Source organism: Streptomyces sp. NPDC050423 (assembly GCF_040655445.1).
Lineage (GTDB): Bacteria > Actinomycetota > Actinomycetes > Streptomycetales > Streptomycetaceae > Streptomyces.
Genome location: NZ_JBFAJY010000016.1, coordinates 56,029 through 113,362, shown reverse-complemented (window position 1 = coordinate 113,362; position 57,334 = coordinate 56,029). Strand labels below are relative to the sequence as shown.

Sequence of the window (57,334 nt, the reverse complement as noted above, 5' to 3'; positions counted from 1 at the left end):
CCAGCTACATCATGGAGCTGGACACGCCCTGCACGGTCACCGATCCGCCCGCGCCCGTCTCCCAGACGATCATCGCGACGGACGGCGGCGGCCAGGTCAACGAGCGCGCCATCCAGCTCGGTACGGCCTCCGGCGCGGCCGGTGACCAGGTCACCGTGACCGGCTCGAAGTTCACCGCGGGCGCGGCCGTCACCCTCGCAGGCCGGGCCGGGGACGCCCCGACCGGTGACACGGCGACGGCCACGGCGGACGGATCGGGTGCCTTCACCGGACAGCTGACCGTCAACGACCCGGCGACCACCGCGATCGTCGCCTACGAGGGCGCCGGCTGGGACGCCGCCAAGGGCGCGGGCCCCCAGGCCTACACCGTCACCGGCGGCGGCGGGGAGACGCCGGACGGCAGCCAGAAGCTCACCTCGTCCGTCAAGGCGGGCACGCTCTCCATGTCGCAGGCCGGGGACTCCGTCGAACTGTCGGCGGTCGACTTCGGGAAGGGCGGCGCATCCACCGGCGCCCTGCGGACCGTGACGGTCAAGGACTTCCGCGGCGGCCCCGCGGGCTGGTCGCTGACCGGAAAGGTCACCGACTTCAAGGGTCCGGCCGGTGCCGTGATCGGCGCCTCCGCGCTCGGCTGGAGCCCGGCCTGTACGGCGAAGGCCGGCAGCCCGAGCACCTGCGCGGCGGGTTCCGAGGGCTCGGTCGGCAGTGCGGGAGCCACCCTGGCCTCCACGCCGAACGCCGCCTTCACCGGCGGCGAGTTCACCGTGGACGCCCAGCTGTCGCTGAACGTGCCGGCGTACTCCGCCACCGGCACCTACTCCGGAGTGCTCACGCTCACCCTGACGTGAGCCGGTACCACGGACCCACCGGTGGGCCGGGCGCGCACCCGGCCGGTCCACCACCCCGCCCATGCGTGCACCCTGGGGGCCCGCCACCGTGCGCAAGCTGTCCGTATCCCTGTCGTCCCTGCTGTCCACAGCCCTGCTCCTGCTGGGCGCCCCCGCGGCCGACGCCGCCGACAACGGCAGCTGGTCGGTCTTCCCGGCCACCGCCGCCACCGGCACCCGGCCGTACTTCTATCTCTCGGCCGACCCCGGAGCCACCCTCACCGACAAGGTGACCGTCAAGAACAAGACCGGTGACCCGCTGACCTTCCGGCTGTACACGGCCGACGCGTACAACACCGAACGCGACGGCGGATTCGCGGTCCGCGCGCAGAACGAGAAGCAGCGCTCCGTGGGCGCCTGGGCCAGGACCGACCGCGACCGGGTCACCGTGAAGCCGCACGGCTCGGTCACCGTGCCCGTCACGATCAAGGTCCCCGAGGACGCCGAACCGGGCGATCACCCCGGCGCCCTCGTCGCCCTCGACGAGCGCATCGACCCCGCCGACGCGGGCGCCGTGGCCGTCGGCATCCAGAAGGCGGTCGGCGCCCGGATCTATCTGCGCGTCAACGGCCCGACGATGCCCGCGCTCTCCGTGGACGACGTCAGGGTCGAGCACACCCAGCCGCTCGTGCCGGGCACCGGGAAGTCCCGCGCGGTCATCTCGTACACGCTCCGCAACCGCGGCAACGTCACCCTCAGTCCCAAGGTCGCGCTCAAGGCCGAGGGCCTCTTCGGCCGCACCCTGCTCGCCCGCGACCTGAAACGGATCCCGTCCGAGCTGCTGCCCCGCCAGGAGGTCCGGCTCACCGAGGAGTGGAAGGGCGCGCCGCAGCTGGAGTGGGGCGAGGTCAGGCTGACGGCCAGTGCCCGCGACACCCGCGAGTCCGCCGCCGCCTCGTACTTCGCGCTGCCCTGGCTGGTCGCCGGGGTGTTGCTGGTGATTCTTGCCGGGGGCGCGGGGCTGTGGATACGGGCACGTCGGAGCCGTCGCCGCACGGCCTGAGAGGAGGGGCCCGGCGGCCCCGCCGGACGCCTTGGTGCGGCAGTGCCGCCGGGATCGGGGACAATGGGCGCCATGAGCGCTCGACCTAACCCAGAAGCTGCTGCGCAGCAGGCTGAGAACACCGCCCCGCACCGGGCCGGCTTCGCCTGCTTCGTGGGCCGTCCCAACGCGGGCAAGTCCACCCTTACGAACGCTCTGGTCGGCCAGAAGGTGGCGATCACGTCCAACCGGCCACAGACCACCCGGCACACGGTCCGCGGCATCGTGCACCGGCCGGACGCGCAGCTGATCCTGGTCGACACCCCCGGCCTCCACAAGCCGCGCACCCTGCTGGGCGAGCGTCTGAACGACGTCGTACGCACCACCTGGGCCGAGGTCGACGTCATCGGGTTCTGCCTGCCCGCCGACCAGAAGCTCGGCCCCGGCGACAAATACATCATCAAGGAACTCGCGGGCATCAAGAAGACGCCCAAGATCGCGATCATCACCAAGTCCGACCTGGTCGAGTCCAAGCAGCTCGCCGAACAGCTGCTGGCCGTCTCCCGCGTCGGCGAGGAGCTCGGCTTCGAGTGGGCGGAGATCATCCCGGTCTCGGCCGTCAAGGACGACCAGGTGGGCCTGCTGGCCGACCTGATCGCCCCGCTGCTCCCCGAGAGCCCGCCGCTCTACCCGGAGGGCGACCTCACCGACGAGCCCGAGATGGTCATGGTCGCGGAGCTGATCCGGGAGGCCGCGCTCGAAGGCGTCCGCGACGAGCTGCCGCACTCCATCGCGGTCGTCGTCGAGGAGATGCTGCCGCGCGAGGACCGTCCGGCGGACAAGCCGCTGCTCGACATCCACGCCAACGTCTACATCGAGCGGCCCAGCCAGAAGGGCATCATCATCGGCCCGAAGGGCAAGCGGCTCAAGGACGTCGGCATCAAGTCGCGCAAGCACATCGAGGCGCTGCTCGGCACGCCGGTCTTCCTGGACCTGCACGTGAAGGTCGCCAAGGACTGGCAGCGGGATCCCAAGCAGCTGCGCAAGCTGGGGTTCTGAGCCCTGTCAGAACCCAGCTCGCGGTTCTGACGGGGCTCAGCGGTACGCCGGTCTCACGCGCCCTCCTTCAGGACGCGTGAGACCAGCGCGCGCTGGGCGTCGGTCAGCCGCGGGTCCGCGCAGTGCACGGTCCGGTCGCCGACCGTGATCCGGTAGCCGAAGCCGTCCGGAACGCCGGCCGGCGGGGCGTCCCGGCCGCCGGTGAGCGCCGATTCGGCCAGGGCCTCCCATTCGCGGGCGTCGGCCCGCCCGGAGGTGTCGATCTCGCGGTGGCGTGCGATACCGGCGAAACCACCGGTCCTGCTCACCTGGATCCGCATGCGGTGTCCTTCCTCGACGGGCGGGCCCTGCTGTCTACGCGGTCGGTACGCCCACCTCCGACCAGGCCTTGAGGACCGCCTCCGCCTCGTCCCCCTCGCCGAAGCGGCTGCGTGCCGCCGCGACGGTCAGCCGGGCGAAGGCCGCGAAGTCCGCGTCCACCGCCAGTTCACCACCGGTGAGCACATCGAACCAGAGCTGTCCGGCCTTCTCCCAGGAACTGCCGCCGAGCGCGGTCGCCAGCAGATAGAACGCGCGGTTCGGGATGCCGGAGTTGAGGTGCACTCCGCCGTTGTCGTCGCCGGTGTGGATGTAGTCGTCCATCGACGCGGGCTGCGGGTCCTTGCCGAGCACATCGTCGTCGTACGCGGTGCCGGGCGCCTTCATCGAGCGCAGCGCCACCCCCTGGACCCTGGGCGCCAGCAGGCCGGCGCCGATCAGCCAGTCGGCCTGCTCGGCGGTCTGGCCCAGCGAGTACTGCTTGACCAGGGAGCCGAACACGTCCGAGACGGACTCGTTGAGCGCGCCGGACTGGCCGTAGTAGCTCAGGTTGGCCGTGTACTGGGTGAGGCCGTGCGCCAGCTCGTGGGCGATGACGTCGATGGCGACGGTGAAGTCCAGGAAGATCTCCCCGTCCCCGTCACCGAACACCATCTGCTCGCCGTCGAAGAAGGCGTTGTTGTACTTCTCGTCGTAGTGCACGGAGCCGATCAGCGGCAGCCCGTTGCCGTCGATCGAACGCCGCCCGTATGTCTTGAGCAGCAGTTCGAAGGTGGCTCCGAGGCCCGCGTAGGCGCGGTTGACGCTGGCGTCGCCCGTGGGGTCCTCGCCCTCGGCGCGGACCTTGGTGCCGGGCAGCTCGGTGCCGTGCCGGCAGTCGTACAGGGTGCGGTCGGGTTTGCCGGAGCGGTCGCCCTCCGGTGCGGGGGCGACGCGGGGTGGGACGGGGGTCGTCACCTGGCGGCGGGTGCGCCGGGCGGCGTCGGCCTCCAGGGTGCGGCGGGCCGGGCCCGCCAGGACGGGATCGTCGGACTGCGACAGCTTGTCGAGGACGTGGGGCGGCACGATGGTGCAGAAGACGGGACGGAACCCGTGCTGAGTTCGAGGCTGCATGCAATCGACTGTGGCACTGTGTGATCGCCGTGTCACTGATTGCCGCCAGGATTGATGAAATAGAGTGATCGGTCACCGTTCACCCGTTACCGGCGCCCGGTCCCGCATACTGATACGGCACCGACCTCTCGGGCGTTGCTCGGTTACTCTCTTCGCATCATGCGTTTTGGGCTGCTTCTTCTTAGCTGCCGCGGCGAGGGTCTGTAAGTCGTAGGCCGACCTCCCTCCCCGCGGAGTCCGGTGTTGCAGCGACACGGTCGGCCTCCCCCGAGCTCTTGAGGAGCAGGGGGACCCCCTCTTTGCCGGACTCCGAGGAGCCCCACGTCATGACCGCAGTGAATCCCGCTCAGGCCCCCGTCGACGACGCCGTCGGCCGCCCCACGCCGATCACCAACGCCACGGGACTGCAGAAGCCGTCCGGGATGCCGATCGGCAAGTACGGCCGTTACGAGGCGGTCGAGATCCCCGACCGCACCTGGCCGGACCAGCGCGTCACGGTCGCACCCCGCTGGCTCTCCACGGACCTGCGCGACGGGAACCAGGCCCTGATCGACCCGATGTCACCGGCCCGCAAGCGCGAGATGTTCGACCTGCTGGTGCGCATGGGTTACAAGGAGATCGAGGTCGGCTTCCCGTCCTCCGGAGAGACCGACTTCGCGTTCGTCCGCTCCATCATCGAAGAGGGCGCGATCCCCGAGGACGTGACGATCTCCGTCCTGACGCAGGCCCGCGAGGAACTGATCGAGCGGACCGTCGAATCGCTGGTCGGGGCCCACCGCGCCACCGTCCACCTGTACAACGCGACCGCCCCCACCTTCCGCCGCGTCGTCTTCCGCGGCTCCAGGGAGCAGGTCAAGCAGATCGCCGTGGACGGCACCCGGCTGGTCATGGAGTACGCCGAGAAGATCCTGGGCGAGGAGACGATCTTCGGCTACCAGTACAGCCCCGAGATCTTCACCGACACCGAGCTGGACTTCGCCCTGGAGGTCTGCGAGGCGGTGTGCGACGTCTGGCAGCCCGAGGAGGGCCGCGAGATCATCCTCAACCTGCCCGCCACCGTGGAGCGTTCGACGCCGTCCACGCACGCCGACCGGTTCGAGTGGATGTCGCGCAACCTGTCGCGCCGCGAGTTCGTCTGTCTGTCCGTCCACCCGCACAACGACCGCGGCACCGCCGTCGCCGCCGCCGAGCTGGCCCTGATGGCCGGGGCGGACCGGATCGAGGGATGCCTGTTCGGCCAGGGTGAGCGCACCGGCAACGTCGACCTGGTGACGCTGGGCATGAACCTCTTCTCGCAGGGTGTCGACCCGCAGATCGACTTCTCGCAGATCGACGAGATCCGCCGCACCAGCGAGTACTGCAACCAGATGGAGGTCCACCCGCGCCACCCCTACGCGGGCGACCTGGTCTACACCGCCTTCTCCGGCTCCCACCAGGACGCCATCAAGAAGGGCTTCGACGCCATGGAGGCGGACGCGGCCGCCCAGGGCAAGACGGTGGACGACCTCGAGTGGGCGGTGCCGTACCTGCCGATCGACCCGAAGGACGTCGGCCGCAGTTACGAGGCGGTCATCCGGGTCAACTCGCAGTCCGGCAAGGGCGGAATCGCGTATGTCCTGAAGAACGACCACAAGCTGGACCTGCCGCGCCGGATGCAGATCGAGTACTCCCGGATCATTCAGGCCAAGACCGACGCCGAGGGCGGCGAGGTCACGCCGGCGCAGATCTGGACGACGTTCCAGGACGAGTACCTGCCCAACCCCGAGGACGCCGCGGCGCAGTGGGGGCGCGTGCAGATCCGCTCCGGCCAGACCACCACCGGGTCCGACGGCCGGGACACGATCACCGTCGAGGCGACGGTGGACGGCGCGGACACCGTGCTCACCGGCACCGGCAACGGCCCGATCTCGGCGTTCTTCGAGGCGCTGCAGGCCATCGGCATCGACGTCCGGCTGCTGGACTACACCGAGCACACGATGAGCGAGGGCGCGAGCGCGCAGGCCGCCTCGTACATCGAGTGCGCGATCGACGGAAAGGTCCTGTGGGGCATCGGCATCGACGCCAACACCACCCGGGCCTCGCTGAAGGCGGTCGTCTCGGCGGTCAACCGCGCCACCCGCTGACCCCGGTGCCCGAAAGGGCGTGAAGCAGTACGGTTCGTGACCCCGTCCACCCGCACCCGGGGGGCGGGGTTCGGCCATCTCCGGCGGTTGTGACGAGCGAGGTGCTGACGCCCTCCGGTCGATGTGGTTAACATCACGTCAACACGGCAATGTTGCCGTGCGGGTACCTCCCGTGTCCTCAGGGCTGCGGGGGAGTTACGGAGGTGTGCGACGTGCGGTCAGCCTTGGGACAACGCGCCATAAAGCTGCGTATCTGCGGCATCCGCACCATGTGGGACACCGTCGGTGACGGCGAGTTCTTCTGCACCGGCTGCGGGGGTGACCGCAACTACCGCCGCCTGACCGGACGTCGCCGGTTCGCCGTCCTGGGCGTGCCGCTGCTGCGGCGCGGCACCGTGGGCCCGGTCGTCGAATGCGCCGCGTGCCACGAGCACTTCGGCATCGACACGCTCGACCACCCCACCACCACCCGGTTCTCCGCGATGCTCAAGGACGCCGTCCACACCGTGGCGCTCGGCGTCCTGGCGGCCGGCGGCACCGCCTCCCGCACGGTCCTGGAGACCGCGGTCGCCACCGTGCGCGGCGCCGGGTTCGACGACTGCACACAGGAACAGCTCGCCACCGTCGTCGAGGTCCTCTCCGTCGACATCGGCCACGGCTCGGCGTTCGACCCGGCCGCCGAGGCCTGCGGCGCCGCCCTCGCCATCGAGCTCCACGAGGCGCTGGAGCCCCTCGCCCCGCATCTGGCCCCCGCCGGACGCGAGTCGATTCTGCTCCAGGGCGCCCGGATCGCACTCGCGGACGGCCCGTACAGCCAGGCCGAACGCGAGGTGCTGACCACGGTCGGCGGGGCGCTCCAGCTCCGCGCCGAGGACACCGCCCGGCTGCTCGCCGAGGCAGCGCGCACGCCCTCCTGAGCCACCCTGCCCCACCGGCCCTTACTCCCGCGGGAGTAGGCCGGGGCGCCGCACCCTCCCCGGCAGTAGCGGGGATGTCGGTCTCCGGCGCGAGGAATCGGCCCCGGCCCGACGGGAGTCTGGACATGAACCAGACACCCGGACGGAAGGGGGGCTCGTATGCGGGCCGCAACGAGGGACAGTGGCACGCCGCCACAGTCACAGCAGCCACAGCCACAGCAGCCGCAGTCGCGGACACGGGGCCGGTGGCGGATGCTTCCCTGGGCGATCGTCGCGCTCTGGGTCGCCGCGATCGCGATCGCCGGTCCGCTGGCCGGCAAGCTCTCGGACGTCCAGGCCAACCACGCCGTCGACTATCTGCCGGCGAGCGCCGACTCCACCCAGGTGGCGAAGATCCAGGAGGCGCTGCCCGGCGGCGAGTCCACCGACCTCGTCCTCGTCTACCACCGCGACGGCGGGCTGACCCCGGCCGACCGCACCGCAGCCGCCCGCCAGACCGCCGAGGTGGCGGCCGGCCACACCCTCACCGCACCCCCGCGCGGCGTCCCCTCCGCCGACGGCACGACCCTGATGTTCCCGGTATCCACGACCGAGCCGGGCCAGGACGACGACGCCAGGACCGCGTTCGTCGACGAGGTGCGCGAGATCGCCAGGGGCGGCGACGGACTGGGCGTCGAGGTCGGCGGACCGGGGGCGCTGAACACCGACGCGAAGAAGGTGTACGGCTCGCTCGGCGGCCCGCTGCTCTACACGACCGTCGCCGTCGTCGCGATCCTGCTGATCCTCATCTACCGCAGCCCGCTGCTCTGGCTGGTGCCGCTCGTCGTCGCGGGTGTCGCCGACGCCGCGTCGATGGCCGTCGTCTACGGACTCAACCGGGGCTTCGACGTCACCGTCACCGGCCAGAGCTCCGCGGTGATGACCATCCTCGTCTTCGGCGCGGGCACCGACTACGCGCTGCTGCTGGTCTCCCGCTACCGGGAGGAGCTCACCCGCTTCGCCCGGCCGCGCGAGGCGATGGCGGCAGCGCTGCGCGGCTGCGGACCCGCCGTCGTGGCCTCATCGGCGACCGTCGCAGCGGGCCTCCTGTGCCTTCTGGCGGCCGATCTCACCAGCAGCCGCGGAATGGGACCCATCGCCGCCGTGGGGGTGCTGTGCGCGCTCCTGGCGATGCTGACGCTGCTGCCGGCGCTGCTGGTGCTCCGCGGCCGCCGGGTGTTCTGGCCGCTCGTCCCCGCGTACGGCGCCGAGCCCCGGCGGCGGCGCTCGGTGTTCGCCGCCATGGGCGGCTCGGCCGGACGCCGGCCCGTCGCCGTGCTCGTGACCGGCGGGGTACTGCTGGGCGCGCTGGCGCTCGGGGTGTTCAACCTGCCCGGCGACCTCAAGCAGGAGGACTCCTTCACCAGCAGGCCCGACTCGGTCGCGGCCATGGAGACACTCGCCGACGCCTTCCCCGGCCGCTCCAGCCAGCCGATCACCGTGCTCGCACCCACCGGCCGGGCCGACGCCGTGCTGGCGAAGGCCCGCACCACCGACGGAGTCGCCTCCGCCGAGCGCGGCCGCAGCGGCGGCGGCTGGACCGAACTGTCCGTCGTCGCCGAGGACAAGCCCGAGTCCGCGGGGGAGCGGGACACCGTCAACGCCCTGCGCGACGGCCTGGACGGGGCCCACGTCGGCGGCCCCGGCGCCCAGCAGATGGACCTGGAGAGATCCAGCTCCCGTGACCTGAAGGTCGTCGTCCCGCTCGTCGTCCTCTCCGTCCTGCTCATCCTGATCGCGCTGCTGCGCAGCCTCGTCGCCCCGCTGCTGCTCGTCGCCGCCGTCGTCGCCGTCTGGGGCGCCGCGCTCGGCATCGGCGGACTCGTCTTCGAGCCACTCCTCGGACTCAAGGGCACCGACCCCGGACTGCCGCTGCTGTCCTTCGTCTTCCTGGTGGCGCTCGGCGTCGACTACGGCATCTTCCTGATGCACCGGGTCCGCGAGGAGTCCCGGGCCGGCGCCGGACCCACCGAGGCCGCGCTCACCGCCCTGCGCACCACCGGCGGGGTGATCGCCTCGGCGGGCCTGGTGCTCGCCGGCACCTTCGCGGTCCTGACGAACATGCCGCTGACCTCCCTGGTGGAGATGGGCTTCGTCGTCGCCGTCGGCGTCCTGCTCGACACCTTCCTCGTCCGCACCTACCTGGTCACCTCGGCGAGCGTGGCCCTGCAACGGAGGATGTGGTGGCCGGGGGCGCTCAGCCGGACGCCCGCCGTACCCGGGCCGCGGGAACCGGAACTCGTCAGGGCCCCCTGACAGTGCCCCGTCCCGTACCGGAGGATGGCGGCGTGTCCCGAACCGCGCGCCGCCGCGAGCGCATCCTGGCCGTCGTCAACCGCGACCCCATGCACGCGCCGCACCGGACGCGCACCGACGCCCTCATCGCGGTGGGCGCCGGTGCGCTCTCCGCCGCCCTCGCCCTGTCCGGCGACAGCTCCCACGCACCCGACGCGCTCGGCCGGCTCCTCCTGACGGCCGCCGCGGTGCTCCTGGTGTGGCGGCGGCGCGCACCCGTGCTCGTGCTGGCCGCCATGGTCCCGCTGCTCGCGCTCTACCACGGCCTCGACAACGTCCACACGGCTCCGATGCCGCAGACCTGGATCGCGCTGTACACCGTCGCCGTGACCGGCCGGCCGCTGCGCACCCTGCTCACCGGCATCGGTGTGATGTGCGTGATGCTGACCGTGGTGAACGGCATCAGCGAGCACGACGGGTTCGAACTGCTGCGCATCTCCGGCTGGATCGTCGCGGTGCTGTTCTGCGGGGTCGACGTGCGCATCTACCGCCAGTACGTCGCCTCGATGCTGGAGCGTGCCGAACGCGCGGAACGGACCCGCGAGGAGGAGGCCCGGCGGCGGGTCGCCGAGGAACGGCTGCGGATCGCCCGCGACCTGCACGATCTGCTGGCCCACAGCATCACGCTCATCGGCGTGCAGACCTCGGTGGCCTCGCACATCCTGACCGTCGACCCGGAACGGCTGGACCGCAAGGCGATCGCCGCCTCGCTGGACGACATCGCCGGCACCTGCCGGGAGGCCCGCGCCGAACTGCGCACGACCCTCCAGGTGCTGCGCGACACCGGGCACGACAGCCGGCACGACGCGGACGGCCCGCTGCCCGACCTCGCCGCACTGCCCGGCCTCGTACGGGCCGCGGAGGCGGCCGGGGCGCGGGTCGACCTCCGGGTCCGGGCACCGGAGGTCCGCCTGGCACCGGCGACCGGAGCGGCCGCGTACCGGATCGTGCAGGAGTCGCTGACGAACGCGGTACGGCACGCCGGCGCCGGCGTCCGCGTCAGCGTCGCCGTGGAACCGGCCGGCCCCGCCGCCCTCCGGGTCACGGTCACCGACGACGGGACCGGACCGGTGGACGACGGCTCCGCGCCCGGGTTCGGCATCGTCGGGATGCGGGAACGGGCCCGCAGCACGGGCGGCACACTGGACGCCGGCCCCCGCCCCGGCGGCGGTTTCGAGGTGTCGGCACTGCTGCCGTTCCAGGCACAGGGCCAGGCACAGGGCCAGGCACAGGGCCAGGCACAGGGCCAGGCACAGGGCCAGGCACAGGGCCAGGCACAGGGCCAGAAGCAGACACGGGCCCAGGGACAAGCACAGGCCCAGGGACAAGCACACGGCCACGGCCAGGGACTGGAATCGGAGACCGCTTCATGATCCGCGTACTGCTCGCCGACGACCAGACGCTCGTCCGGGCCGCGTTCGCGATGCTCGTCGGCTCCGACCCGGACATGGAGGTCGTCGGCCAGGCCGCCACCGGCCTCGAAGCGGTCGCGCTGGCCCGCTCCGAGCGGGCCGATCTGGTCGTCATGGACATCCGGATGCCCGAGCTCGACGGCATCGAGGCCACCCGCCGCATCGCCGCCGACGAGGACCTCGCCGGAGTGAAGGTGCTGGTCCTGACCACGTACGACACCGACGACCACGTCGTCGATGCGCTGCGCGCGGGCGCCTCCGGCTTCCTGGTCAAGGACACCCGGCCCGCCGACCTGCTCGCCGCCATCAAAACGGTGGCCGCGGGCGAGGCCCTGCTCTCACCCGGCCCGACCGCCCGGCTGATCGCCCGGGTCCTCAGCGCGCCCCGGACCCCGACCGCCCCGGGCGGCCCCGAGGCGCTCTCCGACCGCGAACGCCAGGTCCTCGGCCTCGTCGCGCGCGGCCTGAACAACACCGAGATCGCCGAGACCCTCGGCCTCAGCCCGCTCACCGCCAAGACCCATGTGAGCCGGATCATGGGCAGGCTCGGCGCCCGGGACCGTGCCCAGCTGGTGATCATCGCGTACGAATCCGGGCTGGTCGTGGCCGCCGGCGGCGGAGCGAACGGGAGCTGAGCGGCCCGGGGCACGGGGGCGGCCCCGGCGGGCCGCCCGCGTACCGGACAATGGAGCCATGAGCTTGTTCCGGGACGACGGCGTGGTGCTCCGCACGCAGAAGCTGGGCGAGGCCGACCGGATCATCACGATCCTGACCCGCGGCCACGGCCGGGTACGGGCCGTCGCACGCGGCGTGCGGCGCACGAAGTCGAAGTTCGGGGCCCGGCTGGAGCCGTTCTCCCATGTGGACGTGCAGTTCTTCGCACGCGGCAGCGAGCTGATCGGACGCGGCCTGCCGCTCTGCACCCAGAGCGAGACGATCGCCCCCTACGGCGGCGGCATCGTCACCGACTACGGGCGCTACACCGCGGGCACCGCGATGCTGGAGACCGCCGAGCGCTTCACCGACCACGAGGGCGAGCCCGCGGTCCAGCAGTACCTGCTGCTGGTGGGCGGACTGCGCACGCTGTCCCGCGGGGAGCACGATCCGCATCTCATTCTCGACGCCTTCCTGCTGCGTTCCCTCGCCGTCAACGGCTACGCACCCAGCTTCGACGACTGCGCCCGGTGCGGAATGTCCGGACCGAACCGGTTCTTCTCCGTCGCGGCGGGCGGCGTCATATGCGGCGACTGCCGGGTACCCGGCAGCGTCGTACCCTCGGCGGAGGCCGTCACCCTGCTGAGCGCCCTGCTCACCGGTGACTGGGAGACGGCGGACGCGTGCGAGGCGCGGCATGCCAGGGAGGGCAGCGGGCTGGTGTCCGCCTATCTGCACTGGCATCTGGAGCGCGGACTGCGCTCACTGCGGTACGTAGAGAAGTGACACAGGCAGTCAGACAGAGGGAGCGAGACAGTTCATGGCAGTACGCGGGATTCTCGGCGGCCGTAACCGGCGCGACTACAAGACCCCGGAGCCGCACCCGTCCGGTGCCGTGCCTCCGAAGATCCCCGGTGAGCTGGTGCCCAAGCACGTCGCCGTGGTGATGGACGGCAACGGCCGCTGGGCCAAGGAGCGCGGTCTGCCGCGCACCGAGGGCCACAAGGTCGGCGAGGGCGTCGTCATGGACGTGCTCAAGGGCTGTATCGAGATGGGCGTCAAGAACCTCTCGCTGTACGCCTTCTCCACCGAGAACTGGAAGCGGTCCCCGGACGAGGTGAAGTTCCTGATGAACTTCAACCGGGACGTCATCCGCCGCCGCCGCGACGAGATGGACGAGCTCGGCATCCGGATCCGCTGGGTCGGCCGCATGCCGAAGCTGTGGAAGTCCGTCGTTCAGGAGCTCCAGGTCGCCCAGGAGCAGACCAAGGACAACGACAAGATGACGCTGTACTTCTGCGTCAACTACGGCGGCCGGGCCGAGATCGCCGACGCCGCGCAGCGGATCGCGCAGGACGTCGCGGACGGGAAGCTCGACCCGTCGAAGGTCAACGAGAAGACCTTCGCGAAGTACACCTACTACCCGGACATGCCGGACGTCGACCTCTTCGTCCGTCCGAGCGGCGAGCAGCGCACGTCCAACTACCTGATCTGGCAGAGCGCGTACGCCGAGATGGTCTTCCAGGACGTGCTGTGGCCGGACTTCGACCGCCGTGACCTGTGGCGGGCCTGTCTGGAATTCGCCCAGCGCGACCGGCGTTTCGGCGGTGCGGTGGAGGCGGCGCAGAAGGCGGCGCAGAAGGTGGAACCGAACGCCTGAGCCCGATCCTTCGCCAGCCGGTACGATCACGGCTCTTCGGACTTCGGGAGGGGCCATGAGCGAGCAACAGGGGACCGTGCACGGCGGGGTCGAGCTGAGATACCGACCGGAGCTGCGGGACTATTCGGTGGCGCTCCGCGCCCGCAACCGGGTCGGCGTGGCGAGCCGGCGGCAGCGGATTCTGATGGTGGCCGCGACGGCTTGTCTCGTCGCGGCCACCTTGCTGTCCCTCGCGAGAGGCACCGACGTGCCGGTGGCGCTGCCGGTGGCGTTGCTGATCTGCTTCGTTCTTCTGGTCCTGAGTCCGTGGCTGATGGCGCGCCAGTTGTTCCGGTTCGTGCGGCGGCAGGGCGAGTTCCGGGTGCGGGTCGACGAGTCCGGCGTCAGCGTCGACACGGACAACTCCAGCGTGGTCGTCCGGTGGCAGGCGCAGCCGCGGTACGTGGAGACAACGGATCTCTTCGTGATGCTCAGCGACGACAAGAACGCCACCGCTCTGACCGTGATAGCCAAGCGCGGCGCCCAGGACCGGTCCGACGTGGACCGCCTGCGCGAAATCTTCGACCGGCACCTGGCGAAGGCCTGACAGCCGAAGCCCGGCACCTCCCAGCCTCTCCGGTGAGGCTGGGGGCCGGGGTGTCACTTCCCCGCGCTCGCGCACTCCGCGCAGGTACCGAAGACCTCCACCGTGTGCGCCACGTTCACGTAGCCGTGCTGCGCCGCGATCGTCTCCGCCCACTGCTCCACCGCGGGGCCCTCGACCTCGACCGCCTTGCCGCACATCCGGCACACCAGATGGTGGTGGTGGTCGCCGGTCGAGCACCGCCGGTAGACGGACTCGCCCTCGGTGGTGCGCAGCACATCGACCTCGCCCGCGTCCGCGAGGGACTGCAGGGTGCGGTAGACCGTGGTCAGCCCGACCGAGTCGCCGCGGTGCTTGAGCACATCGTGCAGCTCCTGCGCGCTGCGGAACTCGTCCACCTCGTCGAGCGCAGCCGCCACAGCCGTCCGCTGCCGGGTCGAGCGGCCTCGTACCGGTGCCGCGTTGGTTCCGCTGATCGGCGCCGTCGCCACTGGAGCCTCCTCGTGTCGCCCGTACGTTTGTCGGGCCATTGTGCCAGCCCGGCCCGGCCCCGGGGTCAGACGTGGACGTCGTCCGCGGCCCGGCGGGTGGCCGGTACTTCCAGAGTGCACCGTTCCGAGGCCGATTCGCTCCTGCGCGCGCGGCTTCTGGCCAGGGGGGCGGCGAGCAGTGTCAGCGCGACGAAGACGCCGATGGCCAGCAGCACGATCGTCGCGCCGGGCGGTACGTCCTGGTAGTACGAGGTCACGGTGCCGGCCAGCGTCACCGCCACCCCGATGACGACCGAGAGCACGAACGTCACCTTGAAGGACCGGGTGATCTGCTGCGCGGCGGCGACCGGGACCACCATCAGGGCACTGACCAGCAGCAGCCCGACGACCCGCATCGCCACGGTGACGGTGACCGCCGCGGTGACCGCGACCAGCAGGTTCAGCACCCGCACCGGCAGCCCGGTCACCCGGGCGAACTCCTCGTCCTGGCTGACCGCGAACAGCTGCCTGCGCAGCCCCACCGTCACCAGCAGCACGAAGGCAGCCAGCAGGCCGATCGCGGTGATGTCCTCGGAGGAGACCGTGGCGAGCGAGCCGAAGAGGTACGAGGTGAGGTTGGCGTTGGAGCCGGTGTCGGAGAGGTTGATCAGCAGGACACCGCCCGCCATGCCGCCGTAGAAGAGCATCGCCAGCGCGATGTCGCCGCGGGTGCGTCCGTACCAGCGGATCAGCTCCATGGCGACCGCGCCCACGACGGCGACGGCGGTGGCCATCCAGACCGGGCTGGTGGAGAGCAGGAAGCCGAGGCCGACACCGGTCATCGCGATGTGGCCGATGCCGTCGCCCATCAGGGCCTGCCGGCGCTGCACCAGGTAGATGCCGACGGCGGGGGCGATGACGCCGACCAGCACGGCGGCGATCAGCGCCCGCTGCATGAAGGGAGGGGTGAGGAATTCCATGATCAGCTCAGCAGTCCCGTCCGGACGGGCTCGGAAGCCGCGTGGGGGTGTACGTGGTCGTGGCCGGGCAGGGCGTGCTGCCCCAGCGCCTTCGGGGGCGGTCCGTCGTGCATCACGCAGCCGTCGCGCAGGACGACCGCGCGGTCGATCAGCGGCTCCAGCGGGCCCAGCTCGTGCAGGACGAGCAGCACGGTGGTACCGGCCGCGACCTGCTCGCGCAGGGTCGCGGCGAGGATCTCCTGGCTGGCCAGGTCGACGCCGGCCATCGGCTCGTCCATGATCAGCAGCTCCGGCTCGGCGGCGAGCGCGCGGGCGATCAGGACGCGCTGGTGCTGGCCGCCGGAGAGGGCGTCCACCGAGTCCTTGGCGCGGTCGGCGAGACCGACGAGTTCGATGGCCCGGTCGACGGCGGCGCGGTCGGCCTTGCGGGGCAGGCCCAGCCCGGTCCGGGAGAGCCGCCCGGAGGAGACGACCTCGCGGATGGTGGCCGGGACGCCGCCGGCCGCCGTGGTGCGCTGCGGTACGTAGCCCACCCGCGCCCAGTCGCGGAACCGGCGCAGCGGGGTGCCGAAGAGCTCGACGGTGCCGCCGGTGAGCGGGACCTGGCCGATGGCGGAGCGTACGGCGGTCGACTTGCCGGAGCCGTTGGCGCCGAGCAGGGCGACGACCTCTCCCCGGTGCACGGTCAGGTCGACGCCGCGCAGCACGGGGCGTGCTCCGAGGGTGGCCGTGGCGTCGCGCAGGACGATCACGGGTTCGGGCGTGGAGCTCGCGGGCTCGGGCATGAGCGCCTCCGGTGCTGCTGCGGGGTTCGGGGTGGTCCGCCTGGTCTCGTCGCTCACTTCGCGCCGAGTGCCTTCTGGAGCGCGGCGAGGTTGGACTTCATGACCGCGATGTAGTCATCGCCCTTGGACTTGTCCGTGATTCCCTCCAGCGGGTCCAGGACGTCGGTCCGCAGGCCGGTGTCCCGGGCGACGGTCTTCGCCGTCTTGTCGCTGGCGAGCGTCTCGAAGAAGACGGTGGTGACCTTCTTCTTCTCCGCGATGGAGTGCAGGGCGCTGATCCGGGCGGGGCTGGGCTCGGCCTCGGGGTCGATGCCCGCGATGCCCTCCTGGGTGAGGCCGTAGCGCTCGGCCAGGTATCCGAAGGCGGAGTGGGTGGTGATGAAAGTCTTGGTGGCGGTGTTCCGCAGCCCCGTCCTGTACGCGGTGTCGAGCGCGCCGAGCTCCTTGACCAGGGCGTCGGTGTTCTTGCGGTAGTCCGCGGCGTGGTCCGGGTCGGTCTTCTCCAGGGACTTCCCGACCCCCTTGGCGACCTCGGCGTACTTCACCGGGTCGAGCCAGATGTGCGGGTCGGCGCCGGGCGCCTCGCCCTCGTGCTCGTGGCCGTGCTCCTCGCCGCCGGCCTCGGTGCCGTGGTCCTCCAGCGTGGTCAGCTTCGTGGCGTCGACGGTGTGCTCCGACTCGGAGAGCTTGATCGCGTCGTCCACGGCGGGCTGGATGCCCTTGAGGTAAAGGATGTAGTCGGCGTCGCTGAGTCCGCCGATCTGCCGGGGGCTGAGCTCCAGGTCGTGCGGCTCCACCCCGGGCTTGGTGAGGGTGGAGACGGAGACGTGGCCGCCGCCTATTCGCTCGGCGAGGAACTGCATCGGGTAGAACGACGCCACCACGTTCAGCTTGTCACCGCTCTTCTGGTCGGCGGCGTCGGATGTCGAGCAGGCGGAGAGCACGGTGAGGCCGAGGACGACTGCTCCGGCGACGGCTGCGGTGGGTATGAGGCGGCGTTCGTTCATGACAGTCATTTTCAACAAAAATGGAAACGATTGTCAACAAGGCTGATGAGATGCCTCCGGAAGTGACTGACCCGATACCGATTTGATCGAAGGGGCGTGCCCGCCGGTAATCTGAGGGATCCGCGCACGCGTCTCCTGACCGCCACCCCCCACTGAGGCGCTTCGCGCAGGCCCTGTCCAATTTCGTCGTCGTAATGAAGAGAGCACCGTGGCCGCCGACAAGATCGACTCCATCGTCAGCCTGAGCAAGCGCCGTGGCTTCGTTTTCCCCTCCAGTGAGATCTACGGTGGTCAGCGTGCCGCCTGGGACTACGGGCCGCTGGGCGTTGAGCTCAAGGAGAACCTCAAGCGCCAGTGGTGGCGCTACATGGTCACTTCGCGCGAGGACGTGGTCGGACTCGACTCGTCGGTCATCCTGGCCCCCGAGGTGTGGGTGGCCTCGGGTCACGTCGCCACGTTCTCCGACCCGCTGACCGAGTGCACCTCCTGCCACAAGCGCTACCGCGCGGACCACCTGGAGGAGGCGTACGAGGAGAAGCACGGCAAGCCGCCGGTCAACGGCCTCGCCGACCTCAACTGCCCCAACTGCGGCAACAAGGGCACCTTCACCGAGCCCAAGGAGTTCTCCGGCCTGCTCTCCACGCACCTCGGCCCGACCCAGGACTCCGGCTCGGTCGCCTACCTGCGGCCCGAGACCGCCCAGGGCATCTTCACCAACTTCGGCCAGGTGCAGCAGACCTCGCGCAAGAAGCCGCCGTTCGGCATCGCGCAGATGGGCAAGTCCTTCCGGAACGAGATCACTCCGGGCAACTTCATCTTCCGCACCCGCGAGTTCGAGCAGATGGAGATGGAGTTCTTCGTCAAGCCGGGCGAGGACGAGCAGTGGCAGGAGTACTGGATGGAGCAGCGCTGGAACTGGTACACCGGCCTCGGCATGCGCGAGGAGAACATGCGGTGGTTCGAGCACCCGGCGGAGAAGCTCTCCCACTACTCCAAGCGCACCGCTGACATCGAGTACCGCTTCCGCTTCGGCGGCAGCGAGTGGGGCGAGCTGGAGGGCGTCGCCAACCGCACGGACTACGACCTGAAGGCGCACTCCAAGGCCTCGGGCACGGACCTGTCCTTCTTCGACCAGGAGGCCGGCGAGCGCTGGACCCCCTACGTCATCGAGCCCGCGGCCGGTGTCGGCCGCTCGGTCCTGGCCTTCCTGCTGGACGCCTACATCGAGGACGAGGCGCCCAACGCCAAGGGCGTCATGGAGAAGCGCACCGTGATGCGCCTCGACCCGCGCCTGGCGCCGGTCAAGGTCGCGGTCCTGCCGCTGTCCCGCAACCCGCAGCTCTCGCCGAAGGCCAAGGGCCTCGCGGCCGACCTGCGGCAGAACTGGAACATCGAGTTCGACGACGCGGGCGCCATCGGCCGCCGTTACCGTCGCCAGGACGAGATCGGTACGCCGTTCTGCGTCACCGTCGACTTCGACACCCTCGACGACAACGCGGTGACGGTGCGCGAGCGCGACACCATGAAGCAGGAGCGCGTCTCGCTGGACCAGATCCAGGCGTACCTCGGCGCCCGGCTGCTCGGCTGCTGATCCGCCGCATCCACTGGACGAGGCCCCCGGTTCCCCGAACGGAACCGGGGGCTTCGTGCACACTGGGCACAATCGTCCACAGGAGGCTCGGATGCCGTCCATGACCACGAGCAAGGTCAGCAGATGGGACCAGCACGGTCGTGAACACATAGTCCACGTAAGGAAGTCGGGGATGCAGCGGCAGTTGAGCTGCGACACCTGCGACTGGCGCAAGGCTGCGCAGTTCCTGCCCTGGCTGAAGGCCGAGGAACACCTCGCCGAGGCGCACCAGGCGACGGTCGACCCGACGGCGACATAGCCGACGTCACAGCCGACGTCACAGCCGACGTCACCGTCGGCGTCACGGCCGGAGCCGCTGTCGCCGGCGCCCGGCGCACGGCGCACGGCGCCCGCCGTCAGGCGCGCAGGCCGCGCAGCAGCAGGTCAGAGACGGCGGTGAACTCGGCGACGATGGCGGGTTTCCGCCACTCGGCGGCATATGCCGGGTCGTGGAACCGCGCCGTCGCGTCGAAGACCGCCTGTGCTGCCGCCGCGGGGTCGTCCACGGCGAACTGCCCGTCTGCCACCCCTTCCTCGATCATCTCCCGTAGCTGGCCCACCAGTTCGCGGATGTGCTCCTCGACCACGGTGCTCTCGCCCGTCAGCACCTCATAGGTGGCGAAGAGCTCCGGATCGTCACCCGCCTTGTGCCGCTTGGCCTCGAACAGTGTCTCCAGCCACTGCCGCAGCTTCGCCGGGGCCGGCCGGCCCGAGGCGTGCAGGATCTCGGTGAGCGCGAGCTCCGTGCGCGTCAGCCAGCGACCGGTCACGGCCTCGCGGAGGGCGGTCTTCGTGCGGAAGTGGCGGTACACGCTGCCGTGGCTGACGCCGAGTACCCGGGCTACGTCGACCACGGTCGCCTTGGCGGGGCCGTAGCGGCGCAGCACGTCCTCGGTGGCTTCGAGGATGCGCTCGGGAGTCAGCGGGTCGGGCGGCGGCGTCATGGGCGGGTGTGCTGCCTTTCGGGGGCGTCGAGCGGCTGCGGGCGGCTGCGGGTGGCTCGGGGCCGGGCGGCCGGACGAGGGCTCACGTGCGGCTTGCCGGCGGTGTCGCCGAACCCTGCTGACCGTACCCGGAGGTCAGCGCTCGCTGTCCAGGTGGGCCATCTGGCTGTCGGGGTAGCGGGCGCCCGCCGCCGCGCCGGCCGGGACCGCCTCCTCGATCGCGGAGAGGTCGGCCGCGGTCAGCTCCACGTCCAGGGAGCCGAGGGCCTCGGTCAGCCGGTCGCGCCTGCGGGCGCCGACCAGCGGCACGATGTCCGCACCCTGGGCGAGGACCCAGGCGATGGCGATCTGGGCGACTGTGACGCCCTTCTGCTCGGCGATCTCGCGGAGCGCGTCGACCAGGTCGAGGTTGTGCTGGAGGTTCTCGTCCTGGAAGCGGGGGCTCATGGTCCGGAAGTCACCGGCGGCCAGCTCGCGGTCGCGGGCGAAGTGGCCGCTGATCAGCCCGCGGGAGAGCACCCCGTACGCGGTGACGCCGATGCCCAGCTCCCGGCAGACGGGCAGGATCTCCGCCTCGATGGACCGGGAGATCAGTGAGTACTCGATCTGCAGATCGGAGATCGGGGCGACGGCCGCTGCCCGCCGGATCTTCTCCGCGCCGACCTCGGAGAGGCCGATGTGGCGGACGTGTCCGGCCTCGACCAGCTCGGCGATGGCGCCGACGGTCTCCTCGACCGGGACGTCGGGGTCGAGCCGGGCGATCCGGTAGACGTCGATGTGGTCGAGGCCCAGCCGCTGGAGTGAGTAGGCCGCGAAGTTCTTGACCGCTGCCGGGCGGCCGTCATAGCCGCTGAAGCCGCCCTCGACGGTCCGCAGCGCGCCGAACTTCACGCTGATCAGGGCCTGTTCCCGGGCGGCGGCGGGGGCGGTGCGCAGGGCCTCGTTGATCAGTAGTTCGTTGTGTCCCATGCCGTAGAAGTCGCCGGTGTCCAGCAGGTTGATACCGGTGTCGAGCGCGGCATGAATGGTGGCGACCGACTCGGCGCGGTCCGTCTCGCCGTACAGCGCGGACATCCCCATGCAGCCGAGGCCGAGCGTGGAGACCTGCGGGCCGGTGGAGCCGAGGGTGTGGGTGCGGAGGGCGGTCATGAGGAACTCCCGGGTGGTGGAGGAGGGCAGAAGAGGAGAGACGGGGAGCGGAGAGGGCAGGACGTGACGGACAGAGCAGGCAGAGCGGGCAGGGCAGGGCAGGGCAGGGCAGGAAGGAAGGAAAGGTGAGGTGTTGTGCGTGCATATCGACCATGGCACACGCGATGACAGTTTTCAATATCTGTCAGTCCATGTTCCCTCTTCGGGGTGAACCCGGCCGGGCGAAAATCCGGTGCTGGAGCCGCTTCGGGCGCGGTACCGTTTCGGCATGTCTTCGTTCTTCCAGATCTACGAGTGAGCGCGCGGCGGGCCCGACCACCCGCCGCCCACCGGATCGATCCAGGGTCGTTTCAGACCTCACTTTCACCACGAATGGGAGAACCCCGTGGCCAAGAGCCGTAACAACCTTCTCGGCGTCGGCGGACAGCGGAAGAAGCTGTCCCGCGCCGAGCAGCAGGGCGCAGGTCCCGAGCGCAACGCCGACCGGAAGACGGCGGCCGAGGAGAAGCAGGAGCTGCTGCGCAAGATGCGGGAGCGCGCCGGTCACCCCGCGCCCGCCGACGACGCCGCCGAGCAGGACGCCCCGGAGCAGGACACCGCCGATCAGGACGCCCCGGCGCAGAGCTGACGCCCGTTCACAGGGAGCGGGTCGCACCACCACACGTATGACCGGTGGCCCGGAACACCCCAGGTGTTCCGGGCCACCGCCGTTCCCGCACAGAGATCGACCCGGACGACGGAAGCACCTCGGCCTGCGAGGGCGGCGACTTCCCTGACGGCGGCTTTCCCTGCAGAGTGAAGCCGTCGAGGTCGACCCAGTACTCGTCGTCCTGCATCATGCGCTGCTGCTTGATGAAGTCACCGAACGGGCGCATGGACTGGGTGTTTCGCCGTTGGAGAGATCCAGTTGTACGAGTCGGACGGAGCGGCTCCAGCGGGTTCAGGCCCTGGTGCTCGCCGCCGAGGACTGACCACCGGGCTTGTCACCCGGCCGGCCATCCGGCTGGCCACCGGCCGGACCGTGCTTCGCGCCCGCTCCCGACGCCACGGCCGAAGAGCCTCCCGCCGATGAACCACCGCCCGGCGAAGGGCCCTTCGCCGTCGCGGCCCCCTCCAGGCGTTCAGCGGTCCGGCGCGCGGTGCCCCGTGCCCAGCGCCCGCTGCTCAGCGCCCCGACCACCAGGACGCACCCCCCGCAGCCGGTGATGATCCACCAGGCGGGTCTGCTCGCCGCCACGAAGTCGCCGGCCGGCCCGATGCCGCCCGAGGAGCCCGCGCCGGCCACCCCCGCCGCCAGCACCGCACCGATCACGGCGACGCCCAGCGTCTGCCCGATCTGGCGGCTGGTCGAGGCGACCGCGGCGGCGACGCCCGCCTGGGACCGCGGCATTCCGGAGACGGCGGTGTTGGTGATGGGCGCGTTCACCGAGCCGAAGCCCAGCCCGAACAGCACATAGCCGGTGAACATCAGCATGTTGTCGGTCTCCGCGTCGAACAGCGCGAACATGAGCCCGCTCGCCGCCATCGCGACCCCCGCGACCAGGAGCGGGATACGTGGCCCCCGGCTGGCGACGATGCGCCCCGAGATCGGTGGCAGGACACAGACCACCGCCGCCATCGGGAGCATGTACAGGCCGGCGCCGAATGCGCTCAGCCCCCGTACGTCCTGCAGATAGAGCGTGTTGACGAAGAGGAAGCCGCCGAGTGCGGCGAAGGCGCTGACCGCGATGACGGTGGCCCCGCTGAACGGGGCGCTGTGGAAGAACCGCAGGTCGATCAGCGGATCGGCGCGCCGGGGCTCGTACACCAGCAGGCCGATCAGGGACGCCGCCGCGACCGTGGCGAACAGCAGGATCTCCGCGGAGGCCCACCCCTTCTGCGGCGCCTCGATGATCGCGTACGTCAGCGAGCCCAGCAGCGCGATCACCAGCAGCTGGCCCACCGGATCGGGGCGGCGGGGCTTCGCGGCGCGCGACTCGGGGACGTACTTCCAGGTCAGCAGCAGTGCGGCGATGCCGACCGGCAGATTGATCCAGAAGATCGACCGCCAGCCGACCGAATCGACCAGACTGCCGCCGATCACCGGTCCCGCGGCCATCGAGATGCCGACGACACCGCCCCAGGCGCCGATCGCCCGCGCGCGTTCGCGCGGTTCGGTGAACGTGTTGGTGATGATCGACATCGCGACCGGGTTGAGCATGGAGCCGCCGACGGCCTGCACCATCCGGAACACGACCAGTGTCTCCAGGCTGGGCGCGATCGAGCAGAGCGCCGAGCCCAGGGTGAAGAGGACGAGCCCGGCCTTGAAGACCTTGCGCCGCCCGATCCGGTCGGCGGTCGAACCCGCGAGCATGAGCAGGGCGGCGAGGACGAGCGTGTACGCGTCGATCGTCCACTGCATCCCCGCGACGCTCGCGTGCAGTTCCTGGCGCATGGAGGGGAGAGCGACGTTCAGGACGGTGCTGTCCAGGCTGACGATCAGCAGGCTCATGCAGCAGATCGCCAGCACCAGCATCCGTCGCCGGTGGCTGAGCTCGGGCATACACGGATGGTACGGCTGACTAACGATCGTCGCCGCTGCTTACGGCTGCCGCTGCGGCTGCTCGCCGGGAGCAGTTCTCCGCGTACGCGACAATGGGGGAATGACCACGCTCGCCCCCTCGCCCCAGCTGCTCCGCATCGGCCCGCACACCGTGCAGCCGCCGGTGGTCCTCGCCCCCATGGCCGGCATCACCAACGCGCCCTTCCGCACGCTGTGCCGGGAGTTCTCGGGCGGCAAGGGGCTGTTCGTCAGCGAGATGATCACGACGCGGGCGCTGGTCGAGCGCAACGAGAAGACCATGCAGCTGATCCGCTTCGACGCGAGTGAGACCCCGCGTTCCATCCAGCTGTACGGAGTGGACCCGGTCACGGTCGGCAAGGCCGTCCGCATGATCGTCGACGAGGACCTCGCCGACCACATCGATCTGAACTTCGGCTGCCCGGTCCCCAAGGTCACCCGCAAGGGCGGCGGCTCGGCGCTCCCGTACAAGCGGCCGCTGCTGCGCGCGATCCTCCACCAGGCCGTCTCCAACGCGGGCGTTCTGCCGGTCACCATCAAGATGCGCAAGGGCATCGACGACGACCACCTCACCTACCTCGACGCCGGCCGGATCGCGGTGGAGGAGGGCGTCACGGCGATGGCCCTGCACGGCAGGACCGCTGCCCAGCACTACGGCGGCACCGCCGACTGGGACGCCATCGCCCGCCTCAAGGAGCACGTCCCGGAGATCCCCGTCCTCGGTAACGGCGACATCTGGTGCGCGGACGACGCCCTGCGGATGATGCGCGAGACCGGCTGTGACGGCGTGGTCGTGGGCCGCGGCTGCCTGGGCCGCCCCTGGCTCTTCGGTGACCTGGTGAGCGCCTTCGAGGGTACGGGGACGAGGCAGACGCCCTCCCTGCGCACCGTCGCGGACGTGATGCTGCGGCACGCGACGCTGCTCGGGGAGTGGATCGGCGACGAGACCCGGGGCGTGATCGACTTCCGTAAGCACGTGGCCTGGTACCTCAAGGGCTTCGCGGTCGGCTCCGAGATGCGCAGGAACCTGGCGGTCACCTCCTCGCTGGAGGAGCTGGGCTCGCAGCTCAACGAACTGCGGCTGGACCAGCCGTGGCCGGACGGCGCCGACGGCCCGCGCGGACGCACCTCGGGCAACAACCGGGTGGTTCTTCCGGACGGCTGGCTGAAGGACCCCTACGACTGCGCCGGCGTCAGCGCGGACGCGGAACTGGACACCTCCGGCGGCTGAGCCGGTACGAAACCGCATCGGCCCCCGGCGTCAGCCTCCGACGTCCGGGCCCGCCCGCCGCTCCAGCGGGGCCGCCGCCGCGGAGTTCATCACGTTGAAGACCATGCTCCCCGCCCGGTAGCGGTCGTCCGTCCACTCGATGGCCCGGCCCGCCGCCGTGTACGTCAGGTGCCGCTGCCGCAGCAGCGGGCTGGCCCGGCGCACCCGCAGCAACCGGGCGTCCTCGCTGCCCGCCGCGACCGCGTCGATCAGGTGCTCGCCGTAGTGCGCGACGATGTCGGCACGCTCCGCGATGCTGTTCATGATCGAGACGCAGTCCTCCGGCAGCGCCAGGACGGCCGGGGCCACCCAGTCCGCGTACACGGTCCGCTCGACCATCACCGGCTCCCCGTCGAGCCGCCGCAGCCGCAGTACGTACAGCACGTCGCTGCCCGGTTCCGCGTCCAGGCGTTCGGCCTCCTCGGCGGTCGCGGTCCGCGTGGTGCGGGTCAGGATGCGGCTGGAGACCTCGCACCCCATCGCCTGGGCCCACTGCGCGAAGCTGTTGAGCTGCGCGAAGCTCTGGCGGCGCTCCCGGCGCAGGACGACCCGCCGCGCCCCCTGCCGGGATCCGATCAGTCCCTCGGAGGCGAGGAGCGCCACCGCCTGGCGGACCGTGCCGCGCGAGACGGACCAGCGGGCGGCGAGATCGCCACCGGCTGACCGACGCCGACGCGCCGGAAGTCGTCGGCCGGGCCGTCGCGGACACCGCCGCCCATCTGATCGCGGTGACCGGCGGGGCCGCGGCCGCACTGGACCGGACCGCCGAGCCGGACCGCGGCGCCGAGCCGGATCGCAGCGCCGCACTCGACCGCAGCGCCGCACTCGACCGGGCCGCCGCACTCGACCGCAGCGCCGCACTCGACCGGACCGCCGCCGAGCTGACCGACTCCTTCTTCCGGAAGGTCGACGCGGGCGTGCCGCTGCGTCCCGGCGCCGCCGCGCTGCTGGCCTCGGTGGAAGCCGCCGGAGTGCCGTTCGCCCTGGTCAGCGCCTCACCGAGGAGCGTGGTGGACGCGGTGGCGGCAGGGTCGCCGGCCGGGGTGGGCTTCGCCTTCACGCTCTCGGCCGACGACACCGTACGGACCAAGCCGCATCCCGACCCGTACCGGGCGGCGGCCGAGCGGTTCGCGGCCGCGACCTCGGCCTGCGTCGCGGTGGAGGACTCCCCGGACGGCGCCGCGTCGGCCGACGCGGCGGGGTGCGCGGTGCTGGTGGTCCCGTCGCTGCTGCCCGTGGCCCCCGGGCAGGGGCGGACGTTCGCCCGTAGCTTGGAAGAGGTGGACCTCGGGGTACTGAGTGACTGCCTGAGGCGTCCGGATCCTGGAATGCGGGTCCGAAATCAGCGTGATTCGCGCCACGTTTGATCGAGGATGCGCTCAGGTGAGCGTAAGGGTGATTGCTGCACTTCTGGAAGATCTGGCACTCGGTGCCACGTTGCAGCCTTCGAGAAGTGCACTCAGATGCGAAGAGGTTCGCTCATATGAGTGTCGAGGCTCAAGAACTGGCCATGCCGCCTTCACAGTCTGAAGGAGGAGCCTCGGCTTGATCGCCGGAGAGATTCATTGGATCTGCTGGCGGACAGGTGGTTGCGGCCGCACGACGGCCAGGTGGACGTACCCAGACACCTTTGATCTGGGTATGTTCCTCGCCGTCAGGGCAGCCACCGCGTCCTCGAGGAGTCGAGACCCGTGTCGGAAAACAAAGATCCCCACGTATCCACCCCGGAGTCCCGGGAGCCTGCGGGGCAGAAGTTCGTCTATGACTTCACCGAGGGCAACAAGGATCTGAAGGACCTGCTGGGCGGGAAGGGTGCCAACCTCGCCGAGATGACCAATCTCGGGCTCCCGGTCCCTCCCGGCTTCACCATCACCACCGAGGCATGCAAGGTCTACCTCGGCAGCGGTGAGGAGCCGGCCGCGCTGCGCGACGAGGTGAGTGCGCACCTCGACGCCCTTGAGGCGCGGATGACCAAGAAGCTCGGCCAGGCCGACGATCCGCTGCTGGTCTCCGTCCGCTCCGGCGCCAAGTTCTCGATGCCCGGCATGATGGACACGGTCCTCAATATCGGGCTGTCCGACGCGTCCGTCGTCGGTCTCGCCACCCAGAGCGGCGACGAGCGGTTCGCGTGGGACTCCTACCGCCGGCTCATCCAGATGTTCGGCAAGACCGTCCTCGGTGTCGACGGCGACCTCTTCGAGGAGGCGTTGGAGGCCGCGAAGGAGGCCAAGGGCGTCAGCGTCGACGTGGATCTCGACGCGGCCGACCTGAAGAAGCTGGTCAGGCAGTTCAAGAAGATCGTCACGCGGGACGCCGGACGTGACTTCCCGCAGGACCCGCGCGAGCAGATGGATCTGGCCATAAAGGCCGTCTTCGACTCGTGGAACACCGACCGGGCCAAGCTCTACCGCCGCCAGGAGCGGATCCCCGGCGACCTCGGCACCGCGGTCAACGTCTGCTCCATGGTCTTCGGCAACCTCGGCCCCGACTCCGGTACGGGCGTCGCCTTCACCCGTGACCCGGCCAGCGGCCACCAGGGCGTCTACGGCGACTACCTGCAGAACGCGCAGGGCGAGGACGTCGTCGCCGGAATCCGCAACACCGTGGCGCTCGCCGATCTGGAGTCCATCGACAAGAAGTCGTACGACCAGCTGATCACGATCATGGAGACGCTGGAGACCCACTACCGGGACCTCTGCGACATCGAGTTCACCATCGAGCGCGGCCGGCTGTGGATGCTCCAGACCCGGGTCGGCAAGCGCACCGCCGGTGCCGCCTTCCGGATCGCCACCCAGCTCGTCGACCAGGGCCTCATCGACGAGGCCGAGGCCCTCCAGCGGGTCAACGGCGCGCAGCTGGCGCAGCTGATGTTCCCGCGCTTCGAGGACACCGGAGCGCGCGGCGGGGAGGGGCCGCAGCGGCTCGGCCGCGGCATCGCCGCCTCGCCGGGAGCGGCGGTCGGCAAGGCCGTCTTCGACTCGTACACCGCGATCAAGTGGTCCCGTTCCGGCGAGAAGGTCATCCTGATCCGCCGCGAGACCAATCCGGACGACCTCGACGGCATGATCGCCGCCGAGGGCATCCTGACCTCGCGCGGCGGCAAGACCTCGCACGCCGCCGTCGTCGCCCGGGGCATGGGCAAGACCTGTGTCTGCGGCGCGGAGGAGATCGAGGTCGACACCAAGCGGCGCCGGCTGACGGCCGGGACCACGGTCGTGGAGGAGGGGGACATCGTCTCCGTCGACGGGTCGACCGGCAAGGTGTACCTCGGTGAGGTGCCCGTCGTGCCGTCTCCGGTCGTCGAGTACTTCGAGGGCCGGATGCACGCGGGCGCCGACGACGCCGACGAACTGGTCGCCGCCGTGCACCGGATCATGGCGTACGCGGACCGGGTGCGCCGGCTGCGGGTGCGGGCCAACGCGGACAACGCCGAGGACGCCCTGCGGGCCCGTCGCTTCGGCGCCCAGGGCATCGGGCTGTGCCGCACCGAGCACATGTTCCTCGGTGAGCGCCGCGAGATGGTCGAGAAGCTGATCCTGGCCGACACCGACCAGGAGCGCGAGACGGCGCTGGACGCGCTGCTGCCGCTCCAGAAGGCCGACTTCATCGAGCTGTTCGAGGCGATGGACGGACTGCCCGTCACCGTGCGGCTGCTCGACCCGCCGCTGCACGAGTTCCTGCCCGACATCACCGAGCTGTCGGTCCGGGTGGCGCTCGCCGAGTCCCGCAAGGACGCCAACGAGAACGACCTCCGCCTGCTCCAGGCCGTGCACAAGCTGCACGAGCAGAACCCGATGCTCGGTCTGCGCGGGGTCCGGCTCGGTCTCGTGATCCCCGGTCTGTTCGCCATGCAGGTACGGGCGATCGCCGAGGCGGCCGCCGAGCGCAAGAACGCCAAGGGCGACCCGCGCGCCGAGATCATGATCCCGCTCGTCGGCACGGTCCAGGAGCTGGAGATCGTCCGCGAGGAGGCGGACCGGGTCATCGCTGAGGTCCAGGCGGCCACCGGCACGAACCTCAAGCTGAAGATCGGCACGATGATCGAGCTGCCGCGCGCCGCGCTGACCGCCGGTCAGATCGCCGAGGCGGCGGAGTTCTTCTCCTTCGGCACCAACGACCTGACCCAGACGGTGTGGGGCTTCTCCCGTGACGACGTGGAGGCCTCGTTCTTCACCGCGTACCTGGAGAAGGGCATCTTCGGGGTGTCGCCGTTCGAGACGATCGACAGGGACGGCGTCGGTTCGCTGGTACGCAGTGCCGTCGAGGCCGGCCGGGCCACCCGTCCCGACCTGAAGCTCGGCATCTGCGGCGAGCACGGCGGCGACCCGGAGTCGGTGCACTTCTTCCACGAGGTGGGCCTGGACTACGTCTCCTGTTCACCGTTCCGCATTCCGGTGGCCCGTCTGGAGGCGGGCCGGGCGGCGGCCGAGTCGCGCGGCAGCGACAGCCGCTGACGCGGCGGTACCCACTGATTCCGGAGCTGTCGCCGGCTCAGCGGACCCTCACCGGTCCGGCGGCGGCCACGGAATTCCCGGCGGCGGCACCCTGTGCGGGGGTGCCGCCGCCTCGCCATGTCGGCCGGACCCGTGGATCCGGCGGTGCGGCGGGGGCCCGGGGCCGTGGGCGGGACTGAGCGGGGGCCGTATGCGTCGGCCGTGAGTGAGCGCTTTCCGTGATTCCGGGCGCTCCATTGCTTCGTTTAATGCGCAAAGAGATGGGCCGGAGCGGACCTGCGCGGGCCGGAGCGGAACCAGGGTGCGGCCCATGGATCCCCATCCATGGGCCGCACCCGGCTTACCCCCGTCGGGTGCGGAGCCGCACCATTGCCAACGGCCGCCGAGCGAGCAAAACCCCCCACGGCCTTCACTCGCTCTTCCGGTGGCTCTGGAATCGCAACCCGACGTCGTACAGCCTTTCGGGTGACACCAGGTCGACGCGAGACGTTTCACCTCTGGCCGAAACCCCGTGGTGACGTGGTGTGACGGCTCGCATACTCTTACGTGGGGGTAATTGCAGGTGCAAGCGGGTGGGGGATCGGTGCTGCGTATCCATATATCCGGATGGGACCTTTCCAGAGTGCGGATGGCCACCGGGCCGGACGCATTGTGGGAGACCATTCTCAGTCTTCACCGGCTGAGGGACCGGCGTGCTTCCACGGTGTTCGGGAAATGGCGCACGGAAACCCGTCCGCGGTTGAATGGTGAAGCACATCTGCTGTCCGCGGTGGTTCCACCGCGCGGCTATTTCCCGGACTTCCTGACGCCTTCTCAGGAAGGTTCGGAACCGCTGGATTTCAGCACCGGAATCGAGGCCCTGCGCGACACCCCGCCCGAGCGGCTGCGGGCCGAACTGGCGATGCTGGGCACCGGGGGAGCGACCGGCGGCCGTACCGCCACGGCCCGGCGGGCGGTACGGCCGGTGCGGCTGGACGCGCTGCGGGAAGGGCGCTCCGAGCCCCTGGGCCGGCTCATCGGGGCGCTGCGCGGCTACCACCGCGCCGCGGTCGAACCGTACTGGCCGCATATCCAGGCCGGCATCGAGGCCGACCGTGCCGTCCGGGGACGCGCTCTCCTGGACGGCGGCGCGGACGAGCTGCTCGCCTCGCTCCCGCCGGTGATCCGCTGGCGGGCGCCGGTGCTGGAGGCGGACTACCCGGTCGACCGCGAACTGCGTCTGGACGGCCGGGGACTGCTCCTCCAGCCGTCCTTCTTCTGCCGCGGCGCCCCGGTCGTCCTCCGTGACCCGCTGCTGCCGCCGGTGCTCGTCTATCCGGTCGGCCACACCAGCGCCCCGGTCTTCGCCGAACCGGGCCCCTGGCTCGGCCGGCTCCTCGGCAACACCCGGTCGACGGTGCTGCGGACCATCGGCGACGGCTGCACGACCAGCGAGCTCGCCCGCCGGGCCGGGGTCTCCCTCGCGTCGGCGAGCCAGCACGCCAGTGTGCTGCGGGAAGCGGGGCTGGTGCACACCCTGCGCCACGGCAGCTCGGTCCTGCACACACTGACCCCGCTGGGCGGCTCGCTGCTGCGGGGCGGTGCGCCGCTCGCGGTGTCGTGATCGGTACGGGGCCCGCCGGACGGGAGAACGGCCGGCGGGGCTTCCCGCGCGGCACCGATGAGTTTCCGGCGGCCCCGGCGTCTACCTCTCGTGACCCGTTCGCAGGGAACGCACGGGATTCGCCCACCGAATCCACTCACCGTATTCACCCACCGAGAGAGCGAGACGGCCATGCCTCAGATGATCTTCGTTAACCTGCCGGTCAAGGACCTGGAGACGACCAAGGGCTTCTTCGGGAAGCTGGGATTCTCCTTCAACCCGCAGTTCAGCGACGAGAACACCGCCTGTCTCGTCATCAGCGACACGATCTTCGCCATGCTGATCACCGAGCCGCGCTTCAAGGACTTCACCAAGAAGGAGATCGCCGACGCCTCGAAGACCACCGAGATGCTCCTGGCGCTGAGCGCCGACAGCCGCGAGAAGGTGGACGAGCTGGCCGACGCGGCGCTCGCCGCAGGCGGCTCGCCCGCCAACGAGCCCCAGGACCTCGGCTTCATGTACGGCCGGTCCTTCCAGGACCCGGACCACCACATCTGGGAGGTCGTGTGGATGGACCCGGCCGCCGTCGAGGGCCAGGGCTGAGCCCACCACGGGGGCGAGGGGGCCGCGGGGCAATCAGACCCCGAGGCCGGCGAAGGTGACCCCGGTCAGCTGCTCCGACGCCACCCACAGCCGCTCGCTCGCCACATCGTTGAGCGTCCAGCCCGCCCGCCAGGACGGAGCCGGCGCACCGCGCCAGCCCAGCAGCCGCGGACCGGTGAACGAGTCGGGCCGCACGCCGGGCGCGGTGGCCGCGTACAGGCTGGGCAGGGCGCCCGCGGACGCGGGCTGGGCGACGATCCGGTTGCCGAACTCGATGACCCGCTCCGCCGCCCTGCGGTTCTCCATCCGGACGCCCGCCGTCTGCAGATTGGTCGACGCGTAGCCCGGGTGCGCGGCGGCGGCGACCAGCCCGCTGCCGATGGCGGCGGTCCGCCGGGCCAGCTCGTGGACGAAGAGCAGGTTGGCCGTCTTCGAGCGGCCGTAGGCGATCCAGCGGCGGTAGTCGCGCTCACTGTTGAGATCGCCCATGTCGATGTTGGACAGGACGTGCAGACCGCTGGACACGCTCACCACCCGCGCGCCCGGGGTGTCGAGCAGCTTCGGCAGCAGCAGCCCGGTGAGGGCGAAGTGCCCGAGGTGGTTGACGCCGAACTGGGTCTCGAAACCGTCTGCCGTCCTCCCGTACGGGAGGGCCATCACACCGGCGTTGTTGATCAGCAGATCGAGCCGGTCAGGGGTGTACGACGCGGCGAACTCCCGTACCGACGACAGATCGGCCAGATCCAGCGCGGCGAACTCCACGTCCGCGTCCGGCACCGCGCCGCGGATGCGGGCCGCCGCCTCCTTGCCGCGCCCCTCGTCACGGCAGGCGAGCAGCACCCGGGCACCGCGTCGTGCCAGCTCCCGTGCGGTGATCAGCCCGATACCGCTGTTGGCTCCCGTCACCACGGCCGTACGGCCGCTCTGGTCGGGCAGGTCACTCGCGTACCGGCGCTGGCTCATGGATCAAGCGTACGACCGGACGGCGCAATGGCCGGAAGCGTGCCGTTCGGCCCGCTCAGTCCGCGCGGACCTCGAAGACCGGAACGGTGACCTCGTCGTCGTCCAGGCAGGCACCCGTCGCCAGGTCGAAGCGCTGCTTCAGCAGCGGGGAGGCGACGAACGGCCGGCCGCCCTCCGATCCGACCAGGCCGCGCGAGAGGACACAGGCCCCGGTGAACGGATCGCGGTTGCCGATCGCGTACGTACGTCCCGCACGGTCCAGGAACAGCGCGACCTGCCTGCCGTCCGGGAGCAGCGCCGCGACCCCGCGGCCCGGTGTGAGCAGCGAACGGTCGCAGACCGCGAGCCAGCCGCCACCGTCGGCGAGCCGGATGACGCGGGTGTCCCGCGCGGTCTCCGTCGTCTCGGGCATCGTCGTCGTCTCGGTCGTCGTCCGGTTCGTCATCAGGAGGCGGTCCCTTCGAGGGTGCGGACGGCGAGGACCGGGCCGGCGAGGATGTCCAGGTCGGGCTTGATCTGGTCGCGTTCCGGGACGAACCTCACCGAGGGGTCGGGTGCGTCGGGTGCGTTGACGAAGGTGACGAAGCGGCGCAGCCGCTCGGGGTCGTTGATGGTCTCGGCCCACTCGTCGCGGTAGCCGCGGACGTGGTCGGCCATCAGCCGCTCCAGCTCGTCGCAGAGCCCGAGCGAGTCGTGCACGACGACGTCCCGCACGTGGTCCAGGCCGCCCTCGACGCGGTCCAGCCAGGTGGAGGTGCGCTCCAGCCGGTCCGCGGTGCGGATGTAGAACATCAGGAACCGGTCGATCAGCCGCACCAGTGCGGCGTCGGACAGATCCTGGGCGAGCAGGTCCGCGTGGCGCGGGGTGGCTCCGCCGTTGCCGCCCACGTACAGGTTCCAGCCGCCGGCGGTGGCGATGATCCCGAAGTCCTTGCCGCGGGCCTCCGCGCACTCCCGGGCGCAGCCCGAGACCGCCGACTTGAGCTTGTGCGGGGAGCGCAGGCCCCGGTAGCGCAGCTCCAGGTCGATCGCCATCTTCACCGAGTCCTGGACGCCGTAGCGGCACCAGGTCCGCCCCACACAGGACTTGACCGTCCGCAGCGACTTCCCGTACGCGTGCCCCGACTCGAAGCCCGCGTCGACCAGCCGGGTCCAGATCAGCGGCAACTGCTCGACGCGGGCGCCGAACAGGTCGATGCGCTGCCCGCCGGTGATCTTGGTGTAGAGGCCGAAGTCCCGGGCCACCTCGCCGATCACGATCAGCTTCTCCGGGGTGATCTCACCGCCGGGGACGCGCGGCACGACCGAGTACGAGCCGTTGCGCTGGAGGTTGGCCAGGAAGTGGTCGTTGGTGTCCTGGAGCGCGGCCTGCTCGCCGTCCAGGACGTAGCCGCTCGCGCCGACCGTCGGGGCCAGCGAGGCGATGACGGAGCCGACCGTCGGCTTGCAGACCTCGCAGCCGTCACCGCCGCGGGCCGCCGCACGGCCGTGCGAGTCGAGCAGCTCGGCGTACGAGGTGACCTCCAGGGTGCGGACGATCTCGTACAGCTCGCCACGGGTGTACGGGAAGCAGCCGCACAGGCCCTTGTCCCCGCTCTGCGGGAGCAGTTGGCCGATGACCTTGACGCAACTGCCGCAACCGGTACCGGCCTTGGTGCACCTCTTCACCTCGGGCAGCGTGCCGTGCTCGCGGACCGCGCCCTTGGTGACGTTGTGGCAGGAACAGATCACCGCGTCGTCGGGCAGCGCGGACGGGCCGAGGACGGCCGGGCCGCCCGCACCGGCCGGAAGTACCAGCTGCTCGGGGGCGACCGGCAGGACGGTGCCCGTCATCGCCCGCAGCGTGCCGTACTGGTCGGCGTCCCCGACGAGCACCCCGCCGAGCAGCGTGCCGTCCTGCCCGATCACCAGTTTCTTGTAGACGCCGGAGCGGGCGTCCGCGTACACCACGTCGAGGCAGCCATCGGAGGTGCCGTGCGCGTCACCGAAGGACGCCACGTCGACCCCGAGCAGCTTCAGCTTCGTCGACATGTCGGCACCGGTGAACGACGCCTCCTCGCCCGCGATCACCCCGACGGCGGTCTGCGCCATCTCGTAGCCGGGCGCCACCAGCCCGTACACCCGGCCGTCCGGGGCGAGCGCGCACTCGCCGATCGCGAAGACCGCCGGGTCGGAGGTGCGGCACTGCTCGTCCACGACGACGCCGCCGCGCGGGCCGACCGCCAGACCGCAGTCCCGGGCCAGCTGGTCGCGGGGCCGTACCCCGGCCGAGAAGACCACCAGGTCCGTGGCGAGCGAGGAGCCGTCGGAGAGCGACATCCCGTTCACCGAGCCGTCCTCGCCCGCGGTCACCTCCTGGGTGCCGACACCCGTGTGCACGGTCAGGCCCATGTTCTCGACGGTACGCAGCAGCGCGGCGCCACCGCCCTCGTCGACCTGCGCCGGCATCAGCCGGGGCGCGAACTCCACCACGTGCGTGTCGAGGCCGAGCCCCTTCAGGGCGCCCGCGGCCTCCAGGCCGAGCAGCCCGCCGCCGATGACCGCACCGGTCCTCGCCGTCCCCGCGTACTCCTCGATCGCGAGCAGGTCCTCGACGGTGCGGTAGACGAAGCAGCCCTCGGTGTCCCTGCCGGGGACCGGCGGGACGAACGGGTAGGAGCCGGTGGCCAGGACCAGCGTGTCGTACGCGAAGGTCTCGCCGGAGCGTGCGGTGACCGTGCGCGCCTCCCGGTCCAGGGACTCCGCCGGGTCACCGAGGCGCAGCTCGAAGCCGTGCCGCTCCATGAAGCCGGGCTCGACCAGCGACAGGTCGTCCGGGGTGCGCCCGGAGAAGTACGAGGTCAGCTGGACCCGGTCGTAGGCGGCACGGGGCTCCTCGCAGAGCACGACGACCCTGGCGGCGCCGGCCGCGGCGGTCAGCCCGCGGTCGGCGAGGGCCTCCAGGAACCGCTGGCCGACCATCCCGTGCCCGACGACCACGAGGGTCGGCACGGCTGCGGGGCCGGCGGCGCGGGCGGCGGTCGGGGAAGGGGACACCGGCATCTCAGAAGCCTCCGTCGTCGGTGAGCGGGTGGAGCAGCAGGTGGGGCGGGGGAGCGGGAAATCCCCGGCCCGGGTGCTCGTGACGGAAGCGTGTCCGGCGGGTGTTACCCGTCCGGATCCCCGCCGTTTCCCGGGAGGAACCTTGCGCTCAGCGCCGGCGGGGCCGGCCTGTGAGCAGTGGAGACGGCCTGCGGCATCGGGGGGACCGCGGCAAGCTCAGAGTTCGCTCAACTCTTCTGCCGTACGGGCAGGACGGTTGGACGCGATACGCGCCTTTTCCTTAGGGTCGCGATCATGCCTGACATAACCGTGACCACCCTCGTCGTGCTGTGCCTCGCCGCGGGAGCGGCCGGCTGGATCGACGCGGTGGTCGGCGGCGGCGGACTCCTTCTGCTGCCCGCCCTGCTGCTGGGGCTGCCGCACGTCCCCGCCGCGCACATCCTCGGCACCAACAAGGCGGTCGCCATCGTCGGCACGTCCGGCGCCGCCGTCGCCTACGCGCGCAAGGCGCCGGTGAAGGTCGCCGCCGCGCTGCGGATCGGCCTCGCGGCCCTGGCCGGATCGATGACGGGCGCCTTCTTCGCCGCCGGGATCAGCAGCGAGGTGCTGCGCCCGGTGATCATGGTGGTGCTGCTGGCGGTCGCGGGGTTCGTCATGCTGCGGCCCCGGTTCGGCAGGACGCCCGAGGACGGCACCGCACCCCCGGTCACCCGGGCCCGCACCGTCACCGCGATCGTCCTGGTGGGCGGCGGCATCGGCCTGTACGACGGGCTGTTCGGACCGGGTACCGGCACCTTCCTGGTGCTGGCGCTGACCGCGGTGCTCCACCTCGATCTGGTGACGGCCTCGGCCAACGCGAAGATCGTCAACGTCTGCACCAACGGCGGCGCGCTGGCGATGTTCGCGTACCAGGGCAACGTGATGTGGCAGCTGGCCGGTCTGATGGCGGTGTTCAACCTGGCGGGCGGCCTGGTCGGCGCGCGGATGGCGCTGAGCAGGGGCAGCGAGTTCGTCCGCGGGGTGCTGCTGGTCGTGGTGTTCTCGCTGGTCGCGAAGCTCGCCTTCGACCAGTGGAACGCGTGAGCGCCGCGGGTGTGTCAGTGAAGTCCCGCCCGGCGTCAGCGCACCGAGGTGAGGTGGGCGTACGCCACCACGTTGCCCTCGTAACCCGTCGACTCGGAGAAGCCGCCGCCGCAGGTGATCAGCCGCAGCGAGGCGTGTTCCGAGGACCCGTACACCCGCTTGTCGGGGAAGTCCTTGCTGTCGTAGACCTCGATGGCGTCGAGCGCGAAGACGGCGGTGCGGCCGTCCTGCCGGAGCACCTCGACGGTGCTGCCCTTCTTCAGTGAGCCCAGGTTGTAGAAGACGGACGGGCCCTGGGCGTTGTCGACATGTCCGGCGACGATCGCACTTCCCTTGGCGCCCGGTGGGGTGCCGTCCTTGTACCAGCCGACGATGTCGGTGTTCCCGGCCGGAGGCACATCGAGGCTGCCGTCGGGGCCGAGCCCGAGCCGCATCATCGGGGCGTCCACCCGGATGCTGGGGATCCGGATGCGGACGGGGGCGGAGGGGCGCAGCGGTTCGGCGACCGGTGACCCCGGCAGCAGTTCCGGTCCGGCGGCGAAGGCCTGGGCGGAGGCCGGGCCGGGCGGGGTCAGCCGGGTGTCCGCGCCGTTCCGGATCAGCCAGACACCGGCCAGCGCCGCGACGACGAGCAGCCAGCCCTTGGCCTTCTGGGACACGGTCGTCCTCCGGGTGACGAGGATGGATTGCGGTCCCGTCCCGGTGGCGCTGGGCCACCGGGACGGGACCAGGCGGTACGGAGAGGTGGAAGTCTCCGTCAGCTGTCGTCCTGCGTGCCGCTCGCCCGGCGACGCAGGAGCCAGGCTCCGCCGACGGCGGTCGCGGCGAGAACGCCTGCGCCCGCCGCGATCTGGGTGGTGTCCGGTCCGACGCTGCCGCCGACACCGGTCCTCACGTGCCCCGTGGGGGCGGTGGGTGCGGCCGAGGAGCGGTGGCCGGAGGGGGTCTCGTGGTCCGACGAGCTGTCGTGCGCGGCGGAGTTCTCGTGCGTGGCGGAGCTCTCGTGCCCGGACGGGCTCGGCCGCTCGCTGGAGGTGCCGCGGCCCGGGGCCGCGGGGGAGTCCGGCACGAGGGCGGAACCGGCGGCCTCGGCCTCGTCGAGGCCCGAGGAGTCGTAGCCGGACGAGTCGTAACCCGAGGCGTCATAGCCCGAGGGGTCGTCGGCGTCCGCGGGGGAGTCCTTCCCGGAACCACCCGGGGCGGTGTCCGTCCGGGCGGTGCCGGCGGTGTCCCTGCCCGCGGTGCCGGCGGCCTTCACCTCGATCTCGCCGGTGGCCTCCTTGCCGTTCTCGCAGGCCACGTCGATGCTGTACGGGCCGGGCTCGACGTTGCCGGGTACCCGGAAGGAACCGGCCAGGACCTCCTTGAGGGTGGCCGGTGCCAGCGCGAAGCGGGAGGCGGCCAGCGAGCTCGCGTCGCCGGTCGCGCCGGTGTCGCCCCCGCAGGCGGTGGTGTTCACGGTGACCGTGGTTCCCGGAGCCGCGCTCGCCGGGGTGATCTCCAGCGGGCCCAGTTCGTCCCCGTACGCCGACGGGGCGGCGGCGCAGAGGCCGAGCGCGGCGGCGGCGAGGGCCGCGGCGGCAGCGGTGCCGGTCACGAGGCGAGCGGGACTGCGCATGGGGGGTTCCTCCGAGCAAGGGGCGCTGGCGGGTGTGTCCTGGCTCCGAGCTAACGGCCGGGCGGCCGCCCACGCCTGCTGACACCGAGTCAGCTGTCACCCGTCCGGACCGGCGCAGCCTCCTTGCCACGCGGTATGCGTGCAGGTCAGGGCGGTGATGGTGGGGGAGGTGCGGCACCTTGCGGCATCCGGTGCCGATCGGGTGATGACCCCGCAGTGAATGTGGTGCACATCACATGCATGACCTTGTGGTCGAGGGGCACACGCATCACACCCCCCACGGGACGGCGTCTCTTAGCCGCCTCCGGCCGCCGCCCTCATCGGGCCCGCCCCCCCTGGACCCGATGAGGGCGGCTCCGCGTCCGCAACGGTGTGTCAGGAGAGGGACGCCCATTCCGGAGCGGCGGCGGACCACTCGACGACCGGCGGCCGGACCCGCGCGCAGAGCGGCAGGCCCTTGGCGTCGGAGAGCGGCAGCCGTGCCGTGAGGTGCCCGGAACGTGCGGCTGCTTCGAGGACGTCCGCCCCGATGTCGGCGAACACCAGCTTGGCCCGCCGGAACATCGAGAAGAGGCCGTTCCCGTCGACCGTGCCCCACGACAGGTAGACGAAGCGCCCGCCGAGCCTGTCCTGTACGTACGGCCCGCTGACCCCGACCCCGTCAGGCGAGGCGGTTGCGGTGCAGTCCAGGGTCCAGGAGGCGGCCGGGGCGTCGCCCGGAAACAGCCCGAGGAGTTCGCCCGGCCGGTCCCTGCGCTGCACGCCCACGTGGATGTTCTCGTAGCCGGCGAAGTCGCCGCCGGGCCCGCAGGTGCGGCCGGGCAGGCGTGAGCCCTCGATGTGGATCTGCATGCGCGACTGCGGGCCTTCGGTGGGGATCTCCATGTGCCCCATGGTCCCCTCTCGGGGCCACGCCCCCGACCGGCCGTGCGCCGAGGTGCCCGTCCCGCCCAGCCGGGGCCGGAGGTCTCACACGGTGTCCCAGGGCGCCTTCCCGTAGGCCGTGTCCAGCCGCCTCATCAGCTCCTCGTCCACCGTGAACGCGGTGTCATCGATCCGGCGGACCGGCGCGATGCCCTGCGAGTTGGTCACGAACGCCGACCGGTAGGCCCCCAGCCCGTCCAGCGTCACCGGACTGTGCCGCGACCGGACGCCCGCGCCGGGGAACTCCTGCTCCAGCAGCGCCATGGTGGTGCCGAGCAGCGCGGGCGCCTGCGGCCAGACGACCGAATCGCCGTCCCAGAAACCGATGTTGGTGAACGACCCCTCGGTCACCGAGCCGTCGGGCAGGGTCAGGACCGCATCGTCGAAGCCCGCGCGGGAGGCGAGATTCCCGTAGTACGTCTGGCCGAACTCGCCGGGACGCTTGAGGTGCGGCACGGCGCGGGCGTACGGGACGGACATCATGCTCTTCGGCTCGGTGGACATGCGCGCCGGGGCGCGCACCGTGACCATGACGGTCGTCGCGGTGGTGCCCGGCGGCAGGAATCCGTGCACCCGCACCGAGCCGTCGGCGGCCCCCGCACCCTGGAGCGCGTGGCGGATCAGCTCGCGCACCCGCCCGCCGTCCAGCGGGAGTTCGAAGATCGCCCGGTTCGCGCCGTCCAGCCGGTCCAGGTGCAGTCCGAGCCCGCGCACCCGGCCCTCCCTGACCTGCATGGCGGTGAAATGGCCGTAGTTGAAGAACGCGGCTGTCCGCAGGTCGTCCTCGGTGGCCGGATGTCCGTCGAACTCGGCGTACGGGACCGGGGCGGCTGCTGGATTCGTCATGCGTTCCACCGTATGCCGACACGCACGGCGCAGAGGGGGGTTGTCCGGCGCTTGACCTCAACCGTGGTTGAGGCATGAGCCTCTACCCATGGACCTCAACACCACTGATTCCACAGCCCCCACTTCCATCACCTCTTCCGCCGGCGCCCCTCTGAAGGTCGCGGTCATTCTCGCCAGCAACCGCGAGGGCCGCTTCGCCCCCGTCGTCGCCGACTGGTTCCTCTCCCGCACCGACGGCCACCCGGCCCTTGTGACCGACCTGGTCGATGTCGCCGGACTCGACCTCCCGACCGTGCACTCGTACCGCCCCGGACCCGAGGCGGCGGACCGGCTGGCCGGGGTCGCGGGCCGGTTGGCGGCCGCCGACGCCTTCGTCGTCATCACCCCCGAGTACAACCACTCCTACCCGGCCCCGCTCAAGAACCTCATCGACTGGCACCACGCCGAATGGCAGGCCAAACCCGTCGCCTTCGTCTCCTACGGCGGGGTGTCCGGCGGGCTGCGCGCGGTCGAGCACCTGCGTCAGGTCTTCGCCGAACTGCACGCCGTCTCGATCCGCGACACCGTCTCCTTCCACAACGCCGGCGCGCTCTTCGACGACGAGGGCAGGCACCGGGACCCGGCCGGTGCCGACGCCGCCGCGAAGTCGCTGCTCGACCAGCTGGTCTGGTGGGGCAGGGCGCTGCGGGACGCGAAGGAGGTGCGGCCGTACAGCAGCTGACCGGGCGGCAGCGGGCCACGCCCCCGACGATGGAGGCGGACCGCTGCCGGTTCCGAGGAGACGAAGAGGAGGCCGAAGGTGACTTCGCCCGCATGGCTGACGTGCTGACCACGACGGACAGCGAGGAGAAGGCCCGGCTGCCGGCGCAGGGCGTGGTGGAGGCGCGGCTCGCCGCCTGCGTACAGATCTCCGCGCCCGTCCTCTCGGTCTACCGGTGGCAGAACGCCATCGAGACCGCCGAGGAGTGGTAGCTGCTCATCAGGACGACGGCCGAGCGGTACGACGAACTGGAGGCCCGTCTCCAGGAGGCGCACGACTACGACACCCCGGAGATCATCGCGGTCCCGGTGGTACGGGGCAGCGCCGGCTACCTCGGCTGGGTGTCGGCGGAGACCGCGCCGGTCACCTCGGGAGGGAGCCCGGGGCCCCGGCTCCCCTGACGAGGCGCGCTCACCGGACATCCGCCGCGAGGGCCGTCTCCACGCCCGGCTCCCGGGGGCCCAGGAAGTGCGGGTCGGGCTTGAACAGCGCCTCCAGTGCCGCCTTCCCCGCCGCGGCGATCTCCCGGGTCCCGCCGTAGTACCAGGTCGCATCGTGTGTGGCGTCGACCCCGACGCCGTACGCGTCGATCCCCGCCGCCCGGCACAGCGCGATCGCCCGCCGGATGTGGAAGCCCTGGGACACCAGCACGGCCCGCTCCACCCCGAAGATCTTCCTGGCCCGCACGCACGAGTCCCAGGTGTCGAAGCCGGCGAAGTCGCTGACGATCCTGCTGTCCGGCACCCCGTGCCCGACCAGGAACGTGCGCATCGCGTCCGGCTCGTCGTACTCCACCCGGCTGTTGTCACCGGTCACCAGCACGACCCTCACCTTCTTGTCCCGGTACAGCTCGGCCGCGGCCCGCAGCCGGTTCGCGAGGTACGGGGACGGCTTCCCGTCCCACAGCCCCGCCCCGAACACCACGGCGACCTGCTGCGCGGGTACGTCCGCCGTCGTCCTGATCCGGGCGTCGGCCACCGAGTGCAGCCAGGTGGCGGGTGCCAGGCCCAGCACGCAGGCGGCCATCATCCCCTGCACGGCCCGGCGCCGCCCCCGCCGGGTCCGCGGCAGCCGGGGCCGCAGCCGGGCCGCCGTTCTCCTCAGCCGGCCCCGGCCCGCCCCCGCACCCTGTCGCTTCAGCCGCATGAAAGCGCCCTCGTTCCTGTCATTGCCCCGTGCCGTACCGAGCTGTCCCCCTATGACTTGACGACAGGACGGCCCCAAGGGTTCTGCGTGTTCGTCACCGCCCGCCCGGATTCGCCGGCCGGACCGCGTGGCGCCGCCGTCCCACAGCGCCCCGGGCCGTGCGGTGAGGTCGCGGCAAACACCCGTGACCGGCCCGCAACGACGCGGCAACCCGCGCCCGGCACCATCGGTCCATGACGGAGCCGGCACCGGAACACCCTCAGGAGTCCCCGCCCCTCGACAGCACCGCGCAACTGCTGACCCGCGTCACCGCACAGCTCGGGTCCCGGCTCAGCCTCCTCTCACCGAACGGAACCCGACGGCCCATGCACCGCACCCGGCACCAGCCCGCACCGGACCACGCGAGCCCCCTGACCCCCGCCGCCCCCGCCCTGGTCGCCGTCGCGCACGGCAGCCGGGACCCGCGGGCGCTGCGCACGGTGACGGAGCTGCTCGGCCGGGTGCGGGAGCTGCGGCCGGGGCTCGACGTCCGGCTCGGCCACATCGAGCTGAACGCACCCCTCCTGCCGGCGACCCTGGACGCCCTGGGCGACGGCGAAGCGGTCCTGGTGCCGCTGCTGCTGGGCCGCGGCCACCACGTCAAGCGGGACATCCCGGAGGCCGTCGCAGGCGCCCCCGCCCTGCGCGCCCTGACCGCCGCGCCGCTGGGACCGCACCCGTTGCTGGTCGAGGCGCTCCACGGCCGGCTCGCCGAGGCCGGCTGGCAGCCCGCGGACGACGGGAACCGCGACAGCGCCGTGGTCCTCGCCGCCGCCGGTTCGCGCGACCCCGAATCGGCCGCCGACACCCGCCGCACCGCGCACCTGCTCAGCGAACGGCTCGGCGGGGTGCCCGTCGTTCCCGCCCACGCCTCCGCCGGGGCGCCCACCGTCCCGGCCGCCCTGCGCGCGCTGGCCGCCCGCGGCCGCCGGCGGGTCGCCGTCGCCTCGTACTTCACCGCCCCCGGACGCTTCGCCTCGGCCGCTGCCCAGGCCGCACCGTGGATCGCCGCGGCGCCGCTCGGCGCGCACCCCGCGATGGCCCGGCTGCTGCTGCACCGCTACGACCAGGCAAGGACGGCCGGTGTCCCGGCACACGAAAATCGGATGAACACACATTTCCTGGCACCCGCCTGAGCCCCCTTGTCAGCCCGGCCGATTAATGTCGACCTCATGGAAGGCACGCACGACACGCACCACACGCACGGCACGCGGGAATCGGACACGGCTCCCTACGGCGCCGCCGACGCCGAGCGCTGGGCCACCGAACCGGACAAACGGCCCGGCCGCACCGCCTTCCAGCGCGACCGCGCCCGCGTGCTCCACTCCGCCGCGCTGCGCCGGCTCGCCGGGAAGACCCAGGTGGTCACCCCCGGCACCCGCAGCTACGCCTGGGACGCCAGCCCCCGGACCCGGCTCACCCACTCCCTGGAATGCGCCCAGGTCGGCCGGGAGCTCGGCGCCGCACTCGGCTGCGACCCCGACCTGGTCGAGACGGCCTGCCTCGCCCACGACATGGGCCACCCGCCCTTCGGCCACAACGGCGAGCAGGCCCTCAACGACTTCGCCTCGGACTGCGGCGGCTTCGAGGGGAACGCCCAGTCGCTGCGCCTGCTGACCCGGCTCGAACCGAAGCGGTTCGTCCCCGACCCCCGGACCGGCGAGCTCGTCAGCGTCGGCCTCAACCTGACCCGCGCCGCGCTCGACGCCGCCACCAAGTACCCCTGGCCCCGGGGCGCCCACCCCACCGACCCCGGCTCCCCGAAGTTCGGGGTCTACGAGGACGACCTGCCGGTTTTCGACTGGTTCCGCAAGGGCGCCCCGCAGGACCGCAAGTGCTTCGAGGCCCAGGTGATGGACTGGTCCGACGACGTGGCGTACTCGGTCCACGACTTCGAGGACGGGCTGCACGCCGGGCACATCGACCCCAACTGCCTGGACGCCGAGCCGGAGCGGCAGGAGATCTGGCAGGTCGCCATCGGACGGTACGTCCCGGCGGACACCGACCCCCAGGAGCTGTCCGACGCACTGGACCGGCTCATCGGCCAGGACTGGTGGCCGCACGGCTACGACGGCTCGGCCGTCGCCCAGGCCCGGCTGAAGGACGCCACGAGCCAGCTGATCGGCCGGTTCTGCCTCGCCGCCGAGAACGGCACCCGACTGGCGTACGGTACCGGCCGCCTCGGCAGGTACGGCGCCGAGCTCGTCGTGCCCCGCGGGGCGCGCAACGAATGCGCGGTGCTCAAGGCGGTCGCCGACCGCTACGTCATGCAGCGCGCCGAGCAGGAGGCGATCCGCGCCGACCAGCGGATCGTCATCGCCGAACTGGCCGCGGCGCTGACCGCCCGCGCGCCCGAGGGCCTTGAGCCGCAGCTGCGGGCGCTGTACGAGGCCGCGCCCGACGACCGGTCCCGCAAGCGCGTCCTGGTCGACCAGATCGCCGCCCTGACCGACGCGTCGGCCCGCACCCTGCACCACTCACTGACCGCGCCCGGCCGATGACCCCGCACCGGACTCCGCACCCGGCCCCTCCCGCGCGGTTCCCGCGCCGGCGAAGACCGGCCCGGCCCGCACCGGAGGTCACCCCGTACGCGTCCCGCCCGCGCATGTCCGGCGGCGACGGGGCGCGGCGGAGACGCCCGGCCATGTGACAGGTGGTGTGCTGGGTGCGCGTACCGCGTGGCCGCGCCGCGTACCTGCCACCCTGTTCCCCGTGGTGCGGCACCGGTCCGCGGACCGGCCCATGACCACTGGGCGTGACCTGATCGGGTCACACCCCCTTTCGCCATCACGCTGCGTGCGGGACGCTCGCAGTTGGCGCCGCGCAGCAAGCACCGAGGAGGCATCAAGTGGTCGACGCACATCGGACGTTCGTCATTGTCGGCGGAGGACTGGCCGGAGCGAAGGCGGCGGAGACGCTCCGCTCGGCGGGTTTCAGCGGCCGGGTCATCCTGATCGGCGATGAGCGCGACCATCCGTACGAACGCCCGCCGCTCTCCAAGGGGTACCTGACCGGCAAGGAGGAACGCGACAGCGTCTTCGTCCACGAGACGGCCTGGTACGCGGGGGCCGACATCGAGCTCCACCTCGGCCAGCCCGTCACCGTACTGAACCGCGACGCCCGCTCCGTGGAGCTCGGCGACGGCACCGTCATCCACTACGACAAGCTGCTCCTGGCCACCGGCGCCGAGCCGCGCCGCCTCGACATCCCCGGCACCGGCCTGGCGGGCGTCCACCACCTGCGCCGCCTCGCCCACTCCGACCGGCTGCGCAACGTCCTGGCCGCGCTCGGCCGCGACAACGGCCATCTGGTGATCGCCGGAGCCGGCTGGATCGGCCTGGAGGTCGCGGCGGCAGCCCGCGGATACGGCGCCGAGGTCACCGTCGTCGAACCGGAGGCGACCCCGCTGCACCGGGTCATCGGCCCCGAGCTCGGCCAGCTCTTCACCGATCTGCACAGCGACCACGGCGTCCGCTTCCACTTCGGCGGCCGGCTCACCGAGATCGTCGGCCAGGACGGCATGGTGCTCGCGGTCCGCACCGATGACGGCGAGGAGCACCCCGCCCACGACGTCCTCGCCGCGATCGGGGCCGCCCCGCGCTCCGCCCTCGCCGAGGCCGCGGGCCTCGACATCGCCCCCCGCGCCCTGGGCGGCGGCATCGCCGTGGACGCCTCCCTGCGCACCAGCGACCCGCACATCTACGCCGCCGGTGACGTCGCCAACGTGGCACATCCGGGGCTCGGCACCCGGCTGCGGGTGGAGCACTGGGCCAACGCGCTGAACGGCGGCCCGGCGGCGGCCCGCGCCATGCTCGGCCAGGACGTCTCCTACGACCGGGTGCCGTACTTCTTCTCCGACCAGTACGACCTCGGCCTGGAGTACTCGGGCTGGGCACCGCCCGGCAGCTACGACCAGGTGGTGATCCGCGGCGACGCGGGCAAGCGCGAGTTCATCGCGTTCTGGCTGAAGGACGGCAAGGTGCTCGCCGGGATGAACGTGAACGTGTGGGACGTCACCGACACCGTGCAGGAACTGATCAAGACCGGCCGGCCGGTCGACCCGGAGGCGCTGGCCGATCCCTCGGTGCCGCTGGAATCCCTGATCTGAGCGGTCCGGACCGCCCCGTGCCGGAGCCCGGCGGGCCGCGGCACGGGGCGGACCCGGGCACCGGGGGCGGCCCGCGTCACACCCCGCCCGCACCATGGCTGTCACTGCCCACCCGTAGACTTCACCCGTGGCAGGCAGGATCAATGACGACGACGTGAAGGCGGTCCGGGACGCGGTCCCGATCGACGCCGTCGTTTCCGAGTACCTCCAGCTGCGCAACGCGGGCGGTGGAAACCTCAAGGGCCTGTGCCCCTTCCACGACGAGAAGTCCCCCTCCTTCCAGGTCAGTCCGAGCAAGGGTCTCTTCCACTGCTTCGGCTGCCAGGAGGGCGGCGACACGATCGCCTTCGTGATGAAGATCGACCACCTCCAGTTCTCCGAGGTGGTCGAGCGGCTCGCCGCCCAGGCCGGCATCACCCTGCGGTACGAGGAGGGCGGGTACAACCCCTCCCACCAGCGCGGTGAGCGGATCAGGCTGGTCGAGGCGCACAAGGCGGCCGCCCAGTTCTACGTCGAGCAGCTCGACGGGCCCGAGGCCGAGATCGGCCGCAAGTTCCTCGCCGAGCGCGGCTTCGACCAGGCGGCGGCCGGCCACTTCGGCGTCGGCTACAGCCCGGCCGGCTGGGACCACCTCACCCGCTACCTGCGCGGCAAGGGCTTCAGCGACAAGGAGCTGATCGCCTCCGGCATCTCCCAGGACGGCAGGCGCGGCCCCATCGACCGCTTCCGCGGCCGGCTGATGTGGCCGATCAGCGACACCGCGGGCGACATCGTCGGCTTCGGCGCCCGCAAACTGCGCGACGACGACAACGGCCCGAAGTACCTCAACACCCCCGAGACCGCGATCTACAAGAAGTCCCAGGTGCTGTACGGCATCGACCTGGCCAAGAAGGACATCGCGAAGGCCAGCCGGGCCGTCGTCGTCGAGGGCTACACCGACGTGATGGCCTGCCACCTCGCCGGGATCACCACCGCCATCGCCACCTGCGGCACCGCGTTCGGCGGCGACCACATCAAGATCCTGCGCCGGCTCCTGATGGACAACGGCAGCGCCCGGGTGATCTTCACCTTCGACGGTGACGCGGCAGGCCAGAAGGCTGCCCTGCGCGCCTTCGAGGACGACCAGAAATTCGCCGCGGAGACCTACATCGCGATCGCCCCGGACAACATGGACCCGTGCGATCTGCGGCTCGCCAAGGGCGACGAGGCCGTCCGCGACCTGGTCGAACCCCGCACCCCGCTCTTCGAGTTCGCCCTCCGCCAGATCGTGGGCCGCTACGACCTGGAGACCCCGGCGGGCCGCGCCGCCGCGCTCGACGAGGCCGCCCCCGTCGTCGCCAAGATCAAGACGGGCAGCGTGCAGCGCGAGGTCGCCGTCCAGCTCGCCGGCTTCGTCGGCATCCTGGACCAGGAGTACGTCGTGCACCGGGTCAACCAGCTCGCCCAGTGGGCCCGCGGCCGGGGCGACCAGCGAGGCCCCGCACGCTCCTCCTCCCGCGCCGGCGCCCAGCACCAGCAGGCCCAGCCCTCCGCCGCGGCCTCCGGCCCCTCCGGCCCCGCGCTCAACCTCCGCAGCCCGGCCCACCGCACCGAGCGCGAGCTGCTCAAGCTCGCCCTGCAGAAGCCCGCCCTGGTCTCCCCGGCCTTCGACGCCTACGGGACGGACGAGTTCACCGCCCCGCCCTACGCGGCCGTCCGCGAGTGCATCGCGCAGGTCGGCGGCGCGGAGCTCGGCGTCGCCGAGACCCGCGAATACCTCGTCCAGGTGCTCGACGCGACCCCCAACGAAACGGTGCGCAAGCTGGTCACCGAGCTGGCGGTCGAGGTCTTCCACGGCAAGTCCATCGACGAGGCCTACGCGGGCGAGCACCTGGTGAAGGTCCGGCTGCGGGCCGTGGACCGCCGGATCGACGACGTCCAGGGCAGCCTCGCCCGGCTCGGCAGCAATGTCGCCCCGGACCACCTGGCCGCCGCGCAGAACGAGGTCTGGGTCCTCCAGCAGTACGCCCAGTCCCTGCGCAGCAGCGGAGCCGACGCGCTCTGAGGCCCCCGGGCCGCCTCCGGTGACCGTCCGGTCACCGGGCGGACTCAGAAAGTCCCCGCACGCCCCTCGTGGCAGCTGTGTGTCGTACCCCACACTGGGTGGCGGTGCCTGAGTCATCGGAGCGCGGCGGCCCACCGAACGGTGGTCCTCCATCCCCGCGGTCCGGCAGCGATCACCTGGAGGTCGCCCCCGTGCAGACCCGGACCGTGACCAAGACCGAGCATGTCTCGGCAGTCCCCGCGCAGCACCGGGCCGTACGTCATCCGGAAGCCGCGGCGGACCCGCAGGACATCCCCGACCCACCCGAGGTGGTCATGGAGGAGTCGGCGGAGCTGCCCGAGCCCCCCGCGCGGCGCGGCCGGCCGGACACGAGCGTGCCGTCGTCCGATCTGTTCCGGCAGTACCTGCGGGAGATCGGCCGCATCCAGCTGCTCACCGCCGCCGACGAGGTGGAGCTCGCCCGCAGCGTCGAAGCCGGCCTGTTCGCCGAGGAGCGCCTCGCCCGCACCCCGGACCCCGACACCCGCCTCGCCGTCGATCTGGACCGCCTCGTCGTCATGGGCCGGATGGCCAAACGCCGGCTCATCGAGGCCAATCTGCGCCTGGTCGTCTCCGTGGCCAAACGCTACGTCGGCCGCGGACTGACCATGCTCGACCTGGTCCAGGAGGGAAACCTCGGACTGATCCGGGCGGTCGAGAAGTTCGACTACGCCCGCGGCTACAAGTTCTCGACGTACGCGACCTGGTGGATCCGGCAGGCCATGTCCCGCGCCCTGGCCGACCAGGCGCGGACCATACGGGTCCCGGTCCATGTCGTCGAACTGATCAACCGCGTCGTGCGGGTCCAGCGCCGGATGCTCCAGGAACGCGGCTACGAGCCGACTCCCGAGGAGGTCGCCGCCCAGCTCGACCTGACCCCGGAGCGGGTGGGCGAGGTGCTGCGCCTCGCCCAGGAACCCGTGTCCCTGCACGCCCCGGTCGGCGAGGAGGACGACGTCTCCTTCGGCGACCTGATCGAGGACGGGGACGCCGCGTCCCCGGTGGAGTCCGCCGCCTTCCTGCTGCTGCGCGAACACCTGGAGGTCGTGCTCTCCACGCTCAACGAGCGCGAGCGGAAGGTGGTCCAGCTGCGCTACGGGCTGGCCGACGGGCGGCCCCGCACGCTTGAGGAGATAGGCCGGATCTTCGGCGTGACCCGTGAACGCATCCGCCAGATCGAGTCCAAGACCCTCAGCAAACTGCGGGACCACGCCTTCGCCGACCAGCTCCGCGGCTACCTCGACTGAGTACGCGTACCCGCGCACCCGCCGGGGCAGCCGCGGAACGGCGCCGTGAGCAGGGTGTGGCCGGCTAGGTCGTGTTTTAGAAGTCCCGTCTGTCTCGCGTGGTCCGGCACGCACGCTCGCCGCGTTGCCGAAATGCCCTAGTAGCTCCGCTACGAGGGCACCCCGGCGCCTTGCGATTGCACGCACCGGACCACGCGAGACCCGCCCTCCGGGCGGCCGACGCTACTTTTAAAACACTCCCTAGCTTGACTCTGTCGGGGATCTTGGAGTTTCCCCGTGCGGCAGCACGATCGACGGGCATGCTCGGATAGTTCCGCCGACCGATGTAGCTGTCGAGGTGCCCGTTGTCCCTTTGCCCCCGTTCCGGTGAGCAAGTTCCGCCTCTGACTGCGCGGATCGCGCGGGCGAGCAACCCGACTGGTACGACGGCAATATGGGTGCGCGATCGGTTGGATGGGCTGTGGTGCGACGAGGACTTCGCGGACTGGTACCCGCGTGACGGGCGTCCGGGTCTCTCGCCCGCTCAACTGGCCACCGTCTGCGTACTGCAGTTCCTGCTCGGTCTCTCGGACCGGCAGGCCGCCGAGGCGGTCCGCTGCCGCATCGACTTCAAATACGCCATGGCCATGGAGCTGGATGACCCCGGCTTCCACCACAGCGTGCTGGCCGATTTCCGCGACCGTCTCGCCGAAGACGACCGCGCCGACCGTCTTCTCGACCTTGCGCTGGACCGTCTCAAGGAGGCCGGACTGGTGCGCGAGCGCACCACGCAGCGCACCGACTCCACCCACGTCCTGGCCTTGGTGCGGGACCTGACCCGCCTGGAGCTGATCACCGAGGCGGTCCGTGCCGCACTCGAAGAAGTCGCCGGCACCTCCCCTCACCTGCTCGACGAGCTGGTCGACGAGGACTGGGGGCTCCGCTACGGCCGACCGGTCCGCCTGGGCAAGAACCCCACTAAGCCCAGGACGAGAATCCTCGCCACCGGAAACGACGCCGTCCGGCTCCTGGAGCACCTCTACCGGCACGGAACAGACCACACGGCCGGCCCGCGCGTCCAGGCCCTGCGCCAGATCGTGGTGCAGAACTACCACCGTGATGCCGCAGGACACCTGCGCTGGCGCACCGCCGAGAAGGAAGACGGGCCCGGGCTGCCGCCCTCGTCCCGGGCGATCGTCTCGCCCTACGACACCTCGGCCCGCTTCGCACGCCACGGGCACATCATCAGCTGGAAGGGGTTCTCCGCCCATCTGACCGAGACCTGTGCTCCTGACGGACCGAATGTGATCACGGATGTGGCCACCATCGCGGCCACCACCCACGACAGCCAGGTCCTGCCCGGCATCCACGCCCGCCTGGCGCGTCGCGGGCTGCTGCCCGCCGAGCACTTGGTCGACGGCGGCTACACCTCCCTGCCTCACCTGGCACAAGCCGCCCGTGAACACCAGGTCACCGTCACCGGACCACTGCCAGGCAACCCCACCCGCCAGCACCGCCGGAACGGGGGCTTCGTCCGGGACGACTTCCACATCGACTACGACCGCCAGCAGGTCATCTGTCCCCAGGGGCAGGTCAGCGCGGGCTGGCACGGCCCCTACCCGACGTCCTCGCCCACCGCGGCCCCGCTGATCGTGGCCAGGTTCACCAAAAGCCAGTGCCGCCCCTGCCCGGCCCGCGCGCAGTGCACCAGCACCGCAGACAGCGCGCGCACTGTGGGCTTTCCCCCGCGAGAACTACGCGACCTGCAACTTCGCGTCCGTAGCGAGCAGCAGACGCCCGAGTGGAAGGCCCGCTATGCGGTCCGCTCCGGAGTGGAGGGCACGGTCAACGAGTTCGCCCACGGCCACGGCATGCGGCGCTGCCGCTACCGAGGACAGGGGAAAGCCCACATCCAACACGTCCTGACGGCCATCGCCGTCAACATCGAGCGCCTCAGCAAACTGCCACCTGCTGAGGACGCACCCACACCCTGCCGACCGACTGCCTTCCAGAACTACCTCGACCAGCGCGAGCTACCCCGACTGAAATCCTGGCGAACCCCGGGGCAGCTAACCTCGGCGACTCCAAGATCCCCGACAGAATCAAGCTAGTCGACCTCTGCGACCGCCTGCGCGAACTGGGCCGCGTACAGCCGCGCGTACGCGCCCTGCGCCGCCAGCAGCCCGTCGTGCGTGCCCTGTTCGACGATCGAGCCGTTCTCCATCACCAGGATGACGTCGGCGTCCCGGATGGTGGAGAGCCGGTGCGCGATCACGAAGCTCGTACGACCGTGCGCCAGGCGCGCCATCGCCTTCTGGATCAGCACCTCGGTACGGGTGTCGACCGAGCTGGTCGCCTCGTCGAGCACCAGTATCACCGGGTCGGACAGGAACGCCCGCGCGATGGTGATCAGCTGCTTCTCGCCCGCGCTGACTCCGCTGCCCTCGTCGTCGATCACCGTGTCGTAGCCGTCCGGCAGGGTACGGATGAAGCGGTCGGCGTGGGCCGCCCGCGCCGCCTCCTCGACCTCCTCCCGGGTGACCTCGCCCGACGCGCCGTACGCGATGTTCTCCGCGATGGTCCCGCCGAACAGCCAGGTGTCCTGGAGGACCATGCCGATCCCCGACCGCAGGTCGTCGCGCGACATCGTCGCGACGTCCACCCCGTCCAGGGCGATCCGGCCGCCCGTCACCTCGTAGAACCGCATCAGCAGATTGACCAGCGTCGTCTTGCCCGCACCGGTCGGGCCGACGATCGCGACCGTGTGACCCGGTTCGACGCTCAGCGACAGGTCCTCGATGAGCGGCTTCTCCGGGTCGTAGCGGAACGACACGTGCTCCAGCGAGACGCTGCCGCGCAGCTCCTCCGGGTGCGCGCCCTTGCCCGGTGCGGGATCTGCGTCCTGCTCCTCGGCGTCCAGCAGCTCGAAGATCCGCTCGGCCGACGCCACCCCGGACTGCACCAGGTTCGCCATGGAGGCGACCTGGGTCAGCGGCATGGAGAACTGCCGCGAGTACTGGATGAAGGCCTGCACATCACCGATCGACAGCGCACCGGAGGCGACGCGCAGTCCGCCGATCACGGCGATCAGCACATAGTTCAGGTTCGACACGAACATCATCAGCGGCTGCATGATCCCGCTGTTGAACTGCGCCTTGAACCCGGCCTCGTACAGCGCGTCGTTCTGCTCGGCGAAGTCCCGCGCGGACTCGTCCTGCCGGCCGAAGACCTTCACCAGGGTGTGCCCGGTGTACATCTCCTCGATGTGGGCGTTGAGCTTGCCCGTCACCTTCCACTGCTGGACGAACTGCGGCTGCGAGCGCTTGCCCACCTTGGTCGCCACGACCACCGACAGCGGTACCGTCACCAGGGCGACGAGCGCCAGCAGCGGCGAGATCCAGAACATCATGATCAGCACGCCGACGATGGTCAGCAGCGAGTTGATGAGCTGGCCCATCGTCTGCTGCATCGTCTGCGAGATGTTGTCTATGTCGTTCGTCGCCCGGCTGAGCACCTCGCCGCGCTTCTGCTGGTCGAAGTAGGAGAGCGGCAGCCGCGACAGCTTCGTCTGGATGTCCTCGCGCATCTGGAACACGACCCGGTTGATCACCCGGATCGACAGCCGCGTCGACACCAGCATCAGCAGCCCGGCACCGACGTACACCGCCAGCGCCGCCAGCAGCACCCGGCCGATCGCGTCGAAGTCCATGCCCTGCCCGGGGACGAAGTCCACCTTGGAGAGCATGTCGGCCAGGCCGCTGTTGGATTTGTGCAGGCGGTCGATGGCCTGCTCCTTGCTCGTCCCCGCCCGCATCGGCCGGCCGATGACACCCGCGAACACCAGGTCGGTGGCCTTGCCGAGGATCTTCGGGCCGACCACCGACAGCGCCACGCTCAGCGCACCGGCCGCCAGCATCACGTACAGCGTGGCCCGCTCCGAGGCGAAGCGCTTCAGCAGCCGCTTCGTGGAGCCCTTGAAGTCCATGGACCGCTGGGTCGGTGCCCCGCCCGCCATCATGCGTCCGCCAGGCCCGGCCATTACGCGGCCTCCGCTTCCGTCAGCTGGGAGAGCACGATCTCCCGGTATGTTTCATTGCCGTCCATCAGCTCGTGATGACTGCCGGAGCCGACGACCCGGCCCTCGTCCATCACCAGGATCCGGTCGGCGTCGCGGATGGTGGACACCCGCTGTGCGACGATCACCACGGTCGCGGCGGCGGTCTCCCGCAGCAGTGCCGCGCGCAGCGCGGCGTCCGTGGCGTAGTCCAGCGCGGAGAACGAGTCGTCGAAGAGGTAGATCTCCGGCTGCTGAACCAGCGTCCGGGCGATCGACAGCCGCTGTCTCTGCCCGCCGGAGACATTGGTGCCGCCCTGCGCGATCGGTGCGTCGAGCCCGTGCTCCAGACCCTCGACGAACTCCTTGGCCTGTGCGACCTCCAGCGCGTGCCACAGCTCCTCGTCGGTCGCGTCCGGGTTCCCGTACCGCAGATTGGTCGCGACCGTTCCGGAGAACAGATACGGCTTCTGCGGGACCAGGCTCACGGTCTTCGCCAGCAGCGCCGGATCCAGCGTCCGTACGTCCGTCCCGTCGACCAGCACCTGGCCGTCCGTCACGTCGAACAGCCGGGGTACGAGACCGAGCAGCGTCGACTTGCCGCTGCCCGTCGACCCGATGATCGCGGTCGTCTCGCCGGGCCTGGCCATCAGATCCACCGACCGCAGCACCGACGCCTCGGCGCCGGGGTAGCGGAAGTTCGCACCCCGGACCTCCAGATGCCCGTGGGCGCGCAGTTCGGTCACCGGATCGACCGGCGGCACCACGCTGGACTCGGTCTCCAGGACCTCCTGGATGCGCTCGGCACAGACCTCGGCACGCGGCACCATCATGAACATGAAGGTGGCCATCATGACCGACATGACGATCTGCATCAGATAGGAGAGGAACGCGGTCAGCGCCCCGATCTGCATCCCGCCGCTGTCGATCCGGTGCGCGCCGAACCAGACGACGGCGATCGACGACACGTTCACGACCGTCATCACGGTCGGGAACATCAGTGCCATCAGCCGCCCGGTGGACAGTGCCACGTCCGTCAGCTCGGTGTTGGCGCCGCGGAACCGCTTCTCCTCGTAACCGTCGCGGACGAAGGCGCGGATGACCCGGTTGCCGGTGATCTGCTCGCGCAGCACCCGGTTCACCGTGTCGAGCCGCTCCTGCATCGTGCGGAACAGCGGACGCATCCGCTTCACGATCAGGCTCACCGCGATCCCGAGGACCGGCACCACCGCGAGGAGCACCGCGGACAGCGGGACATCCTGGCCGAGCGCCATGATGATGCCGCCGACACACATGATCGGTGCCGAGACCATCAGCGTGAACGTCATCAGGACCAGCATCTGGACCTGCTGGACGTCATTGGTCGTACGGGTGATCAGCGACGGTGCGCCGAACCGGCCGAGCTCACGCGCGGAGAACGACTGGACCCGGTCGAAGACCGACGCCCGGACGTCTCGGCCCAGTGCGGACGCGGTACGGGCACCGATGTAGACGGCCCCGACGTTGCAGACCACCTGGGCGATGCTGACGACGATCATGGCGCCGCCGTACTGAATGATGTATCCCGTGTCCCCCTTGACGACACCGTTGTCGATGATGTCGGCGTTCAGGGTGGGCAGATAGAGGGCGGCGGAGGTCTGGAGCAGCTGGAAGACCACCAGCAGCGCGATCGGTTTCTTGTACGGACCGAGGCAGGCCCGCAGGAGTTTTATGAGCACGCGTGTCTCTCGGAGTCGGCATAGGTCGGGAGTCGACCCATTTTCCGGCACCGCTCACCGGGACCGCGAACGATTTTATTCAAGTCCAGGTCAAAAAAAAGACCGGGTCCATAATTTTGCCACCGAACTCCGCGCCGCCCCCCGGCGGTGTCACCGAAGGTAGGCACCCCGGCGCGCGCCGTCGACCGCCGGGGTGCCGGCGCGCGCCCCGCGTGTCAGCGCCCGGCGTCGAAGGCCCCGGGGTGGATCTGGTCCCGCGTCGCCACGTACTGCTGACGCACCGCCTGACCGACCGCCAGCTCCTCGCCGGGATCCAGCACCTGCGCCGCGGCGTCCTGCCAGACCGGGGGAGTGCGCGGATCGAGCGTCCCCTGCGAGACCCCCAGTGCCCAGGCCGCCTGCCGGGCCGCACCCAGCGCCGCGTACTGCGCCGGCTCCGGAACGACCACCTGCGTCCCCAGCAGCATGGGCGCGAGCGCCCGCACGGCCGGCAGTTCGGCGGCGGCGCCCAGCAGGAACACCCGCCGCACCTCGACCCCGCGGCCGCGCAGCACGTTCAGCGCGTCGGCCAGCGAGCAGAGCATCCCCTCGAACGCGGCCCGCGCGAGGTGCTCCGGCTTCATCGACTCACGCCGCAGCCCGCTCAGCGTCCCCGCGGTGTGGGGCAGCTGCGGGGTCCGCTCACCCTCCAGATACGGCAGGAGCACCAGCCCCGAGGCGCCCGGCGTCGACTTCAGCGCCAGCGCCGACAGCTCCTCCAGCCCCTCCACGTCCAGCATCTCGGCGGTGCCGCGCAGCGCCCGTACCGCGTTCGACGTGTGCACCACCGGCAGGTGCATCCCGGTGGCGTCCGCGAACGAGGTGATCATCCCGGTCGGATCGGCCAGCGCTTCGTGGTGCACCGCCATCACCGAGCCCGAGGCCCCCAGCGACACCACGGCATCGCCGACCCCGACCCCGAGCCCGAACGCCGCCGCCATCGTCTCGCCGGTACCCGCCGAGATCAGCAGCCCCTCGGGCGTCGTCCCGGCAGCCTCGCAGGGACCGAGCACCTCGGGCAGCGCCGCCTCCCGGCCGAGCGCCAGCTCCACCAGCTCCGGCCGGTAGGACTCACTGCCCGCCGACCAGTAACCGGTCCCGGACGCGGCCCCCCGGTCGGTCGTCCGCCGGGCCGGGCGGCCCAGCAGCTGCCACACCAGCCAGTCGTGCGGCTGGAGCACGGCGGCGACCCGCTGTGCCGTCTCCGGCTCGGTCCGCGCCAGCCAGCGCAGCTTCGACACCGGCTGAGCGGCCTGCGGCACCGCCCCGACCGCCTCGGCCCAGGCCTGCCGCCCGCCCAGCCCGTCGATCAGATCAGCGGCGGCGACCTGCGCCCGCTTGTCGTTGCCGAGCAGCGCGGGACGCACGAGATTGCCCTGGCGGTCCAGCGGCACGAGCCCGTGCTGCTGCGCGGCCACCCCGATGGCCTGCACGCCTTCGAGCAGCCCGCCGGCGGCCGCCTCACCGAGTGAGAGCAGCCATACCTGCGGGTCGACCTCGGAGGCCTTCGCCTCCACGGGGTGTGCGGCGTACCCCTGGCGCAGTACGGCACCCGTGTCCGTATCGCAGACCACGATGTGCGTGAAGGCGGAAGAACTGTCCAAGCCGGCGACTATGCCCATACACAGATTCTGCCGCACCGCCGGACCATTCCCGCACCGGCGGTGCGGCAGACCTGATGACGAGGCCTCAGGTGTTGGTCGTTCCCCAGTCGTCCGCGCCGTTCGCACCGCGCCCGCGCAGCGACCGCACCCGGTCCGCCACGGACGCCGGCACCTTCTCGCCGACCTTGTCGCCCACCGCGTGGTACGCCTTCCCGGCGAACTCACGGCCGCTCTGGGCCGCCGACTCGCAGGTGTTGCGCACGGCCGGGTTCTGGGCGAACTGACGTGCGGACTTCTTCAGCTGCTCGTAGCGCTCGCGCCCGGCACGCGTGCCGAGCACGTAACCGAGGGCCACTCCGGCGATGAACGTGAGCCGGTACCGCATGGCTGTCACCCTTCCTTCACTCCGTGCGACGTGTGCTGCCCGCCTACCCGCGGGCACCGGAGATCACCCCGGCCGATACCGATTGGCAAAGCACCCCCCTGCTTGCGCTAATGTATGTGTCGCAGCGAACGTCCGCCGCCCGGCAGCCGCCAGGCAGGTGTCGTTCGAGGCGACGCAGCAATCCCCTGTAGCTCAATTGGCAGAGCAGCCGGCTGTTAAC

General features: G+C 71.2%; 49 protein-coding genes, 1 tRNA gene and 2 pseudogenes (2 of these 52 running past the window's edge). 29 read left to right on the top strand and 23 right to left on the bottom strand.

Annotated elements, in window-relative coordinates; all coding sequences use genetic code 11:
• The 3 genes from AB0I52_RS14820 to era form a co-directional block, all read left to right on the top strand.
• Positions 1-848, top strand: the 3' portion of a protein-coding gene (locus AB0I52_RS14820) for a beta-xylosidase (RefSeq protein WP_363072472.1). The gene continues 520 nt to the left of window position 1, outside the view; 848 of the gene's 1,368 nt are visible here — the last part of the coding sequence; its start codon lies beyond the left edge, outside the window; the stop codon is at positions 846-848.
• A gap of 61 nt (positions 849-909) precedes the next feature.
• Positions 910-1,890, top strand: coding sequence for a DUF916 domain-containing protein (locus tag AB0I52_RS14815; protein ID WP_363072470.1), 981 nt, complete (start codon positions 910-912; stop codon positions 1,888-1,890).
• A 63-nt stretch (positions 1,891-1,953) separates the two neighbouring features.
• A complete protein-coding gene (era, locus tag AB0I52_RS14810) occupies positions 1,954-2,928 on the top strand; it encodes a GTPase Era (RefSeq protein WP_363072468.1) in 975 nt (324 codons plus the stop codon).
• A gap of 53 nt (positions 2,929-2,981) precedes the next feature.
• Here era and AB0I52_RS14805 read toward each other — a convergent pair whose 3' ends face one another.
• Both AB0I52_RS14805 and AB0I52_RS14800 read right to left on the bottom strand, forming a co-directional pair.
• Positions 2,982-3,248 (bottom strand): protealysin inhibitor emfourin, encoded by a 267-nt coding sequence (locus AB0I52_RS14805; protein WP_363072466.1) that lies wholly within the window; start codon positions 3,246-3,248, stop codon positions 2,982-2,984.
• 34 nt (positions 3,249-3,282) lie between these two features.
• Positions 3,283-4,359, bottom strand: a complete 1,077-nt coding sequence (locus AB0I52_RS14800; protein WP_363072464.1) for a M4 family metallopeptidase — start codon at positions 4,357-4,359, stop codon at positions 3,283-3,285.
• A 326-nt stretch (positions 4,360-4,685) separates the two neighbouring features.
• Here AB0I52_RS14800 and leuA point away from each other — a divergent pair, with 326 nt between their 5' ends.
• The 8 genes from leuA to AB0I52_RS14760 all read left to right on the top strand — a co-directional run bounded on the left by leuA (position 4,686) and on the right by AB0I52_RS14760 (position 14,045).
• Positions 4,686-6,482, top strand: coding sequence for a 2-isopropylmalate synthase (gene leuA / locus AB0I52_RS14795; protein ID WP_363072462.1), 1,797 nt, complete (start codon positions 4,686-4,688; stop codon positions 6,480-6,482).
• Between the two features lie 212 nt (positions 6,483-6,694).
• Positions 6,695-7,399: a TerB family tellurite resistance protein gene (locus AB0I52_RS14790; RefSeq protein ID WP_363072460.1), complete on the top strand. Its 705-nt coding sequence runs from the start codon at positions 6,695-6,697 to the stop codon at positions 7,397-7,399.
• 252 nt (positions 7,400-7,651) lie between these two features.
• Positions 7,652-9,694: an MMPL family transporter gene (locus tag AB0I52_RS14785; protein ID WP_363072458.1), complete on the top strand. Its 2,043-nt coding sequence runs from the start codon at positions 7,652-7,654 to the stop codon at positions 9,692-9,694.
• Positions 9,695-9,783: 89 nt separating this feature from the next.
• Positions 9,784-11,106 (top strand): histidine kinase, encoded by a 1,323-nt coding sequence (locus AB0I52_RS14780; RefSeq protein ID WP_363072533.1) that lies wholly within the window; start codon positions 9,784-9,786, stop codon positions 11,104-11,106.
• A complete protein-coding gene (locus AB0I52_RS14775; RefSeq protein WP_363072456.1) occupies positions 11,103-11,780 on the top strand; it encodes a response regulator transcription factor in 678 nt (225 codons plus the stop codon). The genes AB0I52_RS14780 and AB0I52_RS14775 overlap by 4 nt, the downstream gene beginning before the upstream one ends.
• A gap of 58 nt (positions 11,781-11,838) precedes the next feature.
• Positions 11,839-12,585 carry a DNA repair protein RecO gene (recO, locus tag AB0I52_RS14770; protein ID WP_363072454.1) on the top strand — a complete coding sequence of 249 codons (747 nt, stop codon included), beginning with the start codon at positions 11,839-11,841 and terminating at the stop codon, positions 12,583-12,585.
• 34 nt (positions 12,586-12,619) lie between these two features.
• Complete coding sequence (locus AB0I52_RS14765) at positions 12,620-13,459, top strand: isoprenyl transferase (RefSeq protein ID WP_363072452.1); 840 nt, start codon at positions 12,620-12,622, stop codon at positions 13,457-13,459.
• Positions 13,460-13,514: 55 nt separating this feature from the next.
• Complete coding sequence (locus AB0I52_RS14760; protein WP_363072450.1) at positions 13,515-14,045, top strand: hypothetical protein; 531 nt, start codon at positions 13,515-13,517, stop codon at positions 14,043-14,045.
• Between the two features lie 53 nt (positions 14,046-14,098).
• On the opposite strand, the gene AB0I52_RS14755 is transcribed toward AB0I52_RS14760, so the two are convergent.
• From AB0I52_RS14755 to AB0I52_RS14740, 4 genes are all read right to left on the bottom strand, one after another.
• On the bottom strand, positions 14,099-14,533 hold the full coding sequence (locus AB0I52_RS14755; RefSeq protein WP_362962667.1) for a Fur family transcriptional regulator: 435 nt from the start codon (positions 14,531-14,533) through the stop codon (positions 14,099-14,101).
• A 65-nt stretch (positions 14,534-14,598) separates the two neighbouring features.
• Entirely contained in the window at positions 14,599-15,492 is an 894-nt protein-coding gene (locus tag AB0I52_RS14750) for a metal ABC transporter permease (RefSeq protein ID WP_363072448.1), read from the bottom strand.
• Positions 15,493-15,494: 2 nt separating this feature from the next.
• Complete coding sequence (locus AB0I52_RS14745) at positions 15,495-16,277, bottom strand: metal ABC transporter ATP-binding protein (protein WP_362962671.1); 783 nt, start codon at positions 16,275-16,277, stop codon at positions 15,495-15,497.
• Positions 16,278-16,330: 53 nt separating this feature from the next.
• Positions 16,331-17,284, bottom strand: coding sequence for a metal ABC transporter substrate-binding protein (locus AB0I52_RS14740; protein ID WP_363072446.1), 954 nt, complete (start codon positions 17,282-17,284; stop codon positions 16,331-16,333).
• A gap of 208 nt (positions 17,285-17,492) precedes the next feature.
• On the opposite strand from AB0I52_RS14740, the gene AB0I52_RS14735 reads away from it, so the two are divergent.
• Both AB0I52_RS14735 and AB0I52_RS14730 read left to right on the top strand, forming a co-directional pair.
• Entirely contained in the window at positions 17,493-18,875 is a 1,383-nt protein-coding gene (locus AB0I52_RS14735) for a glycine--tRNA ligase (RefSeq protein WP_362962675.1), read from the top strand.
• A gap of 91 nt (positions 18,876-18,966) precedes the next feature.
• Positions 18,967-19,173: a hypothetical protein gene (locus AB0I52_RS14730; RefSeq protein ID WP_363072444.1), complete on the top strand. Its 207-nt coding sequence runs from the start codon at positions 18,967-18,969 to the stop codon at positions 19,171-19,173.
• A gap of 97 nt (positions 19,174-19,270) precedes the next feature.
• On the opposite strand, the gene AB0I52_RS14725 is transcribed toward AB0I52_RS14730, so the two are convergent.
• Positions 19,271-19,858: a TetR family transcriptional regulator gene (locus AB0I52_RS14725; protein WP_363072442.1), complete on the bottom strand. Its 588-nt coding sequence runs from the start codon at positions 19,856-19,858 to the stop codon at positions 19,271-19,273.
• Positions 19,859-19,993: 135 nt separating this feature from the next.
• Positions 19,994-21,007, bottom strand: coding sequence for an aldo/keto reductase (locus AB0I52_RS14720; RefSeq protein WP_363072440.1), 1,014 nt, complete (start codon positions 21,005-21,007; stop codon positions 19,994-19,996).
• A gap of 385 nt (positions 21,008-21,392) precedes the next feature.
• On the opposite strand from AB0I52_RS14720, the gene AB0I52_RS14715 reads away from it, so the two are divergent.
• Entirely contained in the window at positions 21,393-21,635 is a 243-nt protein-coding gene (locus AB0I52_RS14715) for a DUF6243 family protein (RefSeq protein WP_363072438.1), read from the top strand.
• Between the two features lie 7 nt (positions 21,636-21,642).
• Here AB0I52_RS14715 and AB0I52_RS14710 read toward each other — a convergent pair whose 3' ends face one another.
• Both AB0I52_RS14710 and AB0I52_RS14705 read right to left on the bottom strand, forming a co-directional pair.
• On the bottom strand, positions 21,643-21,882 hold the full coding sequence (locus tag AB0I52_RS14710; RefSeq protein WP_363072436.1) for a hypothetical protein: 240 nt from the start codon (positions 21,880-21,882) through the stop codon (positions 21,643-21,645).
• Positions 21,883-21,947: 65 nt separating this feature from the next.
• Positions 21,948-23,549 (bottom strand): MFS transporter, encoded by a 1,602-nt coding sequence (locus AB0I52_RS14705; RefSeq protein WP_363072434.1) that lies wholly within the window; start codon positions 23,547-23,549, stop codon positions 21,948-21,950.
• 100 nt (positions 23,550-23,649) lie between these two features.
• Between AB0I52_RS14705 and dusB the strand changes: the two genes are divergently transcribed.
• Complete coding sequence (gene dusB / locus AB0I52_RS14700; protein WP_363072432.1) at positions 23,650-24,798, top strand: tRNA dihydrouridine synthase DusB; 1,149 nt, start codon at positions 23,650-23,652, stop codon at positions 24,796-24,798.
• A gap of 30 nt (positions 24,799-24,828) precedes the next feature.
• Here dusB and AB0I52_RS14695 read toward each other — a convergent pair.
• Positions 24,829-25,488: pseudogene (locus tag AB0I52_RS14695) on the bottom strand (GntR family transcriptional regulator); the annotation flags it as partial.
• A 77-nt stretch (positions 25,489-25,565) separates the two neighbouring features.
• Here AB0I52_RS14695 and AB0I52_RS14690 point away from each other — a divergent pair.
• From AB0I52_RS14690 to AB0I52_RS14675, 4 genes are all read left to right on the top strand, one after another.
• On the top strand, positions 25,566-26,204 hold the full coding sequence (locus AB0I52_RS14690; RefSeq protein ID WP_363072430.1) for an HAD family hydrolase: 639 nt from the start codon (positions 25,566-25,568) through the stop codon (positions 26,202-26,204).
• 324 nt (positions 26,205-26,528) lie between these two features.
• Positions 26,529-29,291: a pyruvate, phosphate dikinase gene (ppdK, locus tag AB0I52_RS14685; protein ID WP_363072428.1), complete on the top strand. Its 2,763-nt coding sequence runs from the start codon at positions 26,529-26,531 to the stop codon at positions 29,289-29,291.
• Between the two features lie 583 nt (positions 29,292-29,874).
• Positions 29,875-30,894 carry a helix-turn-helix domain-containing protein gene (locus AB0I52_RS14680; RefSeq protein WP_363072426.1) on the top strand — a complete coding sequence of 340 codons (1,020 nt, stop codon included), beginning with the start codon at positions 29,875-29,877 and terminating at the stop codon, positions 30,892-30,894.
• A gap of 171 nt (positions 30,895-31,065) precedes the next feature.
• Complete coding sequence (locus tag AB0I52_RS14675) at positions 31,066-31,476, top strand: VOC family protein (protein ID WP_363072424.1); 411 nt, start codon at positions 31,066-31,068, stop codon at positions 31,474-31,476.
• A gap of 33 nt (positions 31,477-31,509) precedes the next feature.
• On the opposite strand, the gene AB0I52_RS14670 is transcribed toward AB0I52_RS14675, so the two are convergent.
• Genes AB0I52_RS14670 through nirB form a run of 3 tightly spaced genes read right to left on the bottom strand, consistent with a single transcriptional unit; the run spans position 31,510 to position 35,481 of the window.
• Positions 31,510-32,439 (bottom strand): oxidoreductase, encoded by a 930-nt coding sequence (locus AB0I52_RS14670; RefSeq protein ID WP_363072422.1) that lies wholly within the window; start codon positions 32,437-32,439, stop codon positions 31,510-31,512.
• 55 nt (positions 32,440-32,494) lie between these two features.
• Positions 32,495-32,851 carry a nitrite reductase small subunit NirD gene (gene nirD, locus AB0I52_RS14665; protein ID WP_363072531.1) on the bottom strand — a complete coding sequence of 119 codons (357 nt, stop codon included), beginning with the start codon at positions 32,849-32,851 and terminating at the stop codon, positions 32,495-32,497.
• A gap of 32 nt (positions 32,852-32,883) precedes the next feature.
• A complete protein-coding gene (gene nirB, locus AB0I52_RS14660) occupies positions 32,884-35,481 on the bottom strand; it encodes a nitrite reductase large subunit NirB (RefSeq protein ID WP_363072420.1) in 2,598 nt (865 codons plus the stop codon).
• Positions 35,482-35,775: 294 nt separating this feature from the next.
• Between nirB and AB0I52_RS14655 the strand changes: the two genes are divergently transcribed.
• Positions 35,776-36,564 (top strand): TSUP family transporter, encoded by a 789-nt coding sequence (locus AB0I52_RS14655; RefSeq protein WP_363072418.1) that lies wholly within the window; start codon positions 35,776-35,778, stop codon positions 36,562-36,564.
• A 35-nt stretch (positions 36,565-36,599) separates the two neighbouring features.
• On the opposite strand, the gene AB0I52_RS14650 is transcribed toward AB0I52_RS14655, so the two are convergent.
• From AB0I52_RS14650 to AB0I52_RS14635, 4 genes are all read right to left on the bottom strand, one after another.
• Positions 36,600-37,223, bottom strand: coding sequence for a class F sortase (locus AB0I52_RS14650; protein WP_363072416.1), 624 nt, complete (start codon positions 37,221-37,223; stop codon positions 36,600-36,602).
• Between the two features lie 98 nt (positions 37,224-37,321).
• Complete coding sequence (locus AB0I52_RS14645) at positions 37,322-38,182, bottom strand: hypothetical protein (protein ID WP_363072539.1); 861 nt, start codon at positions 38,180-38,182, stop codon at positions 37,322-37,324.
• Positions 38,183-38,557: 375 nt separating this feature from the next.
• Positions 38,558-39,034: a DUF5990 family protein gene (locus tag AB0I52_RS14640; RefSeq protein WP_363072529.1), complete on the bottom strand. Its 477-nt coding sequence runs from the start codon at positions 39,032-39,034 to the stop codon at positions 38,558-38,560.
• Between the two features lie 117 nt (positions 39,035-39,151).
• Positions 39,152-39,952, bottom strand: coding sequence for an aminotransferase class IV (locus tag AB0I52_RS14635; RefSeq protein ID WP_363072414.1), 801 nt, complete (start codon positions 39,950-39,952; stop codon positions 39,152-39,154).
• Between the two features lie 88 nt (positions 39,953-40,040).
• On the opposite strand from AB0I52_RS14635, the gene AB0I52_RS14630 reads away from it, so the two are divergent.
• Together AB0I52_RS14630 and cutA are read left to right on the top strand one after the other, a co-directional pair.
• The gene (locus tag AB0I52_RS14630) at positions 40,041-40,673 is read left to right on the top strand and encodes an NAD(P)H-dependent oxidoreductase (protein ID WP_363072412.1); all 633 of its coding nucleotides are present in this window, start codon (positions 40,041-40,043) and stop codon (positions 40,671-40,673) included.
• 78 nt (positions 40,674-40,751) lie between these two features.
• A pseudogene (gene cutA, locus AB0I52_RS14625) lies at positions 40,752-41,113 on the top strand (divalent-cation tolerance protein CutA).
• Positions 41,114-41,123: 10 nt separating this feature from the next.
• Here the strand turns inward: cutA and AB0I52_RS14620 are convergent.
• A complete protein-coding gene (locus AB0I52_RS14620) occupies positions 41,124-41,858 on the bottom strand; it encodes an ElyC/SanA/YdcF family protein (protein ID WP_363072410.1) in 735 nt (244 codons plus the stop codon).
• Between the two features lie 233 nt (positions 41,859-42,091).
• On the opposite strand from AB0I52_RS14620, the gene AB0I52_RS14615 reads away from it, so the two are divergent.
• From AB0I52_RS14615 to AB0I52_RS14590, 6 genes are all read left to right on the top strand, one after another.
• Positions 42,092-43,033 (top strand): sirohydrochlorin chelatase, encoded by a 942-nt coding sequence (locus tag AB0I52_RS14615; RefSeq protein ID WP_363072408.1) that lies wholly within the window; start codon positions 42,092-42,094, stop codon positions 43,031-43,033.
• Positions 43,034-43,069: 36 nt separating this feature from the next.
• Entirely contained in the window at positions 43,070-44,398 is a 1,329-nt protein-coding gene (locus tag AB0I52_RS14610; protein WP_363072406.1) for a deoxyguanosinetriphosphate triphosphohydrolase, read from the top strand.
• 347 nt (positions 44,399-44,745) lie between these two features.
• Entirely contained in the window at positions 44,746-46,005 is a 1,260-nt protein-coding gene (locus AB0I52_RS14605) for an FAD-dependent oxidoreductase (RefSeq protein ID WP_363072404.1), read from the top strand.
• A 127-nt stretch (positions 46,006-46,132) separates the two neighbouring features.
• Positions 46,133-48,049: a DNA primase gene (gene dnaG / locus AB0I52_RS14600; protein WP_363072403.1), complete on the top strand. Its 1,917-nt coding sequence runs from the start codon at positions 46,133-46,135 to the stop codon at positions 48,047-48,049.
• Between the two features lie 191 nt (positions 48,050-48,240).
• Positions 48,241-49,335, top strand: a complete 1,095-nt coding sequence (locus tag AB0I52_RS14595; protein ID WP_363072401.1) for an RNA polymerase sigma factor — start codon at positions 48,241-48,243, stop codon at positions 49,333-49,335.
• 437 nt (positions 49,336-49,772) lie between these two features.
• Positions 49,773-51,425 (top strand): IS1182 family transposase, encoded by a 1,653-nt coding sequence (locus AB0I52_RS14590; protein WP_363072400.1) that lies wholly within the window; start codon positions 49,773-49,775, stop codon positions 51,423-51,425.
• Here AB0I52_RS14590 and AB0I52_RS14585 read toward each other — a convergent pair.
• The 4 genes from AB0I52_RS14585 to AB0I52_RS14570 all read right to left on the bottom strand — a co-directional run bounded on the left by AB0I52_RS14585 (position 51,422) and on the right by AB0I52_RS14570 (position 57,114).
• On the bottom strand, positions 51,422-53,353 hold the full coding sequence (locus AB0I52_RS14585; RefSeq protein WP_363072398.1) for an ABC transporter ATP-binding protein: 1,932 nt from the start codon (positions 53,351-53,353) through the stop codon (positions 51,422-51,424). The two genes, AB0I52_RS14590 and AB0I52_RS14585, sit on opposite strands and share 4 nt — an antisense overlap.
• Positions 53,353-55,086, bottom strand: a complete 1,734-nt coding sequence (locus AB0I52_RS14580; RefSeq protein ID WP_363072396.1) for an ABC transporter ATP-binding protein — start codon at positions 55,084-55,086, stop codon at positions 53,353-53,355. Before AB0I52_RS14580 ends, AB0I52_RS14585 begins: the two co-directional genes overlap by 1 nt.
• A 215-nt stretch (positions 55,087-55,301) precedes the next feature.
• Complete coding sequence (locus AB0I52_RS14575; protein ID WP_363072394.1) at positions 55,302-56,747, bottom strand: FGGY family carbohydrate kinase; 1,446 nt, start codon at positions 56,745-56,747, stop codon at positions 55,302-55,304.
• A gap of 67 nt (positions 56,748-56,814) precedes the next feature.
• The gene (locus AB0I52_RS14570) at positions 56,815-57,114 is read right to left on the bottom strand and encodes a YtxH domain-containing protein (RefSeq protein WP_363072527.1); all 300 of its coding nucleotides are present in this window, start codon (positions 57,112-57,114) and stop codon (positions 56,815-56,817) included.
• Between the two features lie 181 nt (positions 57,115-57,295).
• Here AB0I52_RS14570 and AB0I52_RS14565 point away from each other — a divergent pair.
• Positions 57,296-57,334 (top strand) — tRNA-Asn (locus AB0I52_RS14565); it runs 34 nt beyond the window's last position.

Excerpts from the sequence above, each read along its gene's own strand:
- AB0I52_RS14610 (WP_363072406.1), top strand. The coding sequence starts at position 43,070 with ATGGAAGGCACGCACGACACGCACCACACGCACGGCACGCGGGAATCG.
- nirD (WP_363072531.1), bottom strand. The coding sequence starts at position 32,851 with ATGCCCGAGACGACGGAGACCGCGCGGGACACCCGCGTCATCCGGCTC.
- AB0I52_RS14575 (WP_363072394.1), bottom strand. The coding sequence starts at position 56,747 with ATGGGCATAGTCGCCGGCTTGGACAGTTCTTCCGCCTTCACGCACATC.
- AB0I52_RS14620 (WP_363072410.1), bottom strand. The coding sequence starts at position 41,858 with ATGCGGCTGAAGCGACAGGGTGCGGGGGCGGGCCGGGGCCGGCTGAGG.
- AB0I52_RS14570 (WP_363072527.1), bottom strand. The coding sequence starts at position 57,114 with ATGCGGTACCGGCTCACGTTCATCGCCGGAGTGGCCCTCGGTTACGTG.
- AB0I52_RS14630 (WP_363072412.1), top strand. The coding sequence starts at position 40,041 with ATGGACCTCAACACCACTGATTCCACAGCCCCCACTTCCATCACCTCT.
- AB0I52_RS14785 (WP_363072458.1), top strand. The coding sequence starts at position 7,652 with ATGCTTCCCTGGGCGATCGTCGCGCTCTGGGTCGCCGCGATCGCGATC.
- AB0I52_RS14640 (WP_363072529.1), bottom strand. The coding sequence starts at position 39,034 with ATGCAGATCCACATCGAGGGCTCACGCCTGCCCGGCCGCACCTGCGGG.
- AB0I52_RS14705 (WP_363072434.1), bottom strand. The coding sequence starts at position 23,549 with ATGCCCGAGCTCAGCCACCGGCGACGGATGCTGGTGCTGGCGATCTGC.
- AB0I52_RS14670 (WP_363072422.1), bottom strand. The coding sequence starts at position 32,439 with ATGAGCCAGCGCCGGTACGCGAGTGACCTGCCCGACCAGAGCGGCCGT.
- AB0I52_RS14585 (WP_363072398.1), bottom strand. The coding sequence starts at position 53,353 with ATGGCCGGGCCTGGCGGACGCATGATGGCGGGCGGGGCACCGACCCAG.
- AB0I52_RS14750 (WP_363072448.1), bottom strand. The coding sequence starts at position 15,492 with ATGGAATTCCTCACCCCTCCCTTCATGCAGCGGGCGCTGATCGCCGCC.
- leuA (WP_363072462.1), top strand. The coding sequence starts at position 4,686 with ATGACCGCAGTGAATCCCGCTCAGGCCCCCGTCGACGACGCCGTCGGC.
- AB0I52_RS14815 (WP_363072470.1), top strand. The coding sequence starts at position 910 with ATGCGTGCACCCTGGGGGCCCGCCACCGTGCGCAAGCTGTCCGTATCC.
- AB0I52_RS14710 (WP_363072436.1), bottom strand. The coding sequence starts at position 21,882 with ATGCGCCCGTTCGGTGACTTCATCAAGCAGCAGCGCATGATGCAGGAC.
- AB0I52_RS14675 (WP_363072424.1), top strand. The coding sequence starts at position 31,066 with ATGCCTCAGATGATCTTCGTTAACCTGCCGGTCAAGGACCTGGAGACG.
- AB0I52_RS14635 (WP_363072414.1), bottom strand. The coding sequence starts at position 39,952 with ATGACGAATCCAGCAGCCGCCCCGGTCCCGTACGCCGAGTTCGACGGA.
- AB0I52_RS14805 (WP_363072466.1), bottom strand. The coding sequence starts at position 3,248 with ATGCGGATCCAGGTGAGCAGGACCGGTGGTTTCGCCGGTATCGCACGC.
- AB0I52_RS14615 (WP_363072408.1), top strand. The coding sequence starts at position 42,092 with ATGACGGAGCCGGCACCGGAACACCCTCAGGAGTCCCCGCCCCTCGAC.
- AB0I52_RS14720 (WP_363072440.1), bottom strand. The coding sequence starts at position 21,007 with ATGACCGCCCTCCGCACCCACACCCTCGGCTCCACCGGCCCGCAGGTC.
- AB0I52_RS14775 (WP_363072456.1), top strand. The coding sequence starts at position 11,103 with ATGATCCGCGTACTGCTCGCCGACGACCAGACGCTCGTCCGGGCCGCG.
- AB0I52_RS14740 (WP_363072446.1), bottom strand. The coding sequence starts at position 17,284 with ATGAACGAACGCCGCCTCATACCCACCGCAGCCGTCGCCGGAGCAGTC.
- AB0I52_RS14800 (WP_363072464.1), bottom strand. The coding sequence starts at position 4,359 with ATGCAGCCTCGAACTCAGCACGGGTTCCGTCCCGTCTTCTGCACCATC.
- AB0I52_RS14780 (WP_363072533.1), top strand. The coding sequence starts at position 9,784 with ATGCACGCGCCGCACCGGACGCGCACCGACGCCCTCATCGCGGTGGGC.
- AB0I52_RS14725 (WP_363072442.1), bottom strand. The coding sequence starts at position 19,858 with ATGACGCCGCCGCCCGACCCGCTGACTCCCGAGCGCATCCTCGAAGCC.
- recO (WP_363072454.1), top strand. The coding sequence starts at position 11,839 with ATGAGCTTGTTCCGGGACGACGGCGTGGTGCTCCGCACGCAGAAGCTG.
- AB0I52_RS14645 (WP_363072539.1), bottom strand. The coding sequence starts at position 38,182 with ATGCGCAGTCCCGCTCGCCTCGTGACCGGCACCGCTGCCGCCGCGGCC.
- dusB (WP_363072432.1), top strand. The coding sequence starts at position 23,650 with ATGACCACGCTCGCCCCCTCGCCCCAGCTGCTCCGCATCGGCCCGCAC.
- AB0I52_RS14760 (WP_363072450.1), top strand. The coding sequence starts at position 13,515 with ATGAGCGAGCAACAGGGGACCGTGCACGGCGGGGTCGAGCTGAGATAC.
- era (WP_363072468.1), top strand. The coding sequence starts at position 1,954 with ATGGGCGCCATGAGCGCTCGACCTAACCCAGAAGCTGCTGCGCAGCAG.
- nirB (WP_363072420.1), bottom strand. The coding sequence starts at position 35,481 with ATGCCGGTGTCCCCTTCCCCGACCGCCGCCCGCGCCGCCGGCCCCGCA.
- AB0I52_RS14655 (WP_363072418.1), top strand. The coding sequence starts at position 35,776 with ATGCCTGACATAACCGTGACCACCCTCGTCGTGCTGTGCCTCGCCGCG.
- AB0I52_RS14765 (WP_363072452.1), top strand. The coding sequence starts at position 12,620 with ATGGCAGTACGCGGGATTCTCGGCGGCCGTAACCGGCGCGACTACAAG.
- AB0I52_RS14730 (WP_363072444.1), top strand. The coding sequence starts at position 18,967 with ATGCCGTCCATGACCACGAGCAAGGTCAGCAGATGGGACCAGCACGGT.
- AB0I52_RS14745 (WP_362962671.1), bottom strand. The coding sequence starts at position 16,277 with ATGCCCGAGCCCGCGAGCTCCACGCCCGAACCCGTGATCGTCCTGCGC.